This is a genomic window from Collinsella sp. OM06-18AC (assembly GCF_003438785.1).
GTDB lineage: Bacteria > Actinomycetota > Coriobacteriia > Coriobacteriales > Coriobacteriaceae > Collinsella.
Genome location: NZ_QSTX01000009.1, coordinates 1 through 57,671, shown reverse-complemented (window position 1 = coordinate 57,671; position 57,671 = coordinate 1). Strand labels below are relative to the sequence as shown.

Genomic DNA, 57,671 nt, shown 5'->3' with positions numbered 1-57,671 from the left:
GATAAGGAGTAGCGCTGTGCCGAACTCTGCCGTGAAACCGCTCATCTTGGTCGTTGAGGACGATCCCGCCGTCCGCAACCTTATCGTCGCCGCGCTCGAGGCGCACGGTTTGCGCCATATGGCTGTGGAGACCGCCCACGCCGCCATCGCCGCCGCTTCGTCGCAGGCGCCGAGCATTGTGCTGCTCGATCTGGGCCTGCCCGATATGGACGGCGTCAAGGTGGTGGAGTCGGTGCGCGCGTGGTCGGGCATGCCGATCATCGTGGTTTCGGCGCGCAGCGAGGACGCGGACAAGATCCGAGCGCTCGATGCCGGCGCCGATGACTACCTGACTAAGCCGTTTTCGGTCGAGGAGCTGCTCGCGCGCATTCGCACCACGCTCAGGCGCCTTTCGTATGCGCAGGCGGGCGGTGTTGTCTCCGAGGGCTCGTTCGATACCGGCGAGTTGCATATCGATTTTGATGCCGGCATCGCCACGATGGGTGGCGAGGAACTGCATCTGACGCCGATCGAGTACAAGCTCTTGTGCCTGCTGGCACACAACGCCGACAAGGTGCTGACGCACCAGTTTATCTTGCACGAGATCTGGGGTACGGCGACCAAGAGCGACCTGGCGAGCCTGCGCGTCTTTATGGGCACGTTGCGTAAGAAGATCGAGTCCGACCCCGCGCATCCGCGTTACATCCAAACCCATGTAGGCATTGGCTACCGCCTAGTCACCCAAGGCTAGATCGCCAACCACCATCCCAATATGAGTTGCGGTGAAATACGGTCTAAATTTGCCTAATTCCAGGCAAAACAGTCCGTATTCCACCGCAACTTTGTTATCTGCCCTTAGGCTTGCTGGCGTAGAACTTCTTCTTTTTGGGCTTGCCGGCGGGGGAGGGTTTGCCGGCAAAGTTGGACTTGCCGTTGCCGGCCTGCGCGTGCGCGGGTACTGCCGCACGGGGCTTGCGGGCCTCGGGGTTGCGCAGCTCCTCGGTTCGCTCGGCAATTTCCTCGGCGCTAAAGCCGACCTCGGCCATGGCGTCCTCGATGGGCAGGCGGCGCACGATATAGCAATGGTGCACCTTCTGGTTGCGTGCGAAGTCCTCGGGGATGGTCTGCGCCGTTATGTCCTGTAGCACCACGCCCGCGCGTGCGAGCTTGCGTGTCTCGGGGCGGAAGCCTCGCAGGTTGCAGCTAAAGATGGCATGGCCGCCCCGTGCGAGCAGGCGCGATACGCCGGCCAACAGCTCAACATGGTCGCGCTGGACATCCCAGGTGCGGCGGCCCATCTTGGACGAGTTCGAGAACGTGGGCGGATCGACAAAAATCAGGTCCCAGCGGTTGCGCGTCTGGCGCTGGTCGCGAATCCAGGCGAGCACGTCGTCGCGCACAAAGTGGTGTTGCGATCCCACAAAGCCGTTCTGGCGCATGTTGCGCTCGGCCCAGTCCAGGTAGGTGTTGGAGAGGTCGACCGTCACGGTTTCCTCGACGCCGCCGTCGGCCGCATAGCAGGTAGCGGTGCCGGTGTAGGCGAACAGGTTGAGGAAGCGGCGTGCCTGCTTGGCGTGCTCGCGCACCAGATCGCGCGTGACGCGGTGGTCCAAGAAGATGCCCACGTCCAGGTAGTCGTCAAAGTTGACGGCAAAGGTAAGACCGCCTTCCTCGATGAGCGGCAGGCGACGGCGCGCGATGTTGGCGCGCTCGCCCGAGCCGCCCTTGCCGGCGCCCTGCTTGCCGTACTGCGAGCCGCCGCGCGAACGCATGCGTGCCTTGGCGTGCACGTGCTCGGCCGGAACATCCAGGATGCGCGGCGCGATGGCCAAGATATCGAGCATGCGGGCCTGGGCCAGCGCCGGGTCGATGGTCTTGGGTGCGGCGTATTCGGCGATGACGAGCCAACGGCCCGGTGTCTGCGGGCAGCCCTCGTACAGGTCGATGGCGGCGGAGTAATCGGGCAGGTCGGCATCGTAGACGCGGTAGCAGCTCACGCCCTCGCGCTTGGCCCACTTGCGGCGCAGGCGTGCGTTCTTGCGCAGGCGGTTGGCGAACTGCTCGGACTCGGGGATGAGCACGGGCAGCGGCTTGCCGTCGCCCAGGTCGAGCGTGGCGGCAGGTTCGGACCTGGCGGAAACGGCGGCTTCATCGTTGACTTCGTTGGCATCCGCAGCCTCGGCCTCGGCATCCGCACTGGTCGCAGCCTCAAACGCTGCGGCGGCGTGGTCGAGCGAAGGCCAGACTTCGACGGTCGCCTCTTCGTTGTTGGGCATGACGGCGATCGAGCGCTCGGGCTCGGTGTGGAGCGCGCGGGCCAGCAATCCGTCGCGGGTGAGCGCGGCGACCGGCGCCGCGGCAAGCTCGGGCGCGCGGCGCAACTCGCCGATGAGCGTCATGGTGTCATGCATGAGCGAAAGCGGTGTCTCGGTCGTATCCGCGACCACGGCGGCGCCGGCGACAGCGCCCGCGTGGTCCAGTACGGTGGCGGACTTGGCGGCGCAAAAATCGACAAAGCGCTTGTAGCCGGCACATTTAACCATGCGCTCAGCGGTCTTGCGGGCGGCGGGGTCAACATCCACGGCCACGATGCGCGCTTGGCGCTCGCGCGCTGCCGCCTCGCGCTCGCGCGCCTCGGCAAGCAGCTGCTCCCACAGGGCGGCATCGTGCAGCTGCCAGCCCTCAAAGCCCCAGCGCTCGCGTGCGGCGCCCGGGGCGCGGTCGGTCAGAATGTTCACGGCCTCCAGCAGCAGGCCGCCGCCGGCGCACGAGGCGTCGATCAGCGTGGGCAGGGCCTCGTTTTCGTAGTCGTCGGCCGTCAACTCGCGCTCGCACAATGCGGTCCAGCCAACTTGAGCCAGCACCAGAGCGGCGTAGTCGGGGCGCAGCACGTGTGCGCCCTCGCCGGCACGAGTCGCAGCGGGCGGCAGGCGTTTGAACAGCGGGTCGCCCGAAAGGTCCAGGCTGATGCTCGCGCGGCGCTGACGCAGCGAAAGCAGTAGGTGAACATCGGGGTCGGCGGCATCGACGTCGGCGCGACGGCCCGTGGTCTCGGCCAGACGGTCGCACAGCGCGTCCTTGGCGCGCAGGGCCGAGAAGCGCGTGTTGCGCAGCTGCTCGGTCACGCCGCGGGCGGTGATGGCGATGGTAGCGCCCGGGTGAACGATGCTTTCCCAGGCGATGTCGTAAACGCCGTCGTACAACTCATCGGCATCCTGCGCCTCAAAGCGCCCAAGCACTACAAACACGCGGCTGGCCAGGCGCGACCACAGACAGGCGCGGTAACCTTCTTCGAGCTCGCCCTCAAATGTAGCGCGGCCCTTCAGGCGGCGGACATGCGAAAGCCCGAGGCGTTTAAGCTCATCGGCGAGTGCGGACTCAAAGCCCTCGGGGCAGCTTGCGTAAAATTCCATGGGTGACCTCTCTGGTTGCGTCGCTCCATTATATGATGGATGCTTCGTTTGCCCTTATCCTCGAAAGGAACCCATATGATTGATGCGTGTCCCGAACCCGCTGTGCTCTTTTTTGACGTGGACGGCACGCTGACGTCGTTCGATCCCGACGATATGACCGATAAGGACTTCAATGCAATCCATCCGTCGAAGGCCGTTGTCGATGCATTTGGTCGCCTGCGCAATGCGGGTCACCAGGCATTTATCTGCACGGGTCGCCCCTTGTGGCTGATTGCCGATGGCCTGCGCGCGCTGAACCCGGCGGGTATCGTTGCCATGGCGGGGGCCACGCTCGAGGTCGAGGGCCGCGTGGCACACGAGGACTGCATTGACGAGGACATTGTTGAGGAGCTCGCGCGTCGCATTACTGTGGCGGGCGGCGAGGCGTTGTTCGAGACGAACGGTGCCACCTATTCACTTGAGCCAGTTGGTGTCGAACAGTCATTTCTGCTGGGCGCCGGCGTGGTGCATGGCGTTGATCAGATGCGCGTCGACGGCCGCTTGCGCGTAGGCAAGGTGTGCATTAACGCGTACGACCTGGCTCGCGTAGCCAACGATGACGGCTTTATCGAGCGCGAGTTTGAGCTGTGCAACACCGGTGGTCAGAATCGCGAGCTGAGCCCCAAGGGTATTGACAAGGGCGTGGGCGTGGCGCGAGCGCTTGACTATCTGGGCCGCTCTGGCAACGAGCGCACCTTTGGCTTTGGCGATTCGGGCAACGACCTGGGCATGCTCGCCGCCGTCGAGACGGCTGTGGCCATGGGCAATGCCATGCCCGAGGTCAAGGCGGTCGCCGACTACGTGACCGACGACGTCGCGAACGACGGCACCGTCACCGCGATGCAACATTTCGGCCTCATCTAATGAATCTCGCCTTCTGACGTTTGCTCAAACTGCGACTCTTTGCTTTTGCATGCTCAATCGATTTATCAATCCAAACACTGAAGCGATTATACCGTTCGCCGAGAAGATAAAAAACCGCAGTTCACGCCTTGATAAACGTAGGTAAAGTGTTTAGCAGTTTAACGCCCGTGTGCAAGCGAAAGGAATCAGGCAGATGGCAATCAAGGTGTTCGCTGACGGTGCAAATCTCGAGGGCATGCTCGACATGTACGAGAACGGCAACGTTCAGGGTTTCACGACCAACCCGTCCCTTATGAAAAAGGGCGGCGTGACGGATTACCGCGCCTTTGCCAAGGAGGTCCTGGCCCATATCACCGATGTGTCTGTGTCGTTTGAGGTCTTTGCCGACGACGTCGAGACCATGGAGATCGAGGCCCGCGAGATCGCTACCTGGGCCGAGAACGTCTACGTCAAGATTCCGTGCGTGACCACCAAGGGCGAGTCCACCGCCGAGCTGGTGCACAAGCTTTCGGCCGACGGCATCAAGGTCAACGTCACCACCATCTTTACGCCTACGCAGGTCGACGAGATGGTCGAGGCCGTTGACGCCGAGACGCCGTCCATCATCTCGCTCTTTGCCGGTCGCATCGCCGACACCGGCGTCGATCCCATTCCGTTTGTGACGGAGTCGGTCAAGACGGCCGCCGCCAAGCCCAACTGCGAGGTCCTGTGGGCATCCACGCGCGAGCTCATCAACATTTACCAGGCGCAGGCCTGCGGTTGCCAGATCATCACGGTGCCCAACAGCATCCTGGCCAAGCGCAAGAACATCGGTCGCGATCCGTACGAGGTCTCGCTCGACACCGTGCGCGGCTTTGCCAAGGATATCGCCGCTTTGGGCTTCCATATCTTGCCGTAACGCGAACACTGGCTGCGCCGCGGGTTGTTCGCCCCGGCCTTTCCTTTCCCTATCGCTCACGCGCTTCGCGAGGGTCGCGCTAGGTAAAGGAAAGGCCGGGGCTGCCGACACGAGCTTGCCGGCAAGTTAGCACTCGGCTTCCATATCCTGCCGTAGGCAAAGGTACCCCCGCCTGCGACGTGCAAAATTGAGAGTATTCAGCAAGGTAAAGGCTTTTACCAGCTGGTTGAAGCACGGAACAGCCCCCGTTTTGGCTCTGACGACGCTAAAACGGGGGCTGTTTGTGACTTTATTGCCTCTGAGGGGCGTTCGGAGCGGCGGAAATTGCAGAATACTCGCGATTTTGCACGCTGCTACAGGGGGTACCCTTGCTTTGGCGGTTTATTTCCCCTGCACCATGGTGAGCGAGATCTTCTTGCGGTCGCGATCGACCTTTTCGACCCACACCTTGACCGTGTCGCCGACGCGCACCACGTCGCTTGGGTGCTTGACGAAGCGGTTGGCCAGTTTGGAGATGTGCACGAGGCCGTCCTGATGCACGCCCACGTCGACGAAGGCGCCAAAGTCGACGACATTGCGCACCGTGCCCTTGAGCTCCATGCCGGGCTCCAGGTCGTCGATGGAAAGCGCCGAGCGGCTAAAGACAACCTCGGGAGCGTCGTCGCGCGGGTCGCGGCCGGGCTTCTTGAGCTCGTTGACAATGTCGATGAGCGTTAAGGTGCCGCAGTCCAGGTCGCTTGCCAGCGCCGAGATGCTGCCCAGGCGGCGCTCGATGTCGGGCACGCCGCCACGGCTGAGCTCGCTTGCTTTAACGCCGGCGCGCTCCAGGACGGACGTAGCCACCTCGTAGCTTTCGGGGTGGACGCTTGTCGCGTCGAGCGGGTTCTTGCCGCCGCTGATGCGCAAAAAGCCCGCAGCGTTCAGATATGCCTTGGGTCCCAGCTTGGGGACCTTCTTAAGCTGGCGGCGATCGGTAAAGGCGCCGTTTTCCTCGCGGTACGCCACGATGTTCTTGGCCACGCTTGGCGTGATGCCCGATACGTATCCCAGCAGGCTCGCGCTCGCGGTGTTTACGTCGACGCCCACGCGGTTGACGACGTCCTCCACCACGTGGCCCAGGGTACGCGAGAGCTCGGCCTGGTCAAGGTCGTGCTGGTATTGACCCACGCCGATGGACTGGGGCGGAATCTTGACGAGCTCTGCCAGCGGGTCCTGCAGGCGACGACCCAGGCTCATGGCGCCGCGCACGGTGACGTCCAGGTCGGGATATTCCTGGCTGGCGAGCTCGGAAGCGGAGTACACCGACGCGCCGGCCTCGTTGACGATGGTGTAGCGAAGGCTGGGCGCCTGCTCGGAGATGAACTCCGAGACGACTTCTTCGGTCTCGCGGCTGGCGGTGCCGTTGCCGATGACGATGGTGTTGACGCCGTCCTTCTCGACGAGGCGGGCGAGCTCGCGCTTGGTGCCGGCGACGTCGTGGCGCGGCTTGGTGGGGTAGACCACGCCATGGTCGAGTAGCTTGCCGGTCTCGTCCATGACGGCGACCTTGCAGCCGGTGCGGTAGCCCGGGTCGAGCGCGAGCACGCGGGCGCCGCGGACGGGGCGTGCCGAGAGCAGGCCTTCGAGATTCTTGGCAAAGACGTTGATGGCCTCGGTCTGCGCGCGAACGGTGAGCTTGGCGCGGGCCTCGCGCTCCAGCGAAGGGGCCATGAGGCGCTTGTAACCATCAGCGATGGCGGCATCGAAGATGGGGGCAAACACGCCCTGGCGTCGGGACCAACGGCTGCCGAGGCGTGCCGTGGCGGCGGCGCCGTCGACGTTCACGCGCACGCGGAGCTTGCCCTCGCGCTCACCGCGGTCGATAGCCAGCACGCGGTGGTTAGGTATGCGGCGCAGGGGCTCATCGTAGCTGTAGTACGGCTCGTAGGGGGTCTTCTCGGTGGGGTCGGTGGCCTCGACGACGATGTCGGCGGTGTTTTGCGTAAAGGCGCGCAGGTCGGCGACGTTCTCAGGGTCCTCGGCCACCGTCTCGGCCACGATGTCGGCGGCACCGGCGAGTGCCTTCTCGGGCGTGTCGAAGCCAGCCTCCTCGTTGACGTATGCCGCGGCGGCGTCGAGCGCACTGCCCTTGGCCGAGGCCTGCATGATGATCATGTTGGCGAGCGGCTCCAGGCCGGCCTCGCGGGCCTTCTGCGCGCGGGTCATGCGCTTTTTACGGTAGGGCTTGTAGAGGTCTTCGACACGCTGGAGCTGCGTGGCCTCGCGAATCTGCTGCTCGAGCTCGGGCGTGAGTTTGCCCTGGGCGTCGATGAGCAGGATGACGTCCTCTTTGCGCTGCTCAAGATTGCGCAGGTAGGACAGGCGCTCGTCGAGTGCGCGCAGGGCGACGTCGTCCATGCCGCCGGTGGTTTCCTTGCGGTAGCGCGAGATAAAGGGGATGGTGTTGCCCTCGTCGATGAGCTTGACGGCCGCCTCGACATTGGCGGCCTTAAGGTTGAGCTCGCGGGCGAGCTGGGCGATAAGATCCATGGGAATTCCTGTCTGTGAGTACGTTACAGGTGCATGAGCCACCCAGTCTACCACCCGCCCGCGCGCCACGGCCGCAAAGAAAAGCCCCGCGGGCAGGAGGCTGCTCGCGGGGCAAAGAAGAGGGACTTGTCGGTGGCGGACCGAGGGGCGCGCATGGGGCTCAGCGTGCCCCGGCCCGCGCTCGAGGCATTACAGCTCGACGAGCTGGCCGGTCTCGGCGGCCTCCTTGATGGCGTTGAGAAGCGTGAGCGTCTTAACGTTGTCGGCGGGGGTCACGACGGGCTCGACCTCGCGGCGGACGACCTTCACAAAGTGCTTGAGCTGCATCTTGTGCGGCAGCGCCGGGTCCACGGCCGGGATCTCCATCTGCAGCGGCTTGTGCCAGTTAGAGGCGCCGTCGTAGGAGAACTGGTGCAGGCGGGGCAGCGACAGGGCGCCCAAGGTTCCGCCGATAAAGTAGGCGTCGGCGTCGAAGGGGCGGTACTGCGGGTCCTCGCGGGCGGTTGCCTCCCAGTTCCAGGGGCTGGCGGTGGCGTCGGAGATGGTCATGCTTGCGAGCGCGCCATCGGCAAAGCGGACGTTGACCACGGCGGAGTCCTCGGTCTCAAAGCCGCGGGCGGCGCTGGACTGCATGCTCTGGACGGCGACGGGCTCGCCCAGCAGGTAGCGGAGCAGGTCGACGTCGTGCACCAGGTTGACCAGGATCGGGCCGGCACCCTTCTTGCGGCGCCACTCGACATCGAAGTACTCGTCGTTCTTATAGATCATGTAGTGGAAGCTCGACACGGTGAGCTTGCCCAGCTCGCCGGACTCGATGATCTCCTTGGCCTTGTTCACAAACGGGTTGTGGCGACGGTGCTGACCCACGAGCACGGGCACGCCGGCGGTCTCGGCTTCGGCGGCGAAGGCCTGGGCATCCTCGAGATTGTTGGAAATCGGCTTTTCGACCAGCGGCACGATGTTGCGCTTGATGGCCTCGCGGGCAACGCCCAGGTGCAGGTCGTTGGGGGTGGCGATGATGACGGCCTCGGGCTTGACCTCGTCCATCATCTGGGCGGGATCGGTATAAAACGGCACGCCGGCAGCCTCGGCCGTGGCGCGGGCGCCCTCAAAGGCGTCGGCGATGGCGACGAGCTCGGCCTCGGGCTCCTCGGTGACAAAGCGGATGTGGTTGCGGCCCATGGCGCCGGCGCCGATGACGGCAATGCGGACGGGGTTGAGCTCAGACATTTCGACTCCTTAATGCTGGTGGCTGGTGGAATGTGACAAAGGGACAGTCCCTTTGTCACATCGGTAAAACTAGGCGGACTTCTTCTTGCTGTCGGAGACCATCATGTAGAGGGTGAGCACGACGGCGATGGCGGCGATCACGATGGCGCCGTAGAAGGACTGCTGGTAGGCGGCGCTGCCGGCCTCGGCGTGATACAGCACGGCAGTGATGGGCTGGCTGATCCAGGTAGAGGCGGCGTAGCCCAAAAACATGATGCCGTAGTTGACACCGATGTTGCTGGTGCCAAAGGCGCCACCGGTGAGCGGCGGGTAGATGACGAGCAGGGCGCCAAAGCTAAAGCCGAGCAGGGCGAGCGCCACAAAGAACATGCTCTGCGTAAAGCTCATCGACATGATGACGAGCGCGACGATGGTCACGACAAGGCTGATGAGCAGCGACTTGTAGGCACCGATCTTGTCGATGATCTGGCCAAAGGAAAGGCGACCGACCAGGTTGGCGCAGGTGTTGACGGAGACGACCACGCCGCCGAGGGCGACGGCTGCGGCACTCGTGGGGTCGGCGAAGAGCTGGACGGCGGCGATGGAGGCAACCTTGCCCACAAGCAGGGTGCCCGCGGTGGCGGCGAAGGCGAAGGTGGCGATGAGGACCCAGAAGCGCGGGGTTTTGACCATCTCGCCTGGGGTGAGGTCGCCGAAGGTACCGGCGTGCGCGCCGCCCTTGGGGGCCTCGAAGCCCTCGGGCAGCCAACCGGCCTCGGGGGCCTTCAGGAACAGGGCGGAGGCGGCGATCGTCACAAAGAAGATGACGCCGAGTGCCTTGAGGGCGCCAAAGATGCCCAGACTCGGGATGAGCAGCGAGGCGAGCACCGGGGACAGCACAGCGGGGCCGGCGGTCGAAGCGGCCAGGGTGATGCCGGAGGCGAGGCCCTTTTTGTCGATGAACCACTTTTGGCCGGTGGTGAGCGCGGGGTTGTAGCCCAGGCCGTTGCCGATGGCGGCGACGAGCGAGAACCACAGGTAGAACTGCCACGGCTCGGTGACGGTGCCGGACATGAACCAGCCCACGCCGTAGCACACGGCGGCAGCGATCACGACGTTGCGCGGGCCGATCTTATCGGAGATGCGGCCGGCGAAGATGCCCGTCACGGCCATGATGGTCTGGAAGACCGGGAAAGCCCAGGTAAGTGCGCTGGACCACTCGGGGTAGACGGCGAGCAGGTTCTTGGACACGACGGAGTACAGCGCGATGGAGCTGATGAAGAACATGGTGACGCACGCGGCGGAAAGCACGACGGCGCGACCCTTGTTGGAGTTGGTGGAAGCCATGGGACTCTTTCTAATCGATACGGGGGAGGAGCGGGCGTGTCCGCGGTGCCTCCCTGTCAGGTTGGTTTACTGGTCAGTCGGCTTTGCGACGCCGGACTCGTCGGACCAAAGCTCGACACCCTTGTTCTTGAGGTAGTTGTCGGCGTATGCGCGACGGCCACCGGGCTTGGCGGTGAGGTCGCCCATCATGTTGGAGAAGCCGCCATCGACCTTGATGGCGTCGCCGGTGGTAAAGTCCGAGCGCTTGGACGCCAGGAACATCACGGCGTTGGCGATATCGCTGACCTCGCCGATGCGGCGCGTGGCGATCAGGCGGCTGCGGCTCTTTTCGACCTCGGGGTCGGCGTAAAAGCTCGCCGACATGGGGGTCTTGACAAAGCAGGGCTCGACGCAGTTGGAGCGCACGCCGTAGGGGCCCCACTCGGCGGCAAGCATCTTGGACATCATGTTGACGCCCGCCTTGGTGGAGCTGTACACGCCCGAGAACGTCTCGGGGGAGTGGCTGGCGACGGTCGAGATGTGCACCAGGCGGCCCTGCCCGGCCTTGATCATCTCGCGACCAAAGCGCTGCGAGGTGATGAAGTAACCGGTGAGGTTGACGTTGAGCACCTGCTCCCAGTCGCTCAGCGGCAGGTCCTCCATGGCGGCGAAGCGCAGGATGCCGGCGGTGTTGACGAGGACATCGACGCGGCCGAAGTCGGCAATGGTGGCGTCGACGGCGGCCTGGACCTCGGCCTCGTCGGTGGCGTTCATCTTGTAGCCCTCGGCGTGGATACCAAACTCGGCGGCGAGGTCGGCAGCTGCGGCCTTGACCTTCTCCTCGTCCAGGTCGAGCAGGACGACGTTGGCGCCGTTGCGGGCGAACTCGCGGCAAATCTCGACGCCCATACCGCCGAGCGCGCCGGTTACGGCGCAGACATCGCCCTCGAGCTTAAGCCAATTGCTCATAGGAACTTCCCTTCTTGTGCCTCCTGGTGGGTCGCTCCCATTAATCGACCCACGTGGTTTTCGCTGGTTATCGTATGCTTTGCATTTGCGCAGGTGAATTGCATATTTGTTAGAATGGCGTTAACCGTAGGTTTACACTGTGCATTGAGGTTTGTTCTCAATTGAGCTCGTGACCTGCGAAAACGACCCCCTGCGGTGCTGTGGGCCCGCGCTTGCGAAAACGGGAGATTGACGTGTACGATCGACGACTCGAGGCCATAGCGGCCGCCGCTGAGCTGGGAAGCTTCTCGCGCGCCGCGGCAAAACTGCGCGTGTCGACCCCGGCACTCGTCAAACAGGTGTCAAGATTCGAGGCCGAGTTTGGCATCACGCTGTTCGAGCGCTCGCATTCGGGCGTCAAGGTGACGCCGGCGGGGGCGCTTCTGGTGGACGACGCGCGCTCGATTATGCGCCAGTCCGAGGATGCCCTGCGTCGCGCCCGACGCGCGGCGGGCGATGGCGGCGCCGTGCGCCTGGGCGTGTCGATGATGTGCCCGGGGCGTCAGACGCTGTCGATGTGGACGGGCGTACACGAGCTGGAACCATCGCTGCGCTTCGAGATCGTGCCGGTGAACGACCTCTATGACGAGCGTGAATCCGTCATGCGCAGCTTGGGGCGCGAGGTGGATGTAGTGCAGTCGAGTTTTTCGACCCCGCGCTGGGGTGACGCCTGCCAAAAGCTCCGCATCGTTACCGTGCCGTTTTATATCGACGTGCCGCGCACAAGCCGGCTTGCGCGCAAGACGCGCATCACGGTTGCCGACTTGGAGGGCATGCGCCTGCGCGTGCTTCGTCACGGCAACGACGCCATGGACAGCCTGCGCATCGACCTGTTGGCCGACGGCGGCGTGGACGTGATCGACGTGGACAGCTTTGACTTTGCGCTCTTTAACGAAGCGGAGGAAAAGGGCGATGCGGTGCTCACCTGCGGAGCGTGGTCGGGCGTGCACCCGGCCTTTGTGGGCGTACCGTTCCTATGTGGCCGCGAGGTGCCGGTCTATTTGCACTACCCGCTTGAGCCCACCCTCCAAGTCCAAAAATTCGTCAACGCCATGGCCCAACTCCTCAAGTAGCTTACACAAAACGAGGCCCTGGCCAAACGGCCAGGGCCTCACTAACTTTTATTCCGTTTTAAATGACGGGCTAATCGCGTACAGGAGGGTGCCCCGGGGGCGGCGGGGTATTTCCTCCGCGCGCAGTTTCGCAGCGCAGCGAGAATGTTTGAGCACGGAGGAATTACCCCGCCGCCCCCGGGGCACCCTCCGTGGAACAAACCTGCCTACTCCAGCTCAAACGCTCCCGTGTACAGCTGGTAGTAATACCCGCGCTTGGCGATCAGCTCGTCGTGGTTGCCGCGCTCGATGATACGGCCGTGGTCCAGACAGATGATCGCGTCGGAGTTACGCACGGTGGACAGGCGGTGTGCGATGACAAACGTCGTGCGGCCCTCCATGAGCTTATCCATGCCCGCCTGCACGATGGCCTCGGTGCGGGTGTCGATGGAGCTCGTGGCCTCGTCTAGAATCATCGCCGGCGGATCGGCGACGGCGGCGCGGGCGATCGAAATTAGCTGACGCTGGCCCTGCGACAGCTGTGCGCCGTTGCCGGTGAGCATGGTGTCGTAGCCGTCGGGCAGGCGGGTGATAAAGTCGTCTGCGCCCGCGAGCTTGGCCGCTGCGATGCACTCCTCGTCGGTGGCGTCCAGGTTGCCGTAGCGGATGTTGTCCATCACGGTGCCGGTGAACAGGTTCACGTCCTGCAGCACGACGCCCAGCGAGCGGCGCAGATCGGCCTTGCGGATCTTATTGACGTTGATGCCGTCGTAGCGAATCTTGCCGTCGGCGATGTCATAGAAGCGGTTGATGAGGTTGGTGATGGTCGTCTTACCGGCACCGGTGGCGCCGACAAACGCGACCTTCTGACCCGGCTTGGCAAACACGGACACGCCGTGCAGGACCTCGTGGTCGGGGGTGTAGCCAAAGTCGACGTTGTCCATGACCAAGTCGCCGCGCAGCGGGACGTACTCGATCTCGCCGGTTGCGCGGTGCGGATGTTTCCACGCCCACATGCCGGTGTGGTGGTCAGCCTCCTCGAACTCCCAAGTCTCGGGGTTCACCTGTGCGTTGACGAGCGTCACGTAGCCTTCGTCGGCCTCGGGCTTCTCGTCGATGAGCTCAAAGATGCGGTCGGCGCCGGCGAGGCCCATGACCACGGCGTTGATCTGCTGCGAGATCTGGCCGATCTGTCCGCAGAACTGCTTGGTCATGTTGAGGAACGGCACCACGACGGCGATGGACAGCGCCATGCCCGAGATGCTCAGGTTGGGCACGCCCAGCGCCAGGAAAATGCCGCCCGCCAGTGCGACCAGCACGTAGAGCAGGTTGCCCAGGTTCATAAGGATGGGCATGAGGATGTTGGCGTACATGTTGGCCTTCTGGGAGACCTCGAAGAGCTTTTCGTTGCGCTCGTCAAAATCGGCCTCGGCGGCAGACTCGTGGCAGAACGCCTTGACGACCTTCTGACCGTTCATGACTTCCTCGATATGGCCCTCGACCACGCCGAGCTCGGTCTGCTGCGCAATGAAGAAGCGCGCGGAGTTGGAGCCGAGCAGCTTGGTCATAAAGGTCATAAAGGCGACGCCGGCGATGATGACCAGGCACATCCACACGCTGTAGTACAGCATGATAAAGAACACCGTGACGATGATGATGATCGTCATGAGCAGGTTGGGCAGCGACTGGCTGATCATCTGACGCAGCGTGTCGATGTCGTTGGTGTAGTGGCTCATGATATCGCCGCGCTGGTGCGTGTCGAAGTAGCGGATCGGCAGGTCCTGCATACGGTTGAACATCATCTCGCGCAGCTTCTCCAGCGAGCCCTGCGTGACGATAGCCATGGCGCGGTTCCAGAAGAGCGAGGACAGGACACCGACGCCGTAGATGCAGGCGAGGGTGGTCACGAGCTGCAGAATCTTGGGCTGTGCGGCTTCCCAATCGCCCGACTGCCACGATTCGCTAATAATCTGCAGGGCGCTCTGCAGGAAGGTCGCGCCGATGGAGTTGATGATGGCGCAGAGCACCACGCCGGCGACGACAAGGGGCAAAAGCACGGGATAGAAGCCAAAGAGCGTCTTGATGAGGCGCGACATGGTGCCGCCCTTACGGTTGAGCGCGCGCTCGGCGGTCGTTGCCTTACTCATGTGCCTCGCCTCCTTCCTGGGTCTGAGCTTGCGTTGCGGATGCCTCGGTGTCGGCCTCGACGGCCCCTTCGCCCTCGGCAGACATCTTGTTTTGCGAGGTAAAGGTCTCTCGGTAGATCTCACTCGTCTTGAGCAGCTCTTCGTGGTTGCCGATCTGCGCGATACGGCCGCCCTCCATGACGATGATGCGGTCTGCGTCCTGCACGGAGCTGATGCGCTGGGCGATGATGATCTTGGTCGTGTTGGGCAGATAGCTTGCCAGCCCTGCGCGGATCTTAGCGTCGGTCTTGGTGTCGACGGCGCTGGTGGAGTCGTCCAGGATCAAGATCTTGGGGCGACGCAGCAGGGCGCGTGCAATGCACAGGCGCTGCTTCTGACCGCCCGAAACATTAGAGCCGCCCTGTTCGATCCAGGTGTCGTAGCCCTTGGGGAAGCCGTCGACAAACTCATCGGCGCAGGCCAGATGTGCCGCCTCGCGGACTTCCTCGTCGGTGGCGTTCGGGTCGCCCCAGCGCAGATTCTCGGCGATGGTGCCGCTAAACAGCACGTTTTTCTGCAGCACCATGGCGACCTGGTGGCGCAGTGCGTCCAGGTCGTAGTCGCGCACGTCCACGCCGCCCACGCGCACAGCGCCTTCGGTGGTGTCGTACAGGCGGGCGATGAGGTTAACGAGCGTGGACTTGGCCGAGCCGGTGCCGCCGATGATGCCGATGGTCTCGCCGCTCGTAATGTGCAGGTCGATATTGTCGAGCGCCTGGCGCTTCGCATGCTTGGAATACTTAAAGCTCACGTGGTCAAAGTCGATGGAACCGTCGGCAACCTCGAGCACGGGCTCGGCGGGATCGGCGATCGTGGGCTCGGCGGCCAGCACCTCGGCAATGCGGTGTGCCGATTCGTCGGCCATGGTCACCATGACAAAGATCATCGACAGCTGCATCAGGCTCATGAGAATCTGGAAACCATAGGTAAAGGTCGAGGAGAGCTGGCCCACGTCGAACAGCGTGCCCTGGCTCGTGATGATGAGCTTGGAGCCCAGGTAGATGATGACGACAAACGCGCCGTTGACGCAGATGTTCATCATGGGGTTGTTAAAGGCGAGCAGCTTCTCGGCGCGGGTGAAGTCCATCTGGACGTCGCGCGCGGCGGTCGCGAACTTCTCCTTCTCAAAGTCTTCGCGCACATAGCTCTTGACCACGCGCATGCCGGTGACGTTTTCCTCGACGGACTCGTTAAGGGCATCGTACTTGTGGAACACGCGCGAGAAGATGGGGCGCACCTTAAAGATGATAAAGAACAGTCCAAAGCCCAGCAGCGGAATGATGACCAGGTAGACCATGGCGACGCTGCCGCCCATGATAAACGCCATGGTAAAGGCGAAGATCAATACCAGCGGCGCGCGCACGGCGATACGGATGATCATCATAAAGGCCTGCTGCACGTTGTTGATATCGGTGGTCAGGCGCGTGACGAGCGAGGAGCTCGAGAACTCATCGATGTTGGCAAAGCTGAACGTCTGGATCTTGTAGAACAGGTCGTGACGCAGGTTCTTGGCGAACCCGCAGCTCGCATGGCTGCAGGTGACGCCGGCAGCGGCACCAAAAGCAAGCGACGTCAGCGCGATGAGCACCAAAAAGCCTGCGGTGGGAAGCATCTCGGCTACGGTGGCGCCGTCTTTGATAGCGTCGATCAGGTTGGCAGTGATAAATGGAATCAGCATCTCGCAGAGCACCTCGCCAAGCACAAGCAACGGCGTAGCAACGGTGACTTTCATATAGTCGCGGATGCTTCCCATGAGGGTTTTAATCATCCAGTTCCTCCCAGGTTACGCGGATTTTATCGAGCATTTCGGCGAGGTCCTCGCGCTCGTCGTGGGTGAGCGCGCTAAAGGCCCGTTCTCTAAAGCGGATGCGGGCTGCCTGGTCGATGCGGGCGTTTTCCCGGCCGGTTTCGGTCAGGCGAATGGTGAGTTGCCGTCGATCCTTGGGGTTACGGCTGCGCTCGATGAGGCCGTTGAGCTCGAGCTTGGACAGGATCTCGGAAAGCGATCCCGGCTTGAGGTCAAAGTGCATGCCGAGCTCCTGCTGCGACATCTCGCCGCCGGGCTGCTTGGCCAGCAGGCAGATGATGGGCGCCTTGCCGGACACGCCTCCGCCATGAAAATGCATGTAATGGCCGCAAAAGCCCAGATTATTGAGGATGCGCTTGGCAAGCTTGTCTTCGGCGCTGACCGCTTCGGGTACATCCGCAGGCTGTGACGGGTCGCCGCCGGGCTCATGCGAACAAAGGTTAAGAGGTTTATCGCACATGAATTAGTGTTGCTCCTTTCTTTAGTTAGGTAGTGGAATTGTTTTGTGCCTAACCAATCTAGGAGCATGAGAAATGAATGTCAAGGTACCAAACTTATAGTTACGGCGTTTTGCCAAACGCCGTAACCGCTCGACGCTGCAAACGCTCCTAAGCGGCAATCTGGCGTTCAATCGTCGGGCATGGCCACAAGGCCTATGCCCTCCTCTTTCACGCCACCTTGCTCGCTTAGGAGCGTTTTCGCTGTCCGTCCTCAACATGTGATTCCGCCACGGTCCGCTTCGGTGCATGTGATCCCTTGGGGACGGAGGAAAAGGGATCATTTTCCGAAACCTTTCCGCAACAATTTGCCCTTCGTACCGCTCGCCTCCGCTCACAACGTCCCCTGCGCTACACTTAGTCGCACTGTGGTGCTGCCGCGCCGCACCCGAAACAAGGGAGACCCTCATGAAGAACACTCAGCTGCTGCTGATCAACGATATGTGCGGCTACGGCAAAGTCGCGCTTTCCGCCATGCTGCCGGTGCTGTCGCACATGGGTTACCGTATCCACAATCTGCCGACGGCACTTGTGTCCGATACGCTCAACTATCCCAAGTTCTACATCCACGACACCACGGAGTACGTGCGTCAGAGTCTTGCCATCTGGGAAGAGCTCGGCTTTGAGTTCGACGCCATCTCGACCGGCTTTATCGTGACTGAGGAAGAGACGCGCATCATCTCGGACTTTTGCCACCGCCGCGCGCAAAAGGGTACCAAGGTGTTCGTCGACCCCATCATGGGCGACAACGGCAAGCTCTACGCCGGCGTGCCCGAGTCCACGATTGGCCTTATGCGGCACCTGCTGGAGTGCGCAGACTACGCGGTGCCCAACTACACCGAGGCCTGTCTGCTCACCGATACGCCTATTGCAGAACAGATCACGCCCGATGAGGCCCGCGCCCTTGTGGACGCCGTGCGCGAGCTGGGTGCCAAGTCGGTGGTCATTACGAGCGCCGTGGTCAATGGCACGAACGCGGTTATCGGTTACGACCATGTGGCGGGGGAGTACTTCACGATCCCCTTCGAGCTGATCCCGGTGTACTTCCCGGGTACGGGCGATACGTTCTCGGCCGTGCTTATGGGTCGCGTGATGAGCGGTTGGACGCTTCAGCGCGCCACGGCCGATGCCATGCGCGTGGTGGCCGAGCTTATCGAGCGCAATGCTGCGCAGGAGGATAAGTCTGCCGGCCTGCCCATCGAGGCCTGCCTGGATGTGATTGACCATGAGTAATGCTGGCGAGGGCGGCGTCAAGCCTGCGGGCGAGAACAAGCCGCTCGGCGCTCCGCGTGGCAAGCGGCCGCGTATCCGCGTGAGCTGCGTGGACCAGCTGGGGACGTGCCGCTGCCACCACGGTCATAAGCCGGGCGACGTCTTTGACTTTGACCGAGACCGCGGCAAGATGTGCGCCATGGCCTGCCATGTGGGCTTTCCCTATATCGATATCCTGCGCTATGGCGGAACCGTGCCTGGCAACGAGCCTGGTACGGCAAAGTTCTGCTGCCCCGAGGTCGATACGCTGAATGTCTGGCTTGCCGAGATCGTCGACGAATAGCCGGATGCGACAAAGGGGCGGGCCCTTTGCCGCATCCGCCGATGGTGCCCCTTCTTTTTTGCCTATAATCCTAAATCTCTGCATTTCATCCGATATTAGGTTCTAAAAACTCTGCATTTCATCGATAATCAAGCATATAAACCTTGCATTTCATTTGATGACACTGAGGGGAGAGCCTATGCTGCGTAGGAAAATAGCGGCAGAGCTGGAGCGTTGGCTGAAGTCTGCCGAGCAAAAGGCCTTATTCATTACGGGTTCTCGCCAGATCGGCAAAAGTTATTCGATTCGCGCATTTGGCAAAGCCAGCCATGCAACCTACATCGAGCTCAACCTCATGGAAAATCGCCAGGCAAAAGATGCTCTTCTCGAGGCACGAGATGCTGATGATTTCATCAGCAGGGTGACGCTTCTCTCGGGAAAGCCGATAGCACCGGGCAAAACGCTCGTGTTTATCGATGAGGTCCAAGAGGCCCCCGACATCATGACGATGGCAAAGTTCCTTGTTGAGGACGGGAGGTGCCGCTGGGCGTTTTCGGGGTCAATGCTCGGGACCCAGTTCAAGGGCGTTAGGTCCTATCCCGTGGGATATGTTCACGAGCTTAGGATGTTCCCGCTCGATTTTGAGGAGTTTTGCTGGGCGATCGGGGTGAGCGAGGGAGCTCGCCAAACGATACGCGACGCGTGTATCAGCGAGAAGCCCATTCCTGATTACATTCATGACGCGATGATGGCAAACTTCAGGACCTATACCGTTGTCGGCGGAATGCCGGAGGTCGTGCAGCGCTTTCTTGACACGCGGGGCGACCTTGCCTCTGTTCGTCAGCTACAGTCAGAGCTCAACGAACAGTACCGGCGGGATATCTCCAAGTATGCAAGCGGGCGAGCCCTTCAGGTGCAGAGCATTTACGATCAGCTCCCTATTATGCTCGAGGGCGAAAACAAACGCTTCGTGCTCAATTCCATTGACCCCAAGGCGCATTACGACAAGTACCAGCGAGATTTTGTCTGGCTCGTCGATGCCGGCGTTGCTCTCAAGGCCGATATCGTAACCGAGCCAAAATCGCCCCTGCTCAAGACGGCACGGCCATCGCAGTTCAAGCTATACCAATCGGATACGGGCATGTTGATGGCGCGCTACCCCGTTGGCGTCGCCCAGGCGGCGTATCTTGATAGCAAGGAACCCAATCTGGGCGGTATTTACGAAAACGTGGTGGCCCAGCAGCTGACTGCCCAAAATCGCCAGCTTTACTACTATCAGACAAAGAAGCGCGGCGAAGTGGACTTTGTGGTCGACGGACCGGATGGAACGGCTGTTCCGATCGAGGTTAAATCAGGTTCCTATTACCACGCGCACGCCGCGCTCGGTCATGTGCTTGATACGGCCGAATATGGCATAAGGCTCGGGATTGTTTTCTCGAGAGGCAACGTTGAACGCAGCGGAGCTGTTCTTTATTTGCCGCTATATGCGACCTGGGCCCTTTCGGATGTTTTGGGTGACTCCTGTGCCGAGGGGATAAAGCTGGAGGTCAAGCCGGTCTAGGGACAGTCCCCGATGCGACAAAGGGATAGTGCCTTTGTCGCATCCGCTATCCGAGATAATGAGCGTGGATTTTCTCCCGTCTAGAGCACACTTGAATGCTCAAAGTGGGAGAAAATCCACGCTCGATCTGTATGCCGATGACGCGGCTCACGAGGTGAACCTACAGCTGCTCGAGCATAGCGGTGCAGCCGGCGAGCACGTCGCGGTAGGTGGTATCGAAATTGCCGGTATACCAGGGATCGGCCACGTCGCCGGGGCGATCGGTCCAGTCGAGTAGACGCGAGATTTTGCCATCGGGGTCCTTACCAAAGATGCGGTGCAGGCCGCGGGCGTTCTCGGCATCCATATAGACAATGTGATCCCAGTCGCCATACTCCGCGCGACGCACCTGACGTGCGCGATGTGCGACGACGGGAATTCCGACCTCGCGTAGCTTGGCAACGGTACCGTGGTGCGGCGGGTTGCCAATCTCCTCGGTCGAGGTCGCAGCGGAATCGATGACAAACTCCGCCTCGCGCCCGGCGCGGCGCACGAGCTCGGTAAACACCGACTCAGCCATCGTCGAGCGACAGATGTTGCCGTGGCAGATAAACAGTACGCGTTGCATATACGGTTTCCTTTCGATCGTCATCATCGAGCTCGAGTATCGCATCTACGCCTACGCCTACGCCCTCGCCCGCTTGCGCTCCCAGCGAGCCAACTTAATCGTCACCAGCGTAAGCGCCCAGGCGACAAGCGAGAACGCGGCGCCCACGGCGCCCACGTACGCAATGCCAACGTTGTTTACCACGGCGCCGCCCACTGCGGTACCAAACGAGATGCCGACGTTAAACGCCATGGGCTCAACCGAACTTGCGAGTACCATCGACTTGGGATGGCGGCTGCGTGCCACGTCCATAAAGTGTGTGATGCACGAGACTGAGAATAGGTACATGAGCAGCGCCAAGCTAAAGACAAAGACCAGCGCGAGCGGCATGGTGCCGCCCACGGCAAACAGCCCGAGCAACGCCGCAGCCTGCAGCACAAACGTCACAAGCAGCGCCTTCATGCCAAAACGTGCGTCGATCCATCCGCCCAGGATGTTCGAGATCAGGCAGAACGCGCCGTAGGCCATAAGCGCGGTGCTCGCCTGAACAGTGCCCATACCCAGCACCTGCTCAAGATAAGGCGTAACGTAGCCGTAGAATACATAGACCGAGCCCACGCCAAACAAAAAGATAAGCATGCCGGTGATGATGCTCGGTTCGCGTAGCAGACCCGCCTGCTCGCGGAAGGTAGCGGGTTCGTCGGTCTGTCCGGCGCGCGGCATAAACGCCACGAGCGCTCCGCAGATCAGAACGGCAAAGGTCAGCGTGCCGTACATGGCCACGTGCCAGTCGAGCGTGTCGGCCACGAACTTGCCAATCGAAGTGACAAAGACCATTGCCACGGAAAACGCACCATATACCACCGAGATGGCAAGCGAAGTTTGCTGCGGGGACAGCAGCTCGGGGATGTACGTCACGCCCACGGCGAGCAGTGCGCCCGAGACAGAGCCCAGGACAATGCGCGAGATAAACAGTACCTGGAAGTTGGGCGCCAACGCCATGACCAGGTTGCCGAGCACAAAGACAATGCTGTAGCACACGAGCAGCTGGTAGCGGCGGAACCGCCCCGTGCTGAGCGCGAGCACCGGCGTGGCGATAGCGTAGACCAGCGCGAACACGCTGATGAGCTGACCCGCGGTGGCAAGCGATATGCCGAGTTCCGTTGCCAAGTCGCTTTCGATACCGATGACCACGAACTCGGAGCAGCCGAGCGAGAATCCCAACAGCACGAGCAGCGCCAGGCAGAGCTTGGTGCGCGCGGGGGAGAGCGCGGCGGCGGTTGACTTACTTTTAGGCGTGGTTGCGGCGGTCAAGGTTGTCACTCCAATGTCGCATGAATAAGCGGGATTCAATCCCTGCAACTCTAACAGAATGTGTCAGGTGCCTGCCCCCTTTGTCGCAGGCTGCGCTTGCCTGTATAGTCGCAATACAGGCGAAGATGGTCTCAGGTACATCGCGGGCGACAGGAGATCCCATGGGTATGCACACGACAAAGGTTGCAGTGGGCGAGGGCAAGTTTGCGCTCGAGGCCCAGCTGACGGTGACGCCGCGAGGCATGGCGGTGTACGCCTGCTCGCCGGAGTTCGCGCACCTGGGCGCTACGGCGCAGGCCATTCCGCGCCCCGAGCCCGGCCGTACGGCGACGGTGAGCATCCTGGCCGTTCCGTGCCATCGAGATGAGATCCCGGCGCACGATATCGCGGCGGCGCTGGCCACGCGCTTTGATGTGCCGGTCGTTGCAAGCACGGGTTTTCATGTTGAGCAGGCGAGCGGGGACGACCTGCAGCATGTGCTCGATACCACCAAGGAGCTCATCGCCGCGCTCGAGGCCGCCGCGGCCCGCATTCTACGCGCCGGCTGGGACGAGGGCGGTGCGGGCGCCGAGGTCGTGGCGGTCGATACCGCGACCGGCGAGGCGCTTGGCCCCGTCGACCGCATCGAGGCCCATACCGGCGAGGGAATCCTGCATCAGGCATTTCTGACGCTTCTGGTCGAGGGCCAGGGCGAAGACGCGCGCCTGCTGCTCTGTCGTCGCAGCCCGCTCAAACGCCTGTGGGGCGGGGTGCTGGCCGATGGCTGTGCCGGCCATCCGCTCCCCGGGGAAGACGTCGCGGCCGCCACGGCACGTCGCATCAACGAAGAGCTTGGCATCACGCGCGAGCCCGATCAGCTCAAGCACCTCGGACACGTGGTGTACCGCGAGGACCACGGCGACGGCCGCTGCGAGTGCGAATGGTGCGAGGTCTACCTTGCCCATGTTGAGCCGGGCGAGCTGCATATCAACCAAGAGGAAATCTCGGAGGTGCGTGGCGTGACCCCGTCCGAGCTCGACGGCTATCTGCAGGGTTACCCCGAGCAGCTGGCCCCCTGGCTCCGCGAGGCACTCAGCGACCCATCCATCCGTACGGCCCTCGCTATGTAACAAAGGTACAGTCCCTTTGCCATATCCAAACCGTCACAACATTCGATGAAAATCTCGAAATCGAGGAAAAGCGTCGAATGTTGTGATGGTTTTTGTCCAGGGGATCGCTTCTCATCCAAAAAATCCCGCTTGACTGTATTGCAACAACACAGCGCAACGTAAGGGGCGTCCGATAACGGGCGCCCCTTTTTAAGCGGCAACGTGGCTGCGAATCCGGAGCGCCCCCAACAAGAAAGGTGGGGAGATGGAAGCGGAAAAGAAGGCGTTTAAGATCACCAAGCGCGAAATTGGCTTTGTGCTGGGTATCGTTGTCTTTTTGCTGGTGAAGTTTCTTCCTTTGGCGGAGCTGAGCTCGACGGTCGAGCTCACGGTCGGTGGCCAGACCTGTCTGGCACTGACGCTCGCCACGGTGGTGTTCTGGGCATGTGGCGTGGCGCAGCCGGGCTTTGTGGGCCTGCTCTACTGCGCGCTGCTCGTTCTGTTCAAGGTGTGCGTGGACGACACGGGCGCCGCGAGCATCTCGGCGACGGTTGCCTCTACGTTTAGCTCGTGGACCAAGGCCACCATGTGGCTGGTCATCGGCGCCTATCTCATTGCCAGCGCGGTCAAGGAGTCGGGCCTGGGCGAGCGCATCGCCTATGCGTTCATGCTCAAGTTCGTGCGCGACGCCAAGTCGCTCATCATCTCGATCTTCGCGCTCACCTTTGTACTGTCGCTGCTGATCCCGCATCCGTTCCCCCGCGCTTTCCTCATTCTCGCCGTCGTCTCGGTCATCGCCGAGTCCGCCGGCTACGGTGACGACGACCGCGGCAAGCTCGGCTTCCTCGTGTTTGCCGCTGCCGCTCCGGGTTCCATGTTCTTTCTGACGGGCGATTCCACGCTCAACCCGCTCGTTGCGCAGTACAGCGCCGAGGCCGGCGGCATGAGCCCGTCGTTCGTTGACTGGTTCTTGTACATGAGCGTGCCTATGCTGGTCGCGCTGCTGTGCACCCTGTTCCTGGGCCTCTTCCTCTTTAAGCCCAGCAAGGAACTCGTCTACGATCGCGAGCAGATCGTGGCCAAGCAGGCTGCGCTCGGCAAGCTCTCCGTCAAGGAGATCCGCACCATCGTGTGGCTTGTCATCGCCATCGCGCTGTGGCTCACCGTCTCGGGCGACTATATCGGCTGGGTCACCCTGGCCATTGGCGTCGCGCTCGCCATGCCCATCATCGGCGAGGTCCTCACGCCCGCCAGCTGGAACGCCGTCGACATCAAGTCCCTCATGTTCCTGACGGCCGCCATGGCCGTGGGCTCCGTGGGCGGTGCCACCGGCATGAACGCCTGGATCGCCGACGTTGTGCTTCCCAGCTCCGTGCCCGAGAACATCTTCCTGTTCGCCCTGCTTGTCGCCGCGCTCTCCATGATCATCCACATGTTCATGGGCTCGGTCATGGCCGTGCTCGGCGTGTGCGTGCCGGCGTTCATCAGCTTCGCGGCCGGCTCCAGCGTGAGCCCGCTCGCCGTGGCGCTCATCGTCTTCACGTCCATCAACATCCACTACATCCTGCCGTTCCATAACCTGCCGATCCTTATCGGCGAGGGCAAGGATGCCGGCGGCTACACCTCCAAAGAGGCCATGCGCATGGGCATTCCCCTCACTGCGGTCGTCTTTATCGTCGTGTTGGTCGAGGCTGCCTGGTTCCACCTCTTTGGCCTGATGTAAGCAGTCGAGTGCTTGGGCTGTAAACAGCCGAGTGCTTGAACCGCGAGTTGCCAAGCGCTCCATCTATAAGCGCTGCGGCCCCACTACGTTACCCAGCCCGGCGGCACTCCCGTCGCCGGGCACTCTCCCGAAAGGAGCACGCTATGTCCACTACCGATGCTTCCCAGATCCACGACCTGCGCTCCGCACTCGACTTTTTGCGCGAGATGCCGGGCCAGCTGCTCGAGACCGACACCCAGGTCGATCCGGACGCCGAGGTCTCGGGCGTCTATCGCCACGTCGGTGCCGGCGGCACCGTTATGCGTCCGACCAAAGAGGGCCCGGCGATGGTCTTCAACAACGTCAAGGGCTTTGACGATGCCAAGGTCTGCATCGGCATGCTTGCCAGCCGCAAGCGCGTTGCCGCCCTGCTCGACCTGGACGAGGAGCACCTGGGCCTCGAGATCGGCAAGCGCTTCGAGAACCTGATCGCGCCTGAGCAGATCGCCAAGGGTGCGCACGTCGACTGCCAGGAGGTCGTGTACAAGGCGACCGACGAGGGCTTTGACCTGCGCAAGATCGTCCCCGCTCCTACCAACACGCCTGTCGACGGCGGCCCCTACATCACCATGGGCCTCGCCTACGGCACGAGCCCCGACGGCTCCCAGTCCGATGTGACCATCCACCGCTTCTCCTGCGTCGACAAGGACAAGCTCGCCATGTGGATCACTCCGGGCAGCCGTCACCTGGGCGCGTTCTTTGACGAGTACTGCCAGCGCGGCGAGGACATGCCCATTTCCATCTCCATCGGCCTGGACCCCGCCGTGTACATGTGCTGCGGCTTCGAGGCTCCCACCACGCCGCTCGGCTTCAACGAGCTGCAGATCGCCGGCGCCCTGCGCGGCCATGCCGTCGAGCTTGCCGACTGCGTCACCGTTCCGCAGAAGTGCATTGCCAATGCCGAGTACGTGCTCGAGGGCTACCTCATGCACGACGAGACCATTAACGAGGACGTTAACGGCCACGGCTACGCCATGCCCGAGTTCCCCGGCTACACCGGCGGCGCCAAGGTCTGCCCGGTGATCAAGATCATCGCCGTCACCACGCGCGTCAATCCCATCATGGAGAGCTGCATCGGCCCTTCGCACGAGCACGTTTCCATGGCCGGCATCCCCACCGAGGCCTCCATCTACAAGATGGTCGAGACCGCTATTCCGGGCCGCCTGCTCAACGTTCACGCCGCCCCCTGCGGCGGCGGCAAGTTCGTTGCCATCATGCAGTTCAAGAAGTCGAGCAAAAATGACGAGGGCCGTCAGCGCAACGCCGCCATGCTCGCCTTCTCGGCGTTCTCCGAGCTCAAGCACGTGATCCTGGTTGACGAGGATGTCGACATCTTTGATATGAGCGACGTGATGTGGGCCATGACCACGCGCTTCCAGGCCGACGTGGACCTCATCACCATCCCTGGCTGCCACTGCCACGTGCTCGACCCGTCCAACGACCCCGCGTTCGACCCCACGATCCGCGAGCACGGCATCGCCTGCAAGGCCATCTTCGACTGCACGGTCCCGTTCAACCTTAAGAAGAACTTCATCCGCTCGCAGTTCATGGAGATCGACAAGGACAAATGGGCTGCAGAGCTCGCCTTCTAGTAAGTAGTCCTACCGAGTAACTAAGTAAGGAGTTGTCATGCCTGAGCCTTCTGTCCGTCCCCGTCGCATTGTTGTTGGCGTGTCTGGCGCCAGCGGTGCCGCGCTGGGTCTTGAGTGCCTCAAATGCCTGCGTCAGGCCGGTGCCGAGTCGGCGCTTGTCGTCACGCGTGGGGGAGAGATCACCATCGAGCAGGAACTCGGCATGACACTCGACGAGTTTGCGTGCTATGCCGATGTGGTCTACGACAATAAGAACATCGGCGCCGCTATCGCAAGCGGCACGTATCCGGTCGACGGCATGATTGTGGCGCCCTGCTCCATGAAGACGCTCGCCGGCATTGCGGGCGGCTACAGCGAAAACCTGCTGCTGCGCGCGGCCGACGTACAGATGAAAGAGCAACGCCGCCTGGTGCTCATGGTGCGCGAGACGCCCTTCAGTGCCATTCACGTTGACAACATGGCCCGCCTAGCGCGTGTGCCGGGCGTCATGCTCATGCCGCCCATGCTCACGTTCTACAACGGCCCCGCCACGCTCGACGACGCGGTGCATCACATCGCCGCCAAGGCGCTCGAGGCCGTCGGCGTGTCATGTGCAAACTATAAGCGCTGGTCGTAGGTGCCTTTAGGGTAGGATACGAGTAGTGTTTGAGCCCGCTGCCCCTGTGGGCGGCGGGCTTTGGTGTGTCGGGAGGACCTATGCAGACGGGCATGTATGCGATTAGCGAGATGGCGAGCCTGTTTAACGTTTCGCGCCAAACGCTCATCTACTACGACAAGATCGGCCTGTTTAAGCCCGCCGTGGTTAACGAAAAAGGCTACCGTTTCTATTCGCCCACGCAGATCCCGCTCATGCGTCTGATCTGCATGCTGCGCGACCTAGGGCTCGAACTCGACGAGATTGACCGCCTGACCTCGACGTTCGACATCGGAGAGATGACCGATCACCTGTGCTCGCGGGTGCAGGCGCTCGATGAGCAGATTGCCGGGCTCAAAGCCGAGCGTTCGAGCGTGCAGGAGCGGCTGAGTTTTTATGACGAGGCGGTTTATTGGCGCGAGCGCGAGGGCAAACCGGAACTCAAGCAATTCGAGCGCCGCTACGTGGTCTTTGAGGAGTTTCCGGGCGATATTGAGCGTGGCCGCTCGATGCTTCACCCCACGCTCATGCGGGCCATCCTGCGCATGCGTACGTTGACGGGCACGCGCCCCATGCGCGGCTGGGGTGCCATGCTGCGTCGCGAGGCGCTGCATTCCGACGACCCTATTGCCGGTGCCGGCTCCTTTGCCGTGCTGCCGCGCGGTGCCGAGGAGCTGCTGCCGAGCGACGCTGCCGAGCTGGCAGAGATCGGCATCGAAGTGCTGCCCGAGGGCACATACCTGTGCATGAGCCGCTGGGGCATGCCGTACGAGCCCGAAGGCATCCGCGCCATTGTGGCCTGCATGGACGAGCACGCGCTCCAGCCCGTTGGCAACGCCTTCGACTTTTGCTACCTCGATACCACGAGCTATGACGAGTCCCACCAAGAGGACTTCTGCTGCATCCAAATCCCCGTCGCCCTTCAGATGTGACAAGGGACAGTCCCTTTGTCATATCCACGCCCATTTCTTAGAAACTTGCATATTCTGCAAGTTTCTAAGGTGGCATCTTATAAACTTGCAAATAATGCAAGTTATAAGTTTTCATGTCTGGACGGACGCTAGGGAGACTCTATGAACATCGTTCGCCGAAGCCGCTATCTTGATCGACTCATTGCTTTTCAGGATACCGACCTCATCAAAATCGTGACGGGTATACGCCGTTGCGGCAAATCCACGTTATTGGACATGATGAGGGAGCACCTGGCGCAACAGGGGGTACCAGCCGAGCGTTTGCTGACCTTTAAGATGGAATCTCTAGAGTACGCGGGTATTACGGATTACCTGACGTTTTATCGCATGGTTCGGGAGCGCATCGATGGCATCGATCGTCCCTACCTGTTCTTTGACGAGCTCCAGAATGTCGAAGGTTGGGAAAAGGCGGTCAACTCGCTCCGAGTGGATTTGCCGTGCGATATCTATGTCACGGGCTCTAATGCCTTTTTGCTCTCAAGCGAGCTTGCAACGCTTATCTCGGGCCGGTATATCGAGGTCAAGATGCAGCCGCTCACGTTTGGCGAGTATCTTGATTTTCGCTCGATTGATGCGGTCGTCGCCGAAGGGCTTGGCGAGAGGGTTGAGCTCGTTTCCAAGACGGGCAATCGCCTGAATTCAAACACCGTGCTCGAGCAGTACATAACCTATGGCGGCATGCCGTTTCTGGCTCATGACGAGCCGAGACGCGAACCGTGCCGTGACTACATCCGCAGCCTCTATCAGACGATTGTCGCGCGCGATATCCTATTGCGCGCGACGCGTAGAGGTCGCGGAGCTATCACCAAGCGCGACGTTCTCGAGCGGCTCTGTGCGTATCTGGCAGACAACATTTCCAATCAAACCTCGGTCAACAAAATCGTAGGGACGCTCAACGAATCGGCAGGCGGTAAGACCAACGCATCGACGGTGTCGGCGTATATTGACGCTCTGGAAGAGACGTACCTGTTTACCAAGGTAAAAAGGTATGACGTCAAGGGGCGGGAGCTTCTCAAGACAGGCGGTAAATATTACATAGCCGACACGGGAATCCGCAGCTATCTTGACGGATATAGAGGCAGCGATAGCGGAAGGATGCTCGAGAACGTTATCTACAACCAGCTTGTCTTTGAAGGATACGAAGTGTTTTGCGGCCATCTGCGCGCGGGGGAAATCGACTTTGTCGCAATCGGCGAGGGATCGGACCGTAAATATATCCAGGTTACCGAACGGATCGATGCCGAGGCGACCAGAGAGCGCGAGCTGCGACCGCTCAAACTAAACACGCTGGGAAAAATCCCTGATTCGTACGAGAAGATCCTGATCGTCAGGGATGGTGAGCATCCAACAGACATCGACGGCATCAGAATCGTAGGGGCGGTCGACTTCTTGCTGAGAAACAAGATCGCCCACGGCTAAACGCAAAATGTGACAAAGGGATAGTCCCTTTGTTACATTCCATGCGAGCCGCCGTGCCATCTGGGGGTATAAGGCTGGCAAGTGTTAATTTGCGAGGCTTAAGGGGCGCCCCGTATGGATATCGATAACTTTGAATGGTGGTATAGCGAGGGCGAGGCTCCGGACGAAGAGTGGGACGAGCCCGCTCCGTGTGACGTGTCGAGCGACGAGGACGAGGTCGGCAATGATGCCGGTGTTGAGCCTGAAGCCGCCTCCGATGCCGCCGAGCCCCTGACCTTTGAGCAGGCTTGGGCCCAAGCTGAGGCCGATGAGGCTAAGGCCGATGCCACGGCCACACTCGGTGAGCCGGCGGACATGTCCATCTCGCCGGCCAAGACCCCGCAGCCGCGCCATAACATCGACCCCGGCAGCACGGCATCCTTCAGCATACTCGACGTGCCCGCGCAGGGTGCCCAGGCGCCCGCCCCCACGCATCGCCCCAACCTGGCTCGCGAGGAAGACGCGGCCCGCCGCTCACCACTCGGCCCCATCCTCATCGCCTTCATGGCCGGCGTCATCGCTTGCTCGGCAATTGGAAACGTCTGGAGCCATGTTGAACAACAGCGCAAAGACGCCGCCAAGGTCGAGATGTCCGTCGAGCAATCGCTCAGCCGCACGCGCTCGGTGCATGTGTCGGTCGAGGTTAAGGACGGCGCGACGTGGGATACCGCGCGCGGCGATAGCCAAATGCTCGTCCATATCGTGGGCCGCACGCTCAGGGGACAAGCAATCGACGAGTATCAATACGTCAATTCCGAAGGTGACGGTATCGAGCTCAAGCCCGGCGACTACGAGCTCACGGTTGATGAGCCGCCCGTCGCCACCGACGGCACGCGTTACCGCGCCTCAAAGCGCATGGTTCCGGTGAGTTTTAATTCACGGGCGCCCGATACGGTCGATAGCACGCCGCAGGGCGGGTTTGACCTTTACGCTATTGCTCAATAACTGCGCCTGACGCTCAACCCCGCCGCCAAGAGTGGGACAATAGCCCTCGATACTGTTGTTTATTTTTGGAGGAAGTAGCATGTCCACCGTCACTACCATCAAGCGCGGCGGCCTCACCGCGGCCATCGATTCCATGGGTGCCCAGCTCACGAGTCTTGCCCTCAACGGCAACGAGTATCTGTGGCAGGGCGACCCGGCCTTTTGGGGCAAGCACGCGCCCATTCTGTTCCCCATCGTGGGCTCGCTGCGCAACAACACTGCGACGTCTGCGGCCGGTACCTGCGAGATGCCGCGCCATGGACTCGCTCGCATCGTCGAGCACAAGTTGGTCGAGGTTTCGGAGGATGGCTCCTCGGTAACGTACGAGATCACTGACACGCCCGAGTTGCTCAAGGCGTTCCCGTTCCACTTTAAGCTCAACATGACCTATGCCCTGACCGGCGACGCCACGCTCACGCAGACCTTTGCCGTCACCAACACCGGCGACGTGGCCCTGCCGTTCTCGGTGGGCGGTCATCCTGCATTCAACGTGCCCGCCCCCGGTGCCGAAGACGAGGCGTTCGAGGATTACGAGCTGGCGTTTACCGAGGCTTGGACTAACGAGGCCCCCATCATCACGCCCGACGGTCTTATGACGTTCGAGGGCAGCTACAAGGCTCCCGATAACTCGGACGTGCTGCCCATCACGCACCGCAGCTTCGATAACGATGCCATCATGTTCACCGATGTCCCGGGTTCCACGCTCACGCTGCGCGGCCGCAAGTCGGGCCACGGCGTCAAGATCGACTTTGAGGGCTTTAAGTACATCGGCGTGTGGTCTGCCGCCAACGACGCCCCGTTTGTGGCGCTCGAGCCCTGGACCGGCCACACCACCATGGACACCGAGGACGACGTCTTTGAGCACAAGGTCAACACCATTACCTTGGCACCGGGTGAGACGGACGTTCGCAGCTTTAGCGTTACCCTGCTCTAGAGGTTCCGCCGTTCTAACGAACGACGGACCGGTCGACGCTGCGCCCTTAGGTTCCGCCGTTCTGACGAACGGCGGGCCGGTCGACGCTGCGCGCCACCCAGAGCGACAATTTGCCATTCAAAAGGCAAGGCATGACCAGAAGGTCTATGCCTTGCCTTTTTCATGCTAACTTGTTCGCTCTGGGTGGCGCCCGCTGGCATTGCCAAAACATCGACGCTCCCAATGACTACCGTGTGTCTATTAATTTTTCGAGCTTGTGCTGCGCTGCTGGTCGCTGGCGTATATCCTGTTAAGTCGTCAGCATACGATTCAACAGGGAAGGCAGATTATGCATTCTCCCCATCAACGCGACGCGCATCCACAGCCGGTATGCAGCCGTCGCATCTTTTTGGGTAGCGCTCTCGCTGCGAGCGCTTCTGTCGTCGCCGGCGCACTTGCCGGCTGCCAGCGTCCCTCCACGCTGGAAGTAGTTCAGCCCACGACAGGCGGCGGTCGCGATGACCTGTCCGATTCCGTTATCGGCAAGGATAAGATCCGCATCGGCATGGAGGCGGCCTACGCCCCGTACAACTGGCAGGTTTCCGAGGCCAGCGAGTTCACGATCCCCATCGATAACGTGCAGGGCGCTTATGCCGACGGCTACGACGTGCAGATCGCCAAGATCGTCTGCAAGGCCCTTGGCGGTGAGCCCGTTGCCGTCAAGCAGAGCTTCTCGGGCCTCATCGATTCACTTAACAATGGCCAGATCGACCTCATCATTGCCGGCATGAGCGCCACGCCCGAGCGCGAGGAGTCCGTCGGCTTTTCCGATCCGTACTTTATCGGCTACTTTGGCCTATTCGTAAAAGAGGGCTCGCCCTACCAAAACGCGACCAAGCTCAGCGACTTTAGCGGCGCCACGGTGCTCGGCCAAAAGGACACCATGCTCGATACCGTCATCGACGAAATCCCGGGCGTTGTGCACAAAAACCCGGTCGATTCGGTTCCCACGGTGTTTTCGAACCTGCTGCAGGGCACGTGCGACGCCGTGACCTACAACACTGAGAACCAAAAGGGCTATATGGCCCAAAACCCGGGTATCGTGCCGATTCAATTTGCCGAGGGCGAGGGCTTTAAGCAGGAGGTCACGGCGAATGTCGGTTGCCGCAAGGGATCGGACAAACTGCTTAAGCTCATCGACAAGACACTCAAGGGCATCAGCCAGGAGGAGCGCGACCAGATGTGGGACGCGTGCCTCGACCGTCAGCCGGCATAGGGAGGCAGCATGAAAGGCATCAATCGTCTGGCCTCCTTTATCAAGGCCGACCACCGTTATGTGTACCTGGGCACGAGCGTTATCGCGGCGCTCGGCTTGGCATTTAGCCAGCGCAACCCCACGCCGCTGAGCTTTTTGGCGCCCACCGGCATCTTCCAGGATTGCCTTTGGGCGATTCTTTGGGCCTGGATCGTCGTGTCGGCGGCGGCGCTGGTCACCAAGCTCATGCACTGGAGCGACTATCGCGAAAAGTCGCCGTTCGCCTCCGAGCGTTGCCGTCGCGGCGCGCGCCTGGGCAGCTATGTCGTGGTTGCCATCGCGGCGATCTTCTTTATCGACCGCTGCGTCATGTCGTTTGTCGACCTGGTGCAGGTGAGCATTGTCTCGGACTCCAATCCCAGCGACTTTCTGTCGAGCTTGGTCTACATGACCTACAAGAGCGGCGACTTCTTCATCCGTGGCATCGAGATCACCATCGCGCTTGCCACCTTCGGCACCGTCATCGCATTCTTCCTGGCGCTGCTCTTTGTGTTCCTGCGTATTCAGACCTTCGACCGCGTAGACAACGACCTGGTGCGCTTCTTTAAGAGCATCGGCCGCGGCTTTGCGACCGTCTACTCCACCATCGTGCGCGGCACGCCCATGATGGTCCAGGGCCTGCTCATCTATTACGCGGGCTTCACCGTTTTGCGCGGCATGGGCTTCGAGACCGCCCAGGCCAACCAGATCTGGAGTACCTTCACTGCCGGCCTCGTCACCATCTCGCTCAACTCCACCGCCTACATGATGGAGGTCCTGCGCGGCGGCATCGAGTCCATCGACCCCGGTCAGGCCGAGGCAGCGCGCTCGCTGGGTCTGTCACAGTGGCAAGCCATGCGCAAGGTCGTGTTCCCCCAGGGCATTAAAAATGCGATTCCGGCGCTCACCAACGAGCTCATCATCAACATCAAGGATTCGTCGGTGCTTTCGGTCATCGGCGTGTTTGACCTCATGTACGCTACTACCACGGTCGCCGGCGTGTACTACCGCCAGATGGAGGTCTACTGCGTGGCGCTCGTGGTCTACCTGATCCTGACGCTCGTGGCGAGCCGCCTGCTCGAGGCCTTTGGCAAAAAGCTCGGCGCCGAGGCTCCTGCCACGCTGCCCAGCTCTAACTAGGCTTAAGACGAGGAGAATCATCATGGCAGATACCGCCATTACCGGCACTGCGGCAGCCGTGCAAAACCAAGAGCCGCTTATCTGCGTCGAGGGCCTGCGCAAGAGCTTTGGCTCACTCGAGGTACTCAAGGGTATCGACTTGTCCGTCAATCCCGGCGAGGTCGTCACCATTATCGGTGCCTCGGGCTCGGGCAAGTCGACGTTTCTGCGCTGCCTTAACCTGCTCGAGACTCCGGATGCCGGTCATATCTGGTTCCACGGTCAGGACCTTACTGCCGAGCGCTGCAATATCAATAAGCTGCGCGAGGACATCGGCATGGTGTTCCAGGGCTTCAACCTGTTCAACAATATGGACGTGCTCGACAACTGCACGCTCGCGCCCGTCACGCTCAAAAAGATGGGTAAGGCCGAGGCCGAAAAGGTCGCGATGGGGCATCTGGCGAGCGTGGGGCTCGAGAAGTTTGCGCACGCCGCCGTGGGCAGGCTTTCGGGCGGTCAAAAACAGCGCGTGGCCATCGCCCGTGCCCTGTGCATGAATCCGCAGATCATGCTGTTTGACGAGCCGACCTCGGCACTCGACCCCGAGATCGTGGGAGAGGTGCTCGACGTTATGCGCAAGCTCGCTGCCGACGGCATGACCATGGTCGTCGTCACGCACGAGATGGCCTTTGCCCGCACGGTGTCCGACCGCGTGGTCTTTATGGACAAGGGCGTGGTGCTCGAGGATGCCGCGCCGGCTGAGCTCTTTGGCAATCCTAAGCACCAGCGCACCCGCGAGTTCCTCTCGCGTTATCTCAACGACAAATAATGCAAGCGAACGTGGCAAAGGGACCGCCTCTTTGCCACGTTGTTTTTGGAGGAAGGCATGGCCGAGGTTTGGCGCTTCTTTGCGCACGAGGATGATTTTGCCGATATCGACGAGGTCGGCGCGTGCGAGCGCCTGGGCCGCGTGCTGTCGTTTCCGACCATTTCGAGCATGGATGCCGAGGCGGTGGACTGGCAGCCGTTCGACGACCTGCGCGCGTATATGCAGCGGGCCTGGCCGCACGTATTTGCGGCGGGTAAGGCTGAGCTCATCGATCATTCGCTGCTGGTGACGCTTTCCGGCTCCGACTCTGCCCTCAAGCCCGTTATGCTCATGGGTCACATGGACGTGGTCCCCGTGGTGCCGGGTACTGAGGCCGATTGGACGCACGCCCCCTTTAGCGGACATGTGGACGACGCCTACATTTGGGGCCGTGGTGCCATCGACATGAAAGACCAGGTCGCAGGTATTCTCGAGGCGGTTGAGTATGCGCTGGCGCACGGTTGGCAGCACGAGCGCACGCTGCTCCTGGCCTTTGGTCAGGACGAGGAGACGACGCAGTACGGCGCAGGCGCCATCGGCCGCGCGCTCGAGGAGCGCGGCATTGAGCTTGAGTACCTGATCGACGAGGGCGACTACCGCATCGTTCCGGCTGCCGAGTACGGCGCGGGCGAGGGCTGGCTTATGCATGCCGATCTCGCGGAGAAGGGCTACGCCGATATCGTGTTGAGGACGCGTAGCGAGGGCGGACATTCTTCCAACCCCTACGGCGGCACGTCGCTCGAGGTGCTCGGCCGCGCCATCGCCGCAATCTGCGATATCGAATGGCCGACGCGCGTCACGGACCTGCTTGTCGCACAGCTCGTCGAGCTGGGACTCTGCACGGCCGACGAGATTGCCTCCAACAAGGACGCCATCGTGCGCGAGTGCCTTGCCAGCAAGAAGCTCTATCCGCTCGTGACCACCACCTGTGCACCGACCCAAATCGAGGGCGGTAGCACCGGTGCTAACGTGATGCCGCAGGATATGTGGGCCAATATCAATTTCCGCATGCTCGAGGGCACGAGTGTGGCCGATGTCGTGGCCTGCTGCCGCGTCGCCGTTGCCGAGGCGGGGCTCGCCGACCGTGTCGAGATCGAGCTCGGTCCTGGCAGCTCCGAACCCTCGCCGTCTCCGCGCATCGGCGGACCGGGACTCGAGACCGTCCGCGCCATCGCCGCCCGCTATTTCCGTGATCCAGAGGGGACGGAGGAAAACGGATCATCAGCGGCGGGCGGAGCTCCTATCGGTATCGTTCCCTCGACCGTGATTGGCGCGACCGATGCTGCCAACTACCAGCGCATTTGCCCCGAGTGCATTCGCTTCTCGGCCTTTGTGGTAGACGATGACGAGTGCGAGCGCGGTGTCCACGGCACCAACGAGCGCATCACCCGCCGCGCCTACCTCCAGGGCGTACGCTTTTTCATCGCTCTGCTTCAAACGCTCTAGAATGTGACAAAGCGACAGTCCCTTTGTTAGCCGTTGGGGACGTTCTTAAACGACTAGTCGTTAATGAACGTCCCCAACGGCTATGTCCACTCATTCCGTGCGGGTTATATGCAGGTTTGCCTGCGCACGCTATCATGTATGGGTTAGACCGCAACTATGTACCCCATACGCGAAGGGATGCGCATGTATCTGAAGATCGACATGTTCTAGCCGGGCTTACCCCCGCAGCGGCGCCGCGCGCCCCATCAACTCTGCCGATTTTCACCTTCACGCATATAAAGGAGTCCCGCCATGCGCGACAAGCTCGAAAAGATCATCAAGGCCTATGAGGAGCTCGAGAAGAAGCTTTCCGACCCGGCCGTTGCCTCCGACATCAAGGAGTTCACGCGTCTCAACAAGGAGTACGCGCACCAGTCCGACCTCATCGCCGCCTCGCGCGAGTACATCGGCGCGCTCGATGACATCGAGGCTGCCAAGGAAATGCTCCACGATACGACCGATGCCGATGAGAAGGAGATGCTCCAGATGGACATCTCCGAAAACGAGGCCAAGCTTCCCCAGCTCGAGGAAGACATTAAGTACATGCTCATCCCGAGCGACCCCAACGACGACAAGAACACCATCGTCGAGATTCGCTCCGCCGCCGGTGGCGACGAGGCGGCTATCTTTGCCGGCGATCTGTACAAGATGTATCAGCGCTTCTGCGAGTCGCGCGGCTGGAAGACCACCGTGCTCGACTCCAGCCCCAGCGAGGCCGGCGGCTTTAAGTCCATCGAGTTCAAGGTCGAGGGCGACCGCGTCTACTCCGTCATGAAGTTCGAGTCCGGCGTGCACCGCGTCCAGCGCGTTCCCAAGACCGAGTCCCAGGGTCGCATCCAGACCTCCACGGCAACCGTCGCCGTGCTTCCCGAGGCCGAGGAGATCGACGTTCAGATCAACCAGTCCGACCTGCGCATCGATACCTACTGTGCCTCCGGCCCTGGCGGTCAGTGCGTTAACACCACCTACTCCGCCGTGCGCATCACCCACCTGCCCACCAACACCGTGGTGCAGTCGCAGGAACAGCGCTCCCAGATCCAGAACCGCGAAGTCTGCATGCAGATGCTGCGCGCCCGTCTGTACGAGATGGAGCTCGAGAAGCAGCAGGCGGAGCTCGGTGCCGAGCGCCAGAGCCAGATCGGCCACGGCAACCGTTCCGAGAAGATCCGTACCTACAACCAGCCCCAGGACCGCGTGACCGATCACCGCATCGGCTTCAACTCCACCTACAACGGCGTCCTCCTGGGCGACCAGCTCGGCACCGTCATCGAGGCGCTCGCCGCCGCCGAGCGTGCCGAGAAGCTGGCACAGGCCGTTTAGGTTACGGCGTTTTACCAAACGCCGTAACTGCTCGACGCTGCAAACGCCCCTAAGCGGCAATCTGACGTTCAATCGTCGGTCGCGTACCAAAGTACGCTTCCCTCCTCTTTCACGTCACCTTGCTCGCTTAGGGGCGTTTTCGCTGACTTATGCTCAACCTGCGGGGTATCCAAGGTAGTCATTGGGGACGTTCTTAAATGACTAGGTTGTGCACATTGCTTTGAGGTGTTATTCAATCAGCTTTGATAGGCATTGAGCTGTTTACCTGCTTAAAACAATGAGTGGCATTCGTTTGCGATCGAAAATAATGCTCAAAATATCGTTCGAGAAGTCGTGGGGCGAATTTTGGCGTGTCGCGCGTCAAGTGATTTGGCAAGTATTTGGTTAGATATTGGTCAGTTTTGGGGCAACCTTGCCAAAAGCTTGACGAATGCAAATTTAGACGTCAGCGAATGAACACTTTGAGCGAGCTCGGTGCAAAATTCTGGGCTGATTCTCGATAATCGCCTTCAATCGCCCCTTGCCAAGCGCTGGCCTCGCTTACAATCTGCTCCGACATTCGCGCGCCGTCCGGCGCTTAAGAGGGGAGGGCCCCATGGCAAACGAGATTTGGACCATCAAGCGTTGTCTCGAGTGGACCAAGGAGTACCTGGCCGAGCGCGGCGAGGAGCACCCCCGTCTTTCTGCCGAGTGGCTGCTGTGCGCCGCCACGGGCCTGGCGCGCATTGACCTATATATGCGTATGGACGAGACGCTTGACGCGGCCCAGCTCGAGACCATGCATGCGGCCGTTGTCCGCCGCGCTAAGGGCGAGCCGCTGCAATACATCACGGGCAGCACGCAGTTTCGCATGATCGACGTCGCGTGCGCCCCCGGTGTGCTCATTCCGCGCCCCGAGACCGAGATGCTCGTCGAGGAAGTCCTCAATTATCTGGATGCCGAGGTACTGAGCCCCGAGGCCGCTGCCCGTCAGCGTGTTGAGCTGCCTTGGAACGATGAGGTCGAGCAGGCACGCAAGGCCGAGGCCGCATTGGCCGACGAGCGAGCGACGGCCGAGCGCCGTGCCGCCAACCTCACAGCTGCCGACGAGGCGGCGCTAGGCGGCGATGTGCTGGGCAGTCGCGCTTATGCCGAGGAACTGGCCGATCGCGAGGCCGAGGAAGCCGCCGCGCAGGCGGCAGAAGCCGAAGCGGCAGAAGCAGAGGCCATGGAAACCCCCGAGCCCGAGCTCGACGAATACGGCATCGCCATTGAGGACAACGACCAACAGGCGACTCCCGCGCAAGATGCCGCCGAGGCCAACGTATCTGCCCCAGCCGAGCCCCGCACTGCCCGCGTTCTCGAGGTCGGCTGCGGCACGGGCTGCATTTCGCTCTCCCTTGCCTGGGAGCGCCGCGGCCACGTTACCTGCACTGCTACCGATATCGAGCCGCGCGCCATCGATCTGGCCACCAAAAACCGTGATGCGCTTGGCCTCACGTCCGACGAGGTCGCCTTCAGCCTCACAAACCTGGTGAGTTCCATTCCCCGCGAAGAGTGGGGCACCTTTGATGTGCTCGTCTCCAACCCACCTTACATCCCGACCGACGTCATGCGCTCGCTGCCGCATGAGGTCAAGGACTTTGAGCCCGATCTGGCGCTCGAGGGCGGTGCCGACGGTCTCGATATCTTCCGCCGCCTGCTCAACGCGGCGCCCTACATGCTGCGTGCCGGCGGCCTGTTTGCCTGCGAGCTCTACGAGGGCGCGCTCGACGCCGCGGCCGAGCTCTGTCGTCAAGCAGGCCTTTCGGACGTGCGTATCGTCCACGACCTCACCGATCGCCCCCGCATTGTCCGAGCCATCGTCACCGAGCCCAAGCAACGCCAGTAATATTTATTAACTGGTTAGCAAAAATTATAAAGTAGTTTATAATTAGGACGGCTGAAAGAGGTCGGCCCATGCAACCTCCTACCTTTCGGGAAATCATTGCCCTACTCAAGCACGATGGATTCGTGAAGGTCGCGCAAGTCGGTAGTCATGCTAAGTATGTTTCTGGTGACCGCGTTGTCACCGTGAACGGCTCTGGTGGTGATCGACCAAAGAAGGGCACGTGGGCAAGTATTCGTCGCCAAGCTGGATGGTAGTTGGAGGCAAAATGAGGCAGCGATTTACCTATGACTGCGTTCTCATAAAAGAAGACGATGGTTACTGCGCTAGCTTCCCGCAGATTCCCGGCGCCTTTGCCGATGGCGATACGCGCGAAGAAGCGATTGCCCATGCCACCGAGGCACTGATGGCGTTTTTGGCCGACGACCTCAACAACGGTTTGACTCCGGCAGGGTACGAACGCTCGGCCGAGGTCGTGGCCCTTTCAGTCGAAATCGACCACGAGGACGCTCGGGAAGCGGCGTGCCGAACATTTAAAGACGCAGCGCTGGACCTCAAAGTCTCCGCTCCGCGGATTACCGCGCTGGTCAAAGCCGGAAAGCTCGATGTTGAACTCGTCGACGGCCGTCGGATGATAACGATAGACAGCATCGAGCGTTACGCCGCCCAAGAACGTCACGCCGGCAGGCCAAAGAAGTTCGTCGCAGTCCAATAACCCCCTCACTTTCACCGACTACTAGAGCCGCTCACCAAACCAACATGCGCTCCGGGCAAATAGGTTGAACGTTTCGTGCGAGAATGCCCCACAGTAAACAAACTTGCACCAGAGCGTAAGGGGCTGGCATACACATGCAGACGGTCTATCGGGTATACGAGGGAACGCGCGAGCCGCATCGGCTTGCCGTCGAGCGCACGGCCGAGGTGCTCGGCCGCGGCGGCCTGGCTTTGATCCCGACCGAGACCGTCTACGGTGTCGCCGTGGCAGTCAACGCCTTCTCGGACGCCGTGCCCCAAGATACAAGCGAATTCCCATCGTGGCCGCGCGATCCGCAGGCTGCCGTCAATGGCGCCGCAGTTCCTGCGCTCGGCACCGGCTATCGCCGTATCTTCACTCTCAAGCAACGTGAACTCACGCAAACCGTCGCTTGGCTGGTCGATGGCGTCGAAGCACTCGACCGCTATGGCGTGGATATCCCGGAAGATGCCCGCATACTCGCGCGACGATGCTGGCCGGGAGCCCTGACTATCGTGGTCAAGGCAGCCCCCTGCGTGCCGACCTTTATGCGCGCTGCCGACGACACGGTGGCACTTCGCGCTTCGGCCTCGCCCGTGGTGCAGGCGCTCATTCGCGCCTGTGGCAGCCCCCTTGCCTGCACCAGCGCCAACACGCATGGCGCGCCCGCGCCGGCAAGTTTTATCACGGTGGAGGGTCGCATCCTGGAGGGGGTCGATGTTGCCGTCGACGCCGGTGAGACCCCGTGTCGCGACGCCTCGACCATCGTGTCGTTTCAGCACGGCGAGCTCCAGATCCTGCGCCAAGGCGCACTTCCCGCATCAGAGATCGAACGGGTCCTGTCCGACCCGATGCAATAGAAAGGTTTAAGCGATGTCGTTGAATCTGGGCAGCCTGGGCATGGAAGATGCCTCGTTTGACTTTGGCGGTTCCTACATCATGGCGCTCGACTGCGGCACCACCTCGGTACTTGCGACCATCGTCGACGAGTACGGATGCATCGTCGCGCAGGCACGTCGCAGCGTCAAAACCAGCTTCCCGCGTCCCGGCTGGGTGGAGCAAGACCCCATGGCGGTCCTTGCTAGCCAGATCGCCGTCATGATGGAAGTCCAGTTTAAGAGCGGTATCCACTCCGACCGCATTGCTGCCATCGGCATCTCCAACCAGCGCGAGACCACGGTGGTCTGGGATCGCGTGAGCGGTCAGCCGATCTATAACGCTATCGTATGGCAGTGCCGCCGTACCGCACCTTTGATCGACGAGCTTGTCGAGCAGGGCGCAGAAGGGCTGGTGCGCTCCCGCACGGGACTCACGCTCGACCCGTATTTCTCGGCCTCCAAGGTGCAGTGGATTCTCGACAACGTCGACGGCGCACGCGAAAGCGCGGCGGCGGGCGACCTCATGTTTGGCACCATCGACACCTGGCTCATCTACAACCTCACCGGCGGCCAGGTCTTTGCCACCGACTACACCAATGCCAGCCGCACGGCACTCTTTAATATCCATACGCTCGATTGGGACGACGACCTGCTGGCACTCTTTGACGTTCCACGTTCCATGATGCCCGAGGTTCGCTGGAGCTCGGGCGACTACGGCCGCGTCGCGAGCGACATCATGACCAACATGCCGCCCATCATGGGCGTGGCGGGTGACCAACAGGCGTCGCTGTTCGGCCACTGCTGTTTCCGTCCCGGCCAGACCAAAAACACCTATGGCACGGGTTGCTTTATGCTCATGAACACCGGCGACGAGATCGTCGAATCCAAGAATGGCCTGGTCTCCACCATCGGTATCGCTGCGGACGGCAAAGTCAGCTATGCGCTCGAGGGCTCTATTTTTGCCGCCGGCTCAATGATGAACTGGCTTCGCAACAACATGGGCATCATCTCGAGCGTGAGCGAGTCGGCACAACTCGCTGCTTCGATTAGCGACAACGAGGGCTGCTACTTCGTTCCCGCCTTTGCGGGTTTGGGTGCTCCCTGGTGGGACCCGCATGCTCGCGGTATCGTGTGCGGTCTGACCGGCGCCTCGAGCCGTGCGACCATCGTACGTGCCGCCTGCGAATCCATGGCATATCAGAGCTACGACGTGCTGCGCGCCATGGAGCAGGACGTGGGGCTTTCGATTGAGCGCCTGTCTGTCGATGGCGGTGCCTCGCGCAACGAGTTCATCATGCAATTCCAGGCCGACCTGCTGGATATCCCCGTGCTGCAATGCGAGACGGTGGAGACCACGGCAATCGGTGCCGCGTACTTGGCGGGTCTTGCCGTCGGCTATTGGGAAGACCTGGAAGAGCTGGAGCAAAATGCCCAGATCGTTAGGACCTTCCTTCCCCACATGTCCGCCGAGCGCCGCGAGCAAAACCTTGCGGGCTGGCGTGATGCAGTCAGGCGCTCGCTCAGCACCTCACAGTAGGGCTGCGATGGGCTGCTCGATACAACAAACCGCTAAACTAATGCATGGCGTGCGGCGGCAACATTGCTGCACACCTTGTCAGCAAGGCCGTTTTGCGGCCGCAACGAAAGGGGCAATCAATCCATGACCGTCACCTACGATGCGTCCCGTGTGACGCTTGTCGATCACCCGCTCGTCCAGCACAAGCTGTCGATCCTGCGCGACAAAAACACCGGCACCAACCAGTTCCGCCAGCTCGTGCGCGAACTCGCGCTTTTTGACGGCTACGAGGCCATGCGCGACCTGCCTATGGAAGACGTCGAGGTCGAGACCCCCATCACTACCGCCACGTTCAAACAGCTTGCCGGCAAGAAACTCGCCATCGTGCCCATCCTGCGTGCGGGCCTTGGCATGGTCGACGGCATCCTCGACCTGGTGCCCTCCGCTCGCGTGGGTCACATCGGCATGGAGCGCGACGAGGTCACCCACGAGCCGCACGAGTATTACTGCAAGATGCCCAAGGATATCGACCAGCGCATCTGCCTGGTCGTCGACCCCATGCTTGCCACGGGCGGTTCGGCCGAGATGGCCATCAGCTACCTGCGCGAGCGCGGTGTCAAGGACATCCGCATGCTGTGCATCGTCGCGGCCCCCGAGGGCCTCAAGTCGCTGACCGAGAAGGACCCAGATGTGCATATCTATACCTGCGCCATCGACGACCATCTCAACGAGGCTGCCTACATCGTTCCCGGCCTCGGCGACGCCGGCGACCGCATCTACGGCACGCTCTAGTCGCTGGGCTAAACGGCCGCGGCTGCAAATACGAAGAAACGGTGCGCGCGGACGAACAAAAGGCGACCGCGCGCACTCCTGTTAACGGACGTTTTGCCCTGCAGGGTTCGAGAAAAACGTATTACCGTACCTGCGGCATAAAGAAGGTCTTAAGAAAACGAACAGGTGCGTATTAACCGATGCTTTTTCGGTTGTACTTTAGCGATTGGCTCGTACAATAGTCACCAATGTTTGGCGGGAACTGTTCTGTGAAGCGTTAAAAAGGAAAGTGAGGACGCCAGTGTTTCAGATAGCCGATCTGCTCGCTATCGTTGCAGGCGCCATCGCGGGCGCAATTGCCTTCCTTCCCTTTGTCTTTACGCTCAAGCCGGTTCTTGACGATAAACAGAATGCGGACATGCTCAAGGGTATGGTGAGTCTGGCGGTCTCGGCAATCGCCCTGCTCGTCTTTACCTTGGTTGTGTTTGTGTTGTTCGGAGAGGCATTTCGCATGTTCCTCCTGGGCGAGGCGATCGGCTTCGTGGCCTTTATGGCCGCCTGCGCGGTTCGTGTCGCCAAGGCGCTGCGAGATCCTCATGAGGTCGAAAGGTAAGTCGTGGAAATTTTTGAAAAGCTGCCTGATGAGATTAATCATCTGGTCAGCGAGTTCAGCTCCACCCCTGTCGTGGGCGATCTGAGCTGCGGCATCACGCAGTACTCGTTTTGGCTGATCGTCTCCACGATCGTGCTCCTGATCGTCCTGGCCGTGTTCAAGAAGAAGCAGACCCTGGTTCCCAAGGGCTTCTTCGTCAACGGTTTCGAGTACATCATCGAGTACGTCGAGAACGATATCGGCAAGGGTGTCGTGGGTGAGAACTGGAAGAAGCACTTCCCGTTCCTGTGCTCGCTTTTCCTGTTCATCCTGATCAATAACATGATCGGCCTGATTCCGGGGATGAAGCCCGGCACCGGCGCAATCGGCTCCACCGCCGCACTCGCCATTTTCGCCTTCGTGTACTTCATCTACTACGGATGCAAGGCTCACGGCGTGATCGGCTACATCAAGAGCCTCGCCCCGCAGGGCGTGAGCTTCCCGATGAACGTGCTCGTGTGGGTCGTCGAGCTTTTCTCGACCTTCCTGCGCCTCATCACGCTCGCCGTCCGTCTGTTCTGCAACATGTTCGCAGGACACGTGGTCATGGGCTCGTTCGCCATCATGGCGAGCATGTTCATGCAGCCGCTGCTTCAGCAGGTTTCCGCGGCCCACGCCGTTGGCGCCCTGCCTTCGCTGGCCTGGCTTGCCATCCTCATCCTGATCTATGCGATCGAGCTTGTGGTCGGCGCCATCCAGGCTTACGTCTTCACGGTCCTTACCGCCGTGTATGTCTCCGAGGCAGAGGAGGTCGCGGAGGAGGAGTAGTCTTCCGTTCGCGCCTTAAAGGTAAGGTAATTCGTTAAACCGCCGGTGCCCGTACCCATGGAGCCCGGCAGTTATAAAAAGGTTATCCTGCGTGAAATAAGACACGCACGACAAAGGAGGAATCGTGGGAGTTATCGGTTACGGTCTCGGTGTTATCGGCGCTGGTCTTGCTATCGGCCTGTCTGCTCTGGGTGCTACGGGTGCTATGGCCCGTCAGCCTGAGGTCCAGGGCCGCGTGTTCACCGTCTTCATTATGGGCTCCGCCTTCGGCGAGGCTCTGGCTCTGATCGGCTTCGTTGTCGCGCTGATCGTTAAATAGCACGGAGCGTCAAGTATGAATCTTTCATCCCAGAAGAGCGCGATCGCACTCTCCGCGTCCGCGGCCGCGCTGCTCATGCCGGTTTCCGCGTTCGCCGAGGACGGCGCTGCCGGTGTGGACATCCTCATCCCTAAGATGGCGGAGTTCATCCCGGCGCTTATCGCCTTCCTGATTATCTGGATCGTGCTGGCCAAGGTCGCCCTGCCGGGCATCATGAAAACCATGGAGGAGCGCGGCAAGAAGATCGAGGAGAGCCTCGACGAGGCCGAGAAGACCAAGCAGGAGGCTATCGCCAAGCGCGCTGAGTCCGACTCGATCGTCACCGACGCCCGTCGTCAGGCTGCCGACATCGTTCTCGAGGCCCGTAAGGACGCCGAGTCCGAGCGCGCCCGTATCATCGAGGCTGCTCACAAGGAGGCCGAGGAGATCATCGCCAAGGCCCATACGACCGTCGAGGACGAGCGCAAGTCCATTTACGCCGGTGCCGCGAGCTCCATCGCCGACCTGTCCGTTGCCGTCGCCACCAAGATCGTGGGCGAGGCACTCGAGGACGATGCCGAGCAGAAGAAGCTCATCGAGCGCTACATCCAGGAAGCAGGTAGCCTGAATGCCGACTAGCCGCTATCAGGACAAGGTGCTCGAGACCTACGCGCGCTCCCTTCTGGAAGCCGCTAAGGCCGAGAACCATGTGTTCGAGGACCTCGAGATGATCGAGCGCTTGGCTTCTGCCAGCCCCGAGATCATCGCCGTGCTCGACACCATGTCCAAGCGCGACCAGCTCGACCTTCTTCCCAAGGTGGCAGCTGCCTTTAAGTATGTTGCCGAGGAAGACGAGGATGTAGTGGGCGTGACCGTCACCACGGCGATCCCGCTCGACGACGAGCTGCGTCAAACCATCACTAAGAAATGCGAGCAGGACTTCGGCCGCAAGGTATTCCTTATCGAGCAGGTTGACCCGTCTATCGTGGGCGGCCTGGTGCTCGAGGCCCGCGGCGAGCGTCGTGACATTTCCGTCAAGACGCAGCTGCGCATCGCGCAGGAGACCCTCGCAAACTCTGCTAATTCGTACGGAGGTGAAGCCTAATGTCCGAAACCCTCAATGCCCAGGATATCGCCAAGAAACTGCAGGAGCAGCTCACGAGCCTCTCCGCGACGGTCGATACGCATGAGGTTTCAACGGTCGACGAGGTAGGCGACGGCATCGCGCGCGTCTCCGGCCTCAAGAGCGCCATGGCAGGCGAGCTTCTGGAGTTCAAGAGCTCCGATACCGGTGAGACCGTCTTCGGCCTTGCCCAGAACCTTGACCGTGACGAGGTCGGCGCCGTTCTGTTCGGTGCCGTCGACTCCATCAAGGAAGGCGACGAGTGCCGCACCACTGGCCGCATTATGGATATCCCCGTGAGCCGCGCCATGCTCGGCCGCGTCGTCAATCCGCTCGGCCAGCCCATCGACGGCCTGGGCGACATCGTCGCCACGCACCGTCGCCCCATCGAGTTCAAGGCTCCCGGCGTCATCGATCGTACCCCGGTGTGCGAGCCGGTTCAGACCGGTCTGCTCGCTATCGACTCCATGGTGCCTATTGGCCGCGGTCAGCGTGAGCTCATCATCGGCGACCGTAAGACCGGTAAGACCGCCATCGCCATCGACGCTATCCTCAACCAGCGCGGCAAGGGCATGGTCTGCATCTATGTCGCCATCGGCCAGAAGGCCTCCACGGTTGCCAACATCCGCGAGACCCTCGCTCAGCACGGTGCGCTCGACTACACCATCATCGTTTCGGCCACCGCTGCCGATTCCGCCCCTATGCAGTACATCGCGCCTATGGCCGGTGCCGCTATCGGCGAGTTCTTCATGTACAACGGCGAGGACGGCAAGCCCGCCAGCGAGACCAACCCCGGCGGCCACGTGCTCGTCATCTACGACGACCTGTCCAAGCAGGCTGTGGCCTACCGTCAGATGTCGCTGACGCTGCATCGTCCGCCCGGACGCGAGGCCTATCCTGGCGACATCTTCTACCTGCACTCTCGTCTGCTCGAGCGTGCTGTCAAGATGTCCAAGAAGAACGGTTACGGCTCCATGACGGCTCTTCCGATCATCGAGACCCAGGACGGCGACGTCTCGGCCTACATTCCGACCAACGTCATTTCCATTACCGATGGTCAGATCTACCTGCAGTCCGAGCTCTTCTTCCAGGGTCAGCGCCCGGCAGTCGACGTGGGCATCTCCGTGTCCCGCGTCGGTGGCGATGCGCAGACCAAGGCCATGAAGCAGGTCGCCGGCAACCTCCGTCTGGACCTCGCTTCGTACCAGGAGCTCGCTGGCTTTACGCAGTTCGGCTCCGACCTCGACGAGGCTACTCAGAAGCAGCTGACCCATGGTGCTCGCATGACCGAGCTCCTGAAGCAGCCGCGTTACAAGCCGTTTGAGGTTGGCGAGCAGATCGTTACGCTGTTCGCTGGCAACGAGGGCTTCCTGGATGACTTGGAGATCGCCGACGTGCTGCCCTTCCGTGCCGAGCTCATCGAGTACATGGACAATGGCTTTGGTTCGCTGCTCGACAAGGTTCGCGCCAAGAAGATCGATGATGACACCAAGGCTGAGCTCTTGCGCGTCATCGGCGACTTCAAGCAGCAGTTCATGGCCAAGCACCATGCCGATACGACTGGATCAGAGGAGAACTAAGCCCTATGGCCAACCTTCGCGACATTAAGAAGCGAATCTCCTCGGTTACCACGACCAAGCAGATCACGCGCACGATGGAGATGGTCTCTACGGCCAAGATCCGTCGTGCCCTCGATCGCTCCAAGCAGGCCGAGCCCTATAAGGAGGCGCTGACCGACGTCATGTTGACGGTCGCCGGCGACGCCTCCTGTTCGGGCACCGATCCCATGCTGCAGAAGCATGAGAGCGTCAAGCATGGCCTGATTGTCGTTATTGCCTCGGACCGCGGCCTTGCCGGCGGTTTCAATACGACGGTGGAGCGCACGGCCGAAAAGCTCGCCGCTTCTTGGGCGAACGACGGCATCGAGTGCGAGATCATCGCGTGCGGGCGTAAGCCGGCCACGTATTTCCGTGACCGCGCAAACGTCGTCATGCACTTTGAGGGCAACTCCTCTGAGCCCGATTTCAATCAGGCCCGCATGATCTCCTCTCATATCTGCGATGCGTATCGTGCCGGTGAGCTTGACCGTGTCGAGCTTGTCTACCACCACGCCAAGAACCGCGTGGATCAGGAGCTTCGCGTCGAGCATCTGTTGCCGCTCGACCCCGAGATGATCGCTATGGCCCACGGTCCGCGTAAGAACGAGACCGACGCCCCTAAGCGCATCTCGTCCACGTTCGAGTTCGTGCCCTCTCCCGAGCATGTTCTCGGCAAGCTTGTGCCGTCTTATATCCTGACGGTCATCTACCAGGCCCTGATCGATTCGGCGGCTGCCGAGCAGGGTGCACGCCGCAAGGCCATGCACTCCGCGACGGAAAACGCCACCGCGATCATCTCGACCCTTACCCGCACGTATAGTCGCGTGCGCCAGGCTTCGATCACGACCGAGATTAACGAGATCGTCGGCGGAGCCTCAGCATTGGAGGAACAGTAATGGCTAATAACACCGTAAAGCTTGCGGTCGAGGAAGCCACCAAGAAGACGACTGCCGGTGATGGTCGCATCGTGCGAATCATCGGCCCTGTCGTCGACGTCAAGTTTGACGGCGCGGTGCCCCCGATCTACAACGCGCTCACGGTCGAGGCCGAGACCCCGATCGGTCATCTGAGCACGATCCTCGAGGTCGAGAGCCAGCTTCCGGGCGGCGTCGTCCGCACGGTCGCCATGTCCTCGACCGACGGCCTGCAGCGCGGCCTCATCGCCACCGATACCGGTGAGCCCATGAAGATGCCCGTTGGTCCCAAGACGCTCGGTCGCATTTGGAACGTCATGGGCAAGCCCGTCGACGGCAAGCCCATGCCCGAGGTGGAGGAGTTCTACCCCATCCACCATGCAGCGCCCCGCTTTGACGAGCTCACCACCAAGACCGAGATCTTCGAGACCGGCATCAAGGCCGTCGACCTGCTCGAGCCCTACATCCGTGGCGGCAAGACCGGCCTGTTCGGCGGCGCCGGCGTCGGCAAGACCGTTCTGATTCAGGAGCTCATCAACAACCTCGCCCAGGAGCACGGCGGCACCTCGGTGTTCACCGGCGTCGGCGAGCGTACCCGCGAGGGCACCGACCTGTTCCTCGAGATGAGCGAGTCTGGCGTTATCGACAAGACCTGCTTGGTCTATGGTCAGATGAACGAACCGCCCGGAGCGCGTCTGCGCATCGGTCTGGCCGGCCTTACCACCGCTGAGTACTTCCGCGATCGCGGCCAGGACGTTCTGCTGTTCATCGACAACATCTTCCGCTTCTCCCAGGCAGGTTCCGAGGTTTCCGCACTGCTGGGCCGTATGCCGTCCGCCGTTGGTTACCAGCCCACGCTGGCAACCGAGATGGGCGACCTCCAGGAGCGCATTACCTCGACCAAGACGGGCTCCATTACCTCCGTCCAGGCTGTCTACGTCCCCGCAGACGACCTGACCGACCCGGCGCCTGCCACGACGTTTACGCACCTCGACGCCACCACGGTTCTTTCGCGTAGCATTTCGTCGCTTGGCCTGTTCCCGGCTATCGACCCGCTCGCATCTTCCTCCGACGCTCTCGATCCCTCGATCGTCGGCGAGGAGCACTACCGTGTCGCCGTCAAGGTCCAGGAGCTCCTGCAGGAGTACTCCGACCTTCAGGACATCATCGCCATTCTGGGTATGGACGAGCTGTCCGAGGAGCAGCGCCTTACGGTCAACCGTGCCCGTAAGATTCAGCAGTTCCTCTCGCAGTCCTTCCACGTCGCCGAGAAGTTCACCGGCAACCCCGGTGTCTACGTCCGCGTCGAGGATACCGTCCGCTCTTTCGCCGAGATTGTCGACGGCAAGGCCGATGACCTGCCCGAGCAGGCTTTCCGCTATGCTTCCACGATTGAAGACGTGCGCGAGCGCGCCCGCAAGATGGGGGAGAAGTAGGTTATGCGTATCCGCATCGTGTGCCCCGTGAGCTGCGCCTATGAGGGCGACGCTGCGTTTGTGTCGATTCCGTCCACGGATGGCGAGTTTGGCGTCCTGCCTGCTCACTCCAGCGAGATCTGCACGATCGACCGCGGTTACGTTCGCGTTTCCGATAAGGCCATGGGCACTGTCGACCACACGTTTGCCGTGGCCGGCGGCTATGCCCAGGTTGCGGACGATGTCGTGACCGTTCTCGCCGAGCGCGCTTGCGATTTGGCGACCGTCGATGCCGACAAGCTTAAAGCTGATATTCAAGGTTTTGAAGAGAAGCTGGGTAATTTGTCGGAGGATGATGCACGCCGCGCCTACCTCTATAATGAAATCGCATGGTGTAAGCTCAAGCTTGCCCAATAGTCAAACGATTTAGCGTTCGACCATTTGCGAACACATCATGCCCGGGATGGCCCAGCCACCCCGGGCATGCTTTTTGAAAGGGTAGACCTTGGATATTATCCGCGTTGAGGGTGGCCACGCCATCGGAGGCTCCGTGCCCGTCTCGGGCGCCAAGAACTCCGCGCTCAAACTCATGGCGGCAACGCTTCTGGCGCCGGGCAAGACGACGCTGCAGAACGTGCCCGATATTTCCGATGTCCACGTGATGGGCAAGGTGCTCAAGGGCATGGGCGCTACGATCGATGTTCTCGACGAGCACACGCTCGAGATTGATACCTCTCAGGTCGATTCATGGGAGGCCCCCTACGAGCTCGTTGCCAAGATGCGCGCTTCCACCGCCGTCATGGGGCCCCTGCTGGGCCGCTTCCATCGCGCCAAAATTGCCATGCCGGGCGGCTGCAACCTGGGTGCTCGTAAGATCGATATGCACATTCTTGGTCTTGAGGCCCTGGGCGTTGAGTTCGATACCGCCCACGGTTACATCAACGCTAATGCGCCCCAAGGTCTGCGCGGTACCACCGTCACGCTCGAGTTCGCCAGCGTCGGTGCGACCGAGAATCTCATCATGGCCTCTGTGCGCGCACAGGGCACCACGGTTATCGACAATGCCGCCCGCGAGCCCGAGATCGTCGATCTCGCCAACATGCTCAACGAGATGGGCGCCAAGATTGTTGGCGCCGGTACGCCCGTCGTGACTATCGAAGGCGTGGAAGAGCTCCATCCCGTTATCCATCGCGTGGTGGGCGACCGCATCGAGGCCGGTACCTTTATCGTCGCCGGTGCGTTGATGGCGGACGATCGCGGTGTCGATGTCACGGGCTTTTGCCCCATTCATTTGGGCATGGTGCTCAAGAAGATGGAGCTCATGGGTATCGACTGCGAGCGCGTCGAGGATGGCGTCCATGTGAACCGTGCCGAGCGTATCAAGCCGGTCGACATCCAGACGCTTCCGTTCCCCGGTTTCCCGACCGACATGCAGGCGCAGATTATGGTGCTCTCCGCCCTTGCCGACGGCAGTTCCGTTATTACCGAGAACATCTTCGAGAATCGCTTTATGTTTGCCTCTGAGCTGGTGCGCATGGGTGCCGACATTCGTATCGAGAGCCATCATGCCATGATTCATGGCGTCAAGGGCTTCTCGGGTGCACAGGTTACCTCGCCCGATTTGCGCGGCGGAGCGGCCCTCGTCGTAGCGGGCTTGATCGCCGACGGGACGACCGAGGTTTCGGCTATCCATCACATCAAGCGCGGCTACGAGCAGTTTGTCGAAAAGCTGCAGGCGCTCGGCGCGCATGTCGAGCATGCTACCGTCCCCGATCCCGTCATCTACTAATACAGGTTGCCTATGTTTAATAAAAAGCCCCTCGCGGATACCACCACCCGAAGACCCTCAACTGGTGCGCAGGCCAAGATCTACAGTCGCGATAACGTGGCTCGCTATTCCGAGCGCGCTCGTCAACGCCGCCGTAGCCACACGATTCGTCACGTCGCGCTCATTGTCGTGCTTGGCGTGCTGCTGAGTGCCACTACCGCTGCCGGCCTGTGGTTTGCCACCATTATGGGCAAGCTCGGCGATTCTAATGTCATTACTGACAATCTGCGTCGGGTTCTGGTTGACACCGATGAGGCAAAGGATCCGTTCTACGTGCTGCTTCTTGGCACCGACGGCCGTCCGGGCGAGGATACGTATCGTGCCGACTCGATTATCCTGGCACGCATCGACCCCACGCAAAAGCAGGCGACGCTCATTTCCGTTCCGCGCGACACCAAGGTCGAGTACAAGGGCGAGACCATGAAGATCAACGCCTGCCATACCGTTGGCGGCGCCGAGGCCATGGTCGAGGCGGTCAACGAGCTGTGCGGTGTTCAGATTTCCCACTATGCCGAGGTCAGCTTCGACGGTATGCAGGCGCTGATTGATTCGGTTGGCGGTATCGACATTAACGCAACCGATGATGTTGACGACCCCGAGCACCTGGATATTAAGATTACCGCTGGCCAGCAGCATATGGACGGTGCCACCGCCCTTACCTATGCCCGCTGCCGCTACACCTATGCCGACGGCGATTACACGCGCATGCGCCACCAGCGTCAGGTGCTTGGCGCCCTTGCCAACCAGATTCTCAATAACTTCGATGCCACGAAGATCTTTGGCCTGGTTAATTCGCTGTCCGATATGCTCGTAACCGATATGAGCGTTCAGGATATCGTGGCTACGGTCAATGCCATGCGCGGTATGGATGTCGACGGTATCTACTCGGCCAACCTGCCCTCGTACGCCGACGACAGCACCATGATCGACGGTGTGAGCTACGTCTTTGTCTACGAGGACGAGCTCAAGGAAATGATGGAGCGCGTCGATGCCGGCAAGGATCCCAAGGGTCCCAACACCATGGGTCTTTCCGACGGTTCCAGCTCTACGATCGGTGACCTCAGCAACAACACGTCTGACGACTACGCAAACGGTACTGCAACCTCATCGGTCAGCTCTGACGATTCTGATGACTCAAGCGATTCGAGCGATTCGGACTACTACGAAGAGCCCACCGGCGACGGCAACGGCTACGAGGCCAATTATTAGGGTTACGCGGGCTTACCAGCCCGCGTAACCAGTTGACGCTGCAAACCCGCCAGAGCGGCAATCTGCCTTTCAACTTCGGCGGCATGATCAAAAGATCAATGCCGCCTCGTTTCAAGGCACCTTGCTCGCTCTGGCGGGTTTTCGCTGTCGTTGCCAAAACATCGGCGTTGCCTTGGTCCGGACTAGTCGTTGGGTAGTCATTGGGGACGTTTTTAAACGACTAGTCAAACAAGAACCTCCCCAATGACTACCCACAAAGCGAGAGTGGATGTCGTCATTTTGCGGCACTTGGGGACGTTCCTTTTGTGCCGGCAGTTTGGGACACTCCTTGCGTTAAGAGGCTGGCGTGCGTCAACCTGTTCTCATTGCAGCAAAAAATCGCCCCGTTCTTGGTTGAGGACGGGGCGATTCGTCTTTTTGACTTGTGCAGCCAGGCTTATGCAAAGCGGGCGACGAGCTCCTGGAGCACGTCGGTCATCTTGACGAGCGAACTGACCGGGACGAACTCGTTGACGCCGTGGTAGCAATAGCCGCCGGTGGAAAGGTTGGGGCAGGGCAGACCGCGGAACGACAGCTGAGCGCCGTCGGTGCCGCCACGAATCGGCAGCACTTGGGGCTCAACGCCGCAGGCAAGGTAGGCTTCCTTGGCAACATCAATAAGCTCGGGATAGTCACGAACGATCTCGGCCATATTTCGATACTGCTGCTTAATCTCGACTGTCACGCGCTCCTCACTCAGACGCTGGTTGAGCATCGAGGCGGCGGCATCAATAAGGTCGAGTTTCTGCTGGAACTTGGCGGCATCGTGATCACGGACGATATAGCGCGCCGTGGCATGGTCGACCGTTGCCGAGACGCCCTCAAGGTGACAGAAGCCCTCGTAGCCCTCGGTGTATTCCGGACGCTGCTCGTAGGGGAGCAACGCGTTGAAGTCGCAGAACAGATTGCCTGCGTTAACCATACGGCCCTTGGCGTCGCCCGGGTGGATGGACTGGCCCTCAAAGCAGACGGTCGCCTCGGCGGCGTTAAAGCACTCCCACTCCAGCTCGCCGATGGGGCCGCCGTCGACCGTGTAGGCGTACTTGCAGCCAAAGGTATCGATATCCAGCAGCTCGGCTCCGTGGCCGATCTCCTCGTCAGGGCAGAAGCAAATGCCGAGTGCGGGATGGGGCAGAGAAGGGTCCTGAGCGATACGCGCGACAAGCGACATGATCTCGGCGACGCCTGCCTTGTCGTCCGCGCCCAGCAGCGTGGTGCCATCGCTGCAGACCAGGTCCTCACCCGCGAGGTCGTTCAGGGCGGGAAGCTTGGCGGTGCTCATGGCAACGGGCTTACCGTCAACCGTGCCGCAGACCAGGTCGCCGCCCTCGTAGTGTACGATGTGCGGCTTCACGCCGGCGCCCGGTGCAACTTCGGTGGTGTCGAGATGGGCGATCAGGCCCAGGGCGGGCTTGTCCTCAGCGCCCGCACTTGCGGGGATATGCGCGCAGACATAGGCATGCTCGGTCACGTGGGCATCTTCCGCACCAAGCTCGCGCAGCTCTTCAGCCAGCACGTTGGCAAGATCAAACTGAACGGCGCTCGAGGGTACCTGGTCGCAGTTTGCATCCTCGGACTGCGTGTTGATCTGGACGTAGCGCAAAAAGCGTTCGAGGACATCGGGGTTCGTGGTGGTGTTTTCCATAAAGACCGCTCCAATCTTGGTCGTCGTGTGCAACAAGAACTCTAGCACGGTATGCCACGGCATACCGCGACGCTTGGATGGGGTAGAATCAGCCATTGAATGCAGAAGGGACGGAAGATCATGGATACGACAAATAGCTCGCGCGAACTACATCTGACGGTGGCGAACGAAGACTACTTGGAGTGCATGGTTCGCATTGAAAGCGAAGAGGGGGAAACCAACGGCGTGCGATCGGTCGACATCGCGCAGCGCCTTGGCGTCTCCAAGGCATCGGTCAATAAAGCGGTTTCGGCGCTCAAGGCATCCGAGCTTGTCGAGCAATCGCACTATGGCAAGGTAATCCTGACCGATCGCGGCCGCGAGGTTGGCACGGCTATCTGGTACCGTCATCGCCTCATCCGCACGTTTTTGGTTCAGGAGCTCGGTGTCGAATTTGAGCGAGCCGATTCCGAGGCCTGCATGATGGAGCATGCGCTATCCGAGGACACGATGAGCCGCTGGCTCGCCTATCTCGAAAAGCAGGGAATCAGCGTCGAGGAATAGCGGGATATATATGGATACGAGTTATTACAACCGCTTTGGTGCCGAGGAACTTACGCGCCGCTTGTCGAGCGAGACCTTGTTGGCGCAGGGCCCCATGGGCAGTGTTCTGTTGAGTGAGTACGACGCCGCCGATATTCCACCGGCGTTTTGGAATCTGGCGGAGCCGCAGACCGTTTCTCGTATCCATCGCTTGTATGTCGCCGCCGGTGCGCAGGTGCTCATTACCAATACCTTTCAGGCATCAAGCTATGCCCTCAAGCACGACCAGATTGCGCCGTCCGTGGCGGAGGTCAATCGCGGGGCCGTCGACGATGCCCGCCAGGCGCACCCTCAGCTGCTGCTGGGCTCGATGGGCCCGATCGGTATTGAGTGGTTTGCCGAGGACTCTGCCGAGTTTCGTGAGATCCGAGGCATTGCGCGCGAACAGGCGCACGCCTTGCTCAATGCTGGTGTTGATGGTCTGCTGATCGAGACGGTGACGTCTATCCGTAATTTGCAGCCCATGCTTGCCGGCGCTCGAGATGCCGCTGACGGCATGCCTGTCCTGGTGAGTTTTGTCGTTGATGACAAAGGCGACCTGTTGGGCGATGGCCTCAACATCGAGGCAGCCGTTTTGTACGCCGAAAAACACGGCGCAAACTCGGTTGGTGTTAATTGCTGTTCGCTTGCGGCCGCGAACGCGGCGGTGCCTAGGATGGTTGCATCGGCGACTACTCCCGTCACGGTGCGTCCCAACGTGGGCGATCCGGTCCAGACTCAGGATGGCCCCGTATGGCACGAGAACCCCGAAGCTTTCGCGCGCGCATGCATCGAATGGAGACATGCCGGTGCCGCAATGGTGGGCAGTTGCTGTGGAACCACGGCAATCACTACGGCAGCGATGGCCGAGGCGCTCGATATATAAAGGGCAAAACCGCTCCATACGGGGCGGTTTTATTGCCTGCATGTCCTCGGCAGCATTTGCCCAAATGGTGAATGCTGGTGCCGGCAGGTTGCCGAGTGTGTATCGCGGGTATACCTCATGCGTACCATGATCCAAACACTGTGAGGTGTCTGCGCGTGTGCGCGATAATTCATTTTGGAACTGACGGTTGGCGCGCTCGCGTCGATGAGGACTTCACTGCCGATAACGTTGCCCGTATCGCCGATGCCGTCGGCGAGTTGTGGCAAAAGACCAATCCGGGCAAAACGGTATATATAGGGTTCGACACTCGGCCCCTGGCGCGCGAGTTCGCTGAGCTTGCGGCGGGTGTGCTAGCAGCGCACGGGCTAGACGCCGTGCTCGCTTCGCGACCTGTTCCGACCCCTGCCCTTACGTGGGCGGCGGCTTATGACGGTGAGGCGTGCGGCGCACTCATGGTGACGGGGTCCCATCATCCGCAGGGTTATCTGTGCCTCAAGATTCGCATGGGTGACGGCTCAACCGCCAACCAGGATGTCATCGAAGAGCTCGAAGAGACCATGGCTCCCGAGCCAATGGAGATCGAGGGGCAATATCGCACCGCGGATATCATTCCTGACTATATGCAAGCGGTGGCATCGTTTGTCGATGCCGAAGCCATCCGCGCCGCGCACCTGCGCGTGGTTGTTGACCCCATGGGCGGCGCAGCCCAGGGCTATCTAGCCGACTTGCTGCGCGAGCTTGGCGTTGAGGTGCACGAGATTCACGCCGGGCAGGCGCCTGACCAAGAAGATATCTGCCCCGACCCCGTTGAGCCGTGGGTGGACGCTTGCGAGCATACGGTTATCGAGGACGGAGCTTGCGCTGGCCTGGTGACCGACGGCGACGCCGACCGTATCGGCGCGGTTGACGAGCGCGGCAGATATATACATCCGCATCAGATCATGGCGCTCGTTTTGGGCGACTTGGTTCAATTTCGTAATTTGGAGGGGCGCGTTGTCGTCAATCTTTCGTGCTCGACGCTCGTGCGTCGCATTGCCGAGTCGCTTGGCTGCCGCGTGACCGTCAAACCAGTCGGTTTCAAATATATAGCGGCAGAGATGAAGAAGGGTGGCGTCCTCATAGGCGGCGAAGAAGCCGGTGGTATCGGCATCGCCGCGCATATGCCCGAGCGCGATGGAATCCTCGCCTGTCTGATTCTGTGTGAGCTTATGGCAAAGACGGACGCGCCTTTGGGCGTTCTGGTCGACCAACTCGAGGACAGTTTTGGTAAGACGAGTTACGGTCGACGCGATTTACGCCTTGAGGCCGAAGATGCCGAAACGTTACGAACCCTGCTGCCGGGCGTAAACCCCAAGTCGATTTGTGGCAAGGTGCCGCAAAACGTTAGTCATATGGATGGCTTGCGTTTAGCATTCGAGGATGACACGTGGCTGCTGGTCCGTCCTAGCGGGACCGAACCAGTGGTGCGCGTCTACGCCGAGGGGTTCTCAGTGGAAGAGCGTGATGAGTTGCTCGATGCTGGCTGTGCTTTAGCTAGGGGAACGTATCCGCTTTAACCATGAGACTGCCTTATATAAAGAGATGCTCGGCGAGCGGTAGTTAACGGCTGGCAAACGTTAGTCGGATCCCAAATTGTGTAGGAAATGTGTACGCCCAGATTCCCGCCCCCGGCGCCCCTCC

Annotated in this window: 52 protein-coding genes (1 of these 52 running past the window's edge); 41 read left to right on the top strand and 11 right to left on the bottom strand. The window is 61.1% G+C overall.

Features of this window, described 5'->3' with window-relative positions:
* A protein-coding gene (locus tag DXB86_RS06925; RefSeq protein ID WP_117736623.1) for an ATP-binding protein crosses the window boundary here: on the top strand, nt 1-12 show its final stretch. 1,614 nt of this gene lie to the left of the window's left edge; the window shows 12 of its 1,626 coding nt (coding positions 1,615-1,626); the start codon falls outside the window, past its left edge; the stop codon is at nt 10-12.
* Nucleotides 13-16: 4 nt separating this feature from the next.
* Entirely contained in the window at nt 17-730 is a 714-nt protein-coding gene (locus DXB86_RS06920; protein WP_199411014.1) for a response regulator, read from the top strand.
* 94 nt (nt 731-824) lie between these two features.
* On the opposite strand, the gene rlmKL is transcribed toward DXB86_RS06920, so the two are convergent.
* Nucleotides 825-3,392: a bifunctional 23S rRNA (guanine(2069)-N(7))-methyltransferase RlmK/23S rRNA (guanine(2445)-N(2))-methyltransferase RlmL gene (gene rlmKL / locus DXB86_RS06915; RefSeq protein WP_117736622.1), complete on the bottom strand. Its 2,568-nt coding sequence runs from the start codon at nt 3,390-3,392 to the stop codon at nt 825-827.
* 75 nt (nt 3,393-3,467) lie between these two features.
* Here rlmKL and DXB86_RS06910 point away from each other — a divergent pair, with 75 nt between their 5' ends.
* Together DXB86_RS06910 and DXB86_RS06905 are read left to right on the top strand one after the other, a co-directional pair.
* Nucleotides 3,468-4,295, top strand: a complete 828-nt coding sequence (locus DXB86_RS06910; RefSeq protein WP_158555298.1) for an HAD hydrolase family protein — start codon at nt 3,468-3,470, stop codon at nt 4,293-4,295.
* A 193-nt stretch (nt 4,296-4,488) separates the two neighbouring features.
* Nucleotides 4,489-5,193, top strand: a complete 705-nt coding sequence (locus tag DXB86_RS06905) for a transaldolase (RefSeq protein ID WP_199411013.1) — start codon at nt 4,489-4,491, stop codon at nt 5,191-5,193.
* A gap of 381 nt (nt 5,194-5,574) precedes the next feature.
* Here DXB86_RS06905 and DXB86_RS06900 read toward each other — a convergent pair whose 3' ends face one another.
* The 4 genes from DXB86_RS06900 to DXB86_RS06885 form a co-directional block, all read right to left on the bottom strand.
* The gene (locus tag DXB86_RS06900; RefSeq protein WP_117736619.1) at nt 5,575-7,722 is read right to left on the bottom strand and encodes a Tex family protein; all 2,148 of its coding nucleotides are present in this window, start codon (nt 7,720-7,722) and stop codon (nt 5,575-5,577) included.
* Between the two features lie 189 nt (nt 7,723-7,911).
* Entirely contained in the window at nt 7,912-8,952 is a 1,041-nt protein-coding gene (locus DXB86_RS06895; protein ID WP_117736618.1) for a Gfo/Idh/MocA family protein, read from the bottom strand.
* Nucleotides 8,953-9,021: 69 nt separating this feature from the next.
* Nucleotides 9,022-10,278, bottom strand: a complete 1,257-nt coding sequence (locus tag DXB86_RS10155) for an MFS transporter (RefSeq protein ID WP_117736617.1) — start codon at nt 10,276-10,278, stop codon at nt 9,022-9,024.
* Between the two features lie 66 nt (nt 10,279-10,344).
* Nucleotides 10,345-11,226, bottom strand: coding sequence for an SDR family NAD(P)-dependent oxidoreductase (locus DXB86_RS06885; protein WP_117736616.1), 882 nt, complete (start codon nt 11,224-11,226; stop codon nt 10,345-10,347).
* A 233-nt stretch (nt 11,227-11,459) separates the two neighbouring features.
* Here DXB86_RS06885 and DXB86_RS06880 point away from each other — a divergent pair, with 233 nt between their 5' ends.
* Complete coding sequence (locus DXB86_RS06880) at nt 11,460-12,338, top strand: LysR family transcriptional regulator (protein ID WP_233504174.1); 879 nt, start codon at nt 11,460-11,462, stop codon at nt 12,336-12,338.
* 206 nt (nt 12,339-12,544) lie between these two features.
* Here the strand turns inward: DXB86_RS06880 and DXB86_RS06875 are convergent, their stop codons facing one another.
* Genes DXB86_RS06875 through DXB86_RS06865 form a run of 3 tightly spaced genes read right to left on the bottom strand, consistent with a single transcriptional unit; the run spans nt 12,545 to nt 16,770 of the window.
* Nucleotides 12,545-14,464 (bottom strand): ABC transporter ATP-binding protein, encoded by a 1,920-nt coding sequence (locus tag DXB86_RS06875; RefSeq protein WP_117716362.1) that lies wholly within the window; start codon nt 14,462-14,464, stop codon nt 12,545-12,547.
* Complete coding sequence (locus DXB86_RS06870; protein ID WP_117736614.1) at nt 14,457-16,271, bottom strand: ABC transporter ATP-binding protein; 1,815 nt, start codon at nt 16,269-16,271, stop codon at nt 14,457-14,459. The genes DXB86_RS06875 and DXB86_RS06870 overlap by 8 nt, the downstream gene beginning before the upstream one ends.
* A complete protein-coding gene (locus DXB86_RS06865) occupies nt 16,264-16,770 on the bottom strand; it encodes a MarR family winged helix-turn-helix transcriptional regulator (protein WP_117736613.1) in 507 nt (168 codons plus the stop codon). Before DXB86_RS06865 ends, DXB86_RS06870 begins: the two co-directional genes overlap by 8 nt.
* A 445-nt stretch (nt 16,771-17,215) precedes the next feature.
* Between DXB86_RS06865 and DXB86_RS06860 the strand changes: the two genes are divergently transcribed.
* The 3 genes from DXB86_RS06860 (at nt 17,216) to DXB86_RS06850 (ending at nt 19,902) form a co-directional block, all read left to right on the top strand.
* Nucleotides 17,216-18,040, top strand: a complete 825-nt coding sequence (locus tag DXB86_RS06860) for a PfkB family carbohydrate kinase (protein WP_117564361.1) — start codon at nt 17,216-17,218, stop codon at nt 18,038-18,040.
* Complete coding sequence (locus DXB86_RS06855; protein WP_199411012.1) at nt 18,033-18,362, top strand: TIGR04076 family protein; 330 nt, start codon at nt 18,033-18,035, stop codon at nt 18,360-18,362. Before DXB86_RS06860 ends, DXB86_RS06855 begins: the two co-directional genes overlap by 8 nt.
* 178 nt (nt 18,363-18,540) lie before the next feature.
* Nucleotides 18,541-19,902 carry an ATP-binding protein gene (locus DXB86_RS06850; protein WP_117736612.1) on the top strand — a complete coding sequence of 454 codons (1,362 nt, stop codon included), beginning with the start codon at nt 18,541-18,543 and terminating at the stop codon, nt 19,900-19,902.
* Nucleotides 19,903-20,062: 160 nt separating this feature from the next.
* Here the strand turns inward: DXB86_RS06850 and DXB86_RS06845 are convergent, their stop codons facing one another.
* A complete protein-coding gene (locus DXB86_RS06845) occupies nt 20,063-20,509 on the bottom strand; it encodes a low molecular weight protein-tyrosine-phosphatase (RefSeq protein WP_199411011.1) in 447 nt (148 codons plus the stop codon).
* Nucleotides 20,510-20,566: 57 nt separating this feature from the next.
* Nucleotides 20,567-21,811 (bottom strand): MFS transporter, encoded by a 1,245-nt coding sequence (locus DXB86_RS06840; RefSeq protein ID WP_233504173.1) that lies wholly within the window; start codon nt 21,809-21,811, stop codon nt 20,567-20,569.
* A 152-nt stretch (nt 21,812-21,963) separates the two neighbouring features.
* Between DXB86_RS06840 and DXB86_RS06835 the strand changes: the two genes are divergently transcribed.
* The 30 genes from DXB86_RS06835 to DXB86_RS06690 all read left to right on the top strand — a co-directional run bounded on the left by DXB86_RS06835 (nt 21,964) and on the right by DXB86_RS06690 (nt 52,860).
* Entirely contained in the window at nt 21,964-22,911 is a 948-nt protein-coding gene (locus DXB86_RS06835; protein ID WP_158555297.1) for an isopentenyl-diphosphate delta-isomerase, read from the top strand.
* A gap of 244 nt (nt 22,912-23,155) precedes the next feature.
* Nucleotides 23,156-24,613: an SLC13 family permease gene (locus DXB86_RS06830; RefSeq protein WP_197736862.1), complete on the top strand. Its 1,458-nt coding sequence runs from the start codon at nt 23,156-23,158 to the stop codon at nt 24,611-24,613.
* A 143-nt stretch (nt 24,614-24,756) separates the two neighbouring features.
* A complete protein-coding gene (locus tag DXB86_RS06825; RefSeq protein ID WP_117736610.1) occupies nt 24,757-26,244 on the top strand; it encodes a UbiD family decarboxylase in 1,488 nt (495 codons plus the stop codon).
* 37 nt (nt 26,245-26,281) lie between these two features.
* The gene (locus DXB86_RS06820; RefSeq protein ID WP_117736609.1) at nt 26,282-26,860 is read left to right on the top strand and encodes a UbiX family flavin prenyltransferase; all 579 of its coding nucleotides are present in this window, start codon (nt 26,282-26,284) and stop codon (nt 26,858-26,860) included.
* 80 nt (nt 26,861-26,940) lie between these two features.
* A complete protein-coding gene (locus DXB86_RS10060; protein ID WP_199411010.1) occupies nt 26,941-27,810 on the top strand; it encodes a MerR family transcriptional regulator in 870 nt (289 codons plus the stop codon).
* Nucleotides 27,811-27,951: 141 nt separating this feature from the next.
* Nucleotides 27,952-29,268, top strand: coding sequence for an ATP-binding protein (locus tag DXB86_RS06810; RefSeq protein ID WP_233504172.1), 1,317 nt, complete (start codon nt 27,952-27,954; stop codon nt 29,266-29,268).
* Nucleotides 29,269-29,382: 114 nt separating this feature from the next.
* Nucleotides 29,383-30,252, top strand: a complete 870-nt coding sequence (locus DXB86_RS06805) for a hypothetical protein (RefSeq protein WP_117736608.1) — start codon at nt 29,383-29,385, stop codon at nt 30,250-30,252.
* Nucleotides 30,253-30,331: 79 nt separating this feature from the next.
* Nucleotides 30,332-31,225, top strand: a complete 894-nt coding sequence (locus tag DXB86_RS06800; RefSeq protein WP_117736607.1) for an aldose 1-epimerase family protein — start codon at nt 30,332-30,334, stop codon at nt 31,223-31,225.
* A 328-nt stretch (nt 31,226-31,553) separates the two neighbouring features.
* On the top strand, nt 31,554-32,480 hold the full coding sequence (locus tag DXB86_RS06795) for a transporter substrate-binding domain-containing protein (protein WP_117736606.1): 927 nt from the start codon (nt 31,554-31,556) through the stop codon (nt 32,478-32,480).
* A 9-nt stretch (nt 32,481-32,489) separates the two neighbouring features.
* Nucleotides 32,490-33,638, top strand: coding sequence for an amino acid ABC transporter permease (locus DXB86_RS06790; protein ID WP_117736605.1), 1,149 nt, complete (start codon nt 32,490-32,492; stop codon nt 33,636-33,638).
* 22 nt (nt 33,639-33,660) lie between these two features.
* Nucleotides 33,661-34,446 (top strand): amino acid ABC transporter ATP-binding protein, encoded by a 786-nt coding sequence (locus DXB86_RS06785; RefSeq protein WP_117736604.1) that lies wholly within the window; start codon nt 33,661-33,663, stop codon nt 34,444-34,446.
* A 57-nt stretch (nt 34,447-34,503) separates the two neighbouring features.
* Nucleotides 34,504-35,931 carry a M20/M25/M40 family metallo-hydrolase gene (locus DXB86_RS06780; protein WP_117736603.1) on the top strand — a complete coding sequence of 476 codons (1,428 nt, stop codon included), beginning with the start codon at nt 34,504-34,506 and terminating at the stop codon, nt 35,929-35,931.
* A gap of 291 nt (nt 35,932-36,222) precedes the next feature.
* Entirely contained in the window at nt 36,223-37,290 is a 1,068-nt protein-coding gene (prfA, locus tag DXB86_RS06775; RefSeq protein ID WP_055252487.1) for a peptide chain release factor 1, read from the top strand.
* Between the two features lie 595 nt (nt 37,291-37,885).
* On the top strand, nt 37,886-39,160 hold the full coding sequence (locus DXB86_RS06770; RefSeq protein ID WP_117736602.1) for a HemK/PrmC family methyltransferase: 1,275 nt from the start codon (nt 37,886-37,888) through the stop codon (nt 39,158-39,160).
* A gap of 68 nt (nt 39,161-39,228) precedes the next feature.
* Entirely contained in the window at nt 39,229-39,414 is a 186-nt protein-coding gene (locus DXB86_RS10200) for a type II toxin-antitoxin system HicA family toxin (RefSeq protein ID WP_089573106.1), read from the top strand.
* Nucleotides 39,381-39,872 (top strand): type II toxin-antitoxin system HicB family antitoxin, encoded by a 492-nt coding sequence (locus tag DXB86_RS06760; RefSeq protein ID WP_128620077.1) that lies wholly within the window; start codon nt 39,381-39,383, stop codon nt 39,870-39,872. Before DXB86_RS10200 ends, DXB86_RS06760 begins: the two co-directional genes overlap by 34 nt.
* A gap of 134 nt (nt 39,873-40,006) precedes the next feature.
* Nucleotides 40,007-40,750, top strand: coding sequence for an L-threonylcarbamoyladenylate synthase (locus tag DXB86_RS06755; RefSeq protein ID WP_089573104.1), 744 nt, complete (start codon nt 40,007-40,009; stop codon nt 40,748-40,750).
* Nucleotides 40,751-40,763: 13 nt separating this feature from the next.
* Nucleotides 40,764-42,305: a glycerol kinase GlpK gene (glpK, locus tag DXB86_RS06750; protein ID WP_117736601.1), complete on the top strand. Its 1,542-nt coding sequence runs from the start codon at nt 40,764-40,766 to the stop codon at nt 42,303-42,305.
* A gap of 123 nt (nt 42,306-42,428) precedes the next feature.
* Complete coding sequence (gene upp, locus DXB86_RS06745) at nt 42,429-43,076, top strand: uracil phosphoribosyltransferase (protein WP_040359658.1); 648 nt, start codon at nt 42,429-42,431, stop codon at nt 43,074-43,076.
* A 280-nt stretch (nt 43,077-43,356) separates the two neighbouring features.
* The gene (locus DXB86_RS06740) at nt 43,357-43,668 is read left to right on the top strand and encodes a hypothetical protein (RefSeq protein ID WP_035138788.1); all 312 of its coding nucleotides are present in this window, start codon (nt 43,357-43,359) and stop codon (nt 43,666-43,668) included.
* Nucleotides 43,669-43,671: 3 nt separating this feature from the next.
* On the top strand, nt 43,672-44,475 hold the full coding sequence (gene atpB / locus DXB86_RS06735; protein ID WP_022094263.1) for a F0F1 ATP synthase subunit A: 804 nt from the start codon (nt 43,672-43,674) through the stop codon (nt 44,473-44,475).
* 124 nt (nt 44,476-44,599) lie between these two features.
* Nucleotides 44,600-44,794, top strand: a complete 195-nt coding sequence (locus DXB86_RS06730; protein ID WP_022094262.1) for an ATP synthase subunit C — start codon at nt 44,600-44,602, stop codon at nt 44,792-44,794.
* 15 nt (nt 44,795-44,809) lie between these two features.
* Nucleotides 44,810-45,412, top strand: coding sequence for a F0F1 ATP synthase subunit B (gene atpF, locus DXB86_RS06725; protein ID WP_117736600.1), 603 nt, complete (start codon nt 44,810-44,812; stop codon nt 45,410-45,412).
* Nucleotides 45,402-45,878 carry a FoF1 ATP synthase subunit delta gene (locus DXB86_RS06720; protein ID WP_006235713.1) on the top strand — a complete coding sequence of 159 codons (477 nt, stop codon included), beginning with the start codon at nt 45,402-45,404 and terminating at the stop codon, nt 45,876-45,878. The genes atpF and DXB86_RS06720 overlap by 11 nt, the downstream gene beginning before the upstream one ends.
* Entirely contained in the window at nt 45,878-47,476 is a 1,599-nt protein-coding gene (gene atpA / locus DXB86_RS06715; RefSeq protein ID WP_117736599.1) for a F0F1 ATP synthase subunit alpha, read from the top strand. The genes DXB86_RS06720 and atpA overlap by 1 nt, the downstream gene beginning before the upstream one ends.
* A 5-nt stretch (nt 47,477-47,481) precedes the next feature.
* A complete protein-coding gene (atpG, locus tag DXB86_RS06710) occupies nt 47,482-48,390 on the top strand; it encodes an ATP synthase F1 subunit gamma (protein WP_006235716.1) in 909 nt (302 codons plus the stop codon).
* Nucleotides 48,390-49,844 (top strand): F0F1 ATP synthase subunit beta, encoded by a 1,455-nt coding sequence (gene atpD, locus DXB86_RS06705; RefSeq protein ID WP_006235717.1) that lies wholly within the window; start codon nt 48,390-48,392, stop codon nt 49,842-49,844. The genes atpG and atpD overlap by 1 nt, the downstream gene beginning before the upstream one ends.
* 3 nt (nt 49,845-49,847) lie before the next feature.
* Nucleotides 49,848-50,240, top strand: a complete 393-nt coding sequence (gene atpC / locus DXB86_RS06700) for an ATP synthase F1 subunit epsilon (protein ID WP_006235718.1) — start codon at nt 49,848-49,850, stop codon at nt 50,238-50,240.
* 88 nt (nt 50,241-50,328) lie between these two features.
* The gene (gene murA / locus DXB86_RS06695; protein WP_089573101.1) at nt 50,329-51,612 is read left to right on the top strand and encodes a UDP-N-acetylglucosamine 1-carboxyvinyltransferase; all 1,284 of its coding nucleotides are present in this window, start codon (nt 50,329-50,331) and stop codon (nt 51,610-51,612) included.
* Between the two features lie 12 nt (nt 51,613-51,624).
* Complete coding sequence (locus DXB86_RS06690; RefSeq protein ID WP_117736598.1) at nt 51,625-52,860, top strand: LCP family protein; 1,236 nt, start codon at nt 51,625-51,627, stop codon at nt 52,858-52,860.
* A gap of 436 nt (nt 52,861-53,296) precedes the next feature.
* Here the strand turns inward: DXB86_RS06690 and pepT are convergent, their stop codons facing one another.
* A complete protein-coding gene (gene pepT / locus DXB86_RS06685; protein ID WP_117736597.1) occupies nt 53,297-54,544 on the bottom strand; it encodes a peptidase T in 1,248 nt (415 codons plus the stop codon).
* Between the two features lie 120 nt (nt 54,545-54,664).
* On the opposite strand from pepT, the gene DXB86_RS06680 reads away from it, so the two are divergent.
* The 3 genes from DXB86_RS06680 to DXB86_RS06670 all read left to right on the top strand — a co-directional run bounded on the left by DXB86_RS06680 (nt 54,665) and on the right by DXB86_RS06670 (nt 57,547).
* Entirely contained in the window at nt 54,665-55,087 is a 423-nt protein-coding gene (locus DXB86_RS06680; protein ID WP_040359600.1) for a metal-dependent transcriptional regulator, read from the top strand.
* Nucleotides 55,088-55,097: 10 nt separating this feature from the next.
* A complete protein-coding gene (locus DXB86_RS06675) occupies nt 55,098-55,991 on the top strand; it encodes a homocysteine S-methyltransferase family protein (protein ID WP_055252635.1) in 894 nt (297 codons plus the stop codon).
* A 155-nt stretch (nt 55,992-56,146) separates the two neighbouring features.
* Complete coding sequence (locus DXB86_RS06670) at nt 56,147-57,547, top strand: phosphoglucomutase/phosphomannomutase family protein (RefSeq protein WP_233504171.1); 1,401 nt, start codon at nt 56,147-56,149, stop codon at nt 57,545-57,547.
* The last annotated feature ends 124 nt before the right edge of the window (nt 57,548-57,671 follow it).

What these genes read in the sequence shown, in the direction of transcription:
- rlmKL (WP_117736622.1), bottom strand. Translation starts at nt 3,392, where the DNA reads ATGGAATTTTACGCAAGCTGCCCCGAGGGCTTTGAGTCCGCACTCGCC.
- DXB86_RS06910 (WP_158555298.1), top strand. Translation starts at nt 3,468, where the DNA reads ATGATTGATGCGTGTCCCGAACCCGCTGTGCTCTTTTTTGACGTGGAC.
- DXB86_RS06905 (WP_199411013.1), top strand. Translation starts at nt 4,489, where the DNA reads ATGGCAATCAAGGTGTTCGCTGACGGTGCAAATCTCGAGGGCATGCTC.
- DXB86_RS06900 (WP_117736619.1), bottom strand. Translation starts at nt 7,722, where the DNA reads ATGGATCTTATCGCCCAGCTCGCCCGCGAGCTCAACCTTAAGGCCGCC.
- DXB86_RS06895 (WP_117736618.1), bottom strand. Translation starts at nt 8,952, where the DNA reads ATGTCTGAGCTCAACCCCGTCCGCATTGCCGTCATCGGCGCCGGCGCC.
- DXB86_RS10155 (WP_117736617.1), bottom strand. Translation starts at nt 10,278, where the DNA reads ATGGCTTCCACCAACTCCAACAAGGGTCGCGCCGTCGTGCTTTCCGCC.
- DXB86_RS06885 (WP_117736616.1), bottom strand. Translation starts at nt 11,226, where the DNA reads ATGAGCAATTGGCTTAAGCTCGAGGGCGATGTCTGCGCCGTAACCGGC.
- DXB86_RS06875 (WP_117716362.1), bottom strand. Translation starts at nt 14,464, where the DNA reads ATGAGTAAGGCAACGACCGCCGAGCGCGCGCTCAACCGTAAGGGCGGC.
- DXB86_RS06870 (WP_117736614.1), bottom strand. Translation starts at nt 16,271, where the DNA reads ATGATTAAAACCCTCATGGGAAGCATCCGCGACTATATGAAAGTCACC.
- DXB86_RS06865 (WP_117736613.1), bottom strand. Translation starts at nt 16,770, where the DNA reads ATGTGCGATAAACCTCTTAACCTTTGTTCGCATGAGCCCGGCGGCGAC.
- DXB86_RS06860 (WP_117564361.1), top strand. Translation starts at nt 17,216, where the DNA reads ATGAAGAACACTCAGCTGCTGCTGATCAACGATATGTGCGGCTACGGC.
- DXB86_RS06855 (WP_199411012.1), top strand. Translation starts at nt 18,033, where the DNA reads ATGAGTAATGCTGGCGAGGGCGGCGTCAAGCCTGCGGGCGAGAACAAG.
- DXB86_RS06850 (WP_117736612.1), top strand. Translation starts at nt 18,541, where the DNA reads ATGCTGCGTAGGAAAATAGCGGCAGAGCTGGAGCGTTGGCTGAAGTCT.
- DXB86_RS06845 (WP_199411011.1), bottom strand. Translation starts at nt 20,509, where the DNA reads ATGCAACGCGTACTGTTTATCTGCCACGGCAACATCTGTCGCTCGACG.
- DXB86_RS06835 (WP_158555297.1), top strand. Translation starts at nt 21,964, where the DNA reads ATGGGTATGCACACGACAAAGGTTGCAGTGGGCGAGGGCAAGTTTGCG.
- DXB86_RS06830 (WP_197736862.1), top strand. Translation starts at nt 23,156, where the DNA reads ATGGAAGCGGAAAAGAAGGCGTTTAAGATCACCAAGCGCGAAATTGGC.
- DXB86_RS06825 (WP_117736610.1), top strand. Translation starts at nt 24,757, where the DNA reads ATGTCCACTACCGATGCTTCCCAGATCCACGACCTGCGCTCCGCACTC.
- DXB86_RS06820 (WP_117736609.1), top strand. Translation starts at nt 26,282, where the DNA reads ATGCCTGAGCCTTCTGTCCGTCCCCGTCGCATTGTTGTTGGCGTGTCT.
- DXB86_RS10060 (WP_199411010.1), top strand. Translation starts at nt 26,941, where the DNA reads ATGCAGACGGGCATGTATGCGATTAGCGAGATGGCGAGCCTGTTTAAC.
- DXB86_RS06810 (WP_233504172.1), top strand. Translation starts at nt 27,952, where the DNA reads ATGAACATCGTTCGCCGAAGCCGCTATCTTGATCGACTCATTGCTTTT.
- DXB86_RS06805 (WP_117736608.1), top strand. Translation starts at nt 29,383, where the DNA reads ATGGATATCGATAACTTTGAATGGTGGTATAGCGAGGGCGAGGCTCCG.
- DXB86_RS06800 (WP_117736607.1), top strand. Translation starts at nt 30,332, where the DNA reads ATGTCCACCGTCACTACCATCAAGCGCGGCGGCCTCACCGCGGCCATC.
- DXB86_RS06795 (WP_117736606.1), top strand. Translation starts at nt 31,554, where the DNA reads ATGCATTCTCCCCATCAACGCGACGCGCATCCACAGCCGGTATGCAGC.
- DXB86_RS06790 (WP_117736605.1), top strand. Translation starts at nt 32,490, where the DNA reads ATGAAAGGCATCAATCGTCTGGCCTCCTTTATCAAGGCCGACCACCGT.
- DXB86_RS06785 (WP_117736604.1), top strand. Translation starts at nt 33,661, where the DNA reads ATGGCAGATACCGCCATTACCGGCACTGCGGCAGCCGTGCAAAACCAA.
- DXB86_RS06780 (WP_117736603.1), top strand. Translation starts at nt 34,504, where the DNA reads ATGGCCGAGGTTTGGCGCTTCTTTGCGCACGAGGATGATTTTGCCGAT.
- prfA (WP_055252487.1), top strand. Translation starts at nt 36,223, where the DNA reads ATGCGCGACAAGCTCGAAAAGATCATCAAGGCCTATGAGGAGCTCGAG.
- DXB86_RS06770 (WP_117736602.1), top strand. Translation starts at nt 37,886, where the DNA reads ATGGCAAACGAGATTTGGACCATCAAGCGTTGTCTCGAGTGGACCAAG.
- DXB86_RS10200 (WP_089573106.1), top strand. Translation starts at nt 39,229, where the DNA reads ATGCAACCTCCTACCTTTCGGGAAATCATTGCCCTACTCAAGCACGAT.
- DXB86_RS06755 (WP_089573104.1), top strand. Translation starts at nt 40,007, where the DNA reads ATGCAGACGGTCTATCGGGTATACGAGGGAACGCGCGAGCCGCATCGG.
- glpK (WP_117736601.1), top strand. Translation starts at nt 40,764, where the DNA reads ATGTCGTTGAATCTGGGCAGCCTGGGCATGGAAGATGCCTCGTTTGAC.
- upp (WP_040359658.1), top strand. Translation starts at nt 42,429, where the DNA reads ATGACCGTCACCTACGATGCGTCCCGTGTGACGCTTGTCGATCACCCG.
- atpF (WP_117736600.1), top strand. Translation starts at nt 44,810, where the DNA reads ATGAATCTTTCATCCCAGAAGAGCGCGATCGCACTCTCCGCGTCCGCG.
- DXB86_RS06720 (WP_006235713.1), top strand. Translation starts at nt 45,402, where the DNA reads ATGCCGACTAGCCGCTATCAGGACAAGGTGCTCGAGACCTACGCGCGC.
- atpA (WP_117736599.1), top strand. Translation starts at nt 45,878, where the DNA reads ATGTCCGAAACCCTCAATGCCCAGGATATCGCCAAGAAACTGCAGGAG.
- atpG (WP_006235716.1), top strand. Translation starts at nt 47,482, where the DNA reads ATGGCCAACCTTCGCGACATTAAGAAGCGAATCTCCTCGGTTACCACG.
- atpD (WP_006235717.1), top strand. Translation starts at nt 48,390, where the DNA reads ATGGCTAATAACACCGTAAAGCTTGCGGTCGAGGAAGCCACCAAGAAG.
- atpC (WP_006235718.1), top strand. Translation starts at nt 49,848, where the DNA reads ATGCGTATCCGCATCGTGTGCCCCGTGAGCTGCGCCTATGAGGGCGAC.
- DXB86_RS06690 (WP_117736598.1), top strand. Translation starts at nt 51,625, where the DNA reads ATGTTTAATAAAAAGCCCCTCGCGGATACCACCACCCGAAGACCCTCA.
- pepT (WP_117736597.1), bottom strand. Translation starts at nt 54,544, where the DNA reads ATGGAAAACACCACCACGAACCCCGATGTCCTCGAACGCTTTTTGCGC.
- DXB86_RS06680 (WP_040359600.1), top strand. Translation starts at nt 54,665, where the DNA reads ATGGATACGACAAATAGCTCGCGCGAACTACATCTGACGGTGGCGAAC.
- DXB86_RS06675 (WP_055252635.1), top strand. Translation starts at nt 55,098, where the DNA reads ATGGATACGAGTTATTACAACCGCTTTGGTGCCGAGGAACTTACGCGC.